General features: G+C 42.7%; 43 protein-coding genes (2 of these 43 only partly in view). 15 read left to right on the top strand and 28 right to left on the bottom strand.

Translation table 11 applies throughout. The annotated features are described in order from the left end of the window. The 6 genes from L1271_RS11295 to L1271_RS11270 form a co-directional block, all read right to left on the bottom strand. Window positions 1–200 carry the 5' portion of a Rossmann-like fold-containing protein gene (locus L1271_RS11295; protein ID WP_235367891.1) on the bottom strand. It extends 583 nt beyond the left edge of the window, so only the first 200 of its 783 coding nucleotides appear in the window; the start codon lies at window positions 198–200; its stop codon lies beyond the left edge, outside the window. Window positions 201–246: 46 nt separating this feature from the next. Continuing rightward, window positions 247–702, bottom strand: coding sequence for a hypothetical protein (locus tag L1271_RS11290; protein WP_102058509.1), 456 nt, complete (start codon window positions 700–702; stop codon window positions 247–249). Between the two features lie 58 nt (window positions 703–760). Next, the gene (locus L1271_RS11285) at window positions 761–1,339 is read right to left on the bottom strand and encodes a DUF7010 family protein (RefSeq protein WP_235367890.1); all 579 of its coding nucleotides are present in this window, start codon (window positions 1,337–1,339) and stop codon (window positions 761–763) included. 69 nt (window positions 1,340–1,408) lie between these two features. Continuing rightward, window positions 1,409–2,491: a methyl-accepting chemotaxis protein gene (locus L1271_RS24850; protein WP_010607417.1), complete on the bottom strand. Its 1,083-nt coding sequence runs from the start codon at window positions 2,489–2,491 to the stop codon at window positions 1,409–1,411. Between the two features lie 173 nt (window positions 2,492–2,664). Beyond that, window positions 2,665–3,444 carry a GGDEF domain-containing protein gene (locus tag L1271_RS11275; protein WP_010607418.1) on the bottom strand — a complete coding sequence of 260 codons (780 nt, stop codon included), beginning with the start codon at window positions 3,442–3,444 and terminating at the stop codon, window positions 2,665–2,667. A 130-nt stretch (window positions 3,445–3,574) separates the two neighbouring features. Continuing rightward, window positions 3,575–3,997 carry a DUF3429 domain-containing protein gene (locus tag L1271_RS11270; protein ID WP_235367889.1) on the bottom strand — a complete coding sequence of 141 codons (423 nt, stop codon included), beginning with the start codon at window positions 3,995–3,997 and terminating at the stop codon, window positions 3,575–3,577. A 228-nt stretch (window positions 3,998–4,225) separates the two neighbouring features. Between L1271_RS11270 and ahpC the strand changes: the two genes are divergently transcribed. Together ahpC and ahpF are read left to right on the top strand one after the other, a co-directional pair. Continuing rightward, window positions 4,226–4,795 carry an alkyl hydroperoxide reductase subunit C gene (ahpC, locus tag L1271_RS11265; protein WP_010377859.1) on the top strand — a complete coding sequence of 190 codons (570 nt, stop codon included), beginning with the start codon at window positions 4,226–4,228 and terminating at the stop codon, window positions 4,793–4,795. A gap of 105 nt (window positions 4,796–4,900) precedes the next feature. Continuing rightward, a complete protein-coding gene (ahpF, locus tag L1271_RS11260; protein ID WP_235367888.1) occupies window positions 4,901–6,469 on the top strand; it encodes an alkyl hydroperoxide reductase subunit F in 1,569 nt (522 codons plus the stop codon). A 248-nt stretch (window positions 6,470–6,717) separates the two neighbouring features. Here ahpF and L1271_RS11255 read toward each other — a convergent pair whose 3' ends face one another. Then, window positions 6,718–7,143, bottom strand: a complete 426-nt coding sequence (locus L1271_RS11255; protein WP_235367887.1) for a DM13 domain-containing protein — start codon at window positions 7,141–7,143, stop codon at window positions 6,718–6,720. 703 nt (window positions 7,144–7,846) lie between these two features. Between L1271_RS11255 and L1271_RS11250 the strand changes: the two genes are divergently transcribed. Further along, a complete protein-coding gene (locus L1271_RS11250; protein WP_235367886.1) occupies window positions 7,847–9,421 on the top strand; it encodes a lytic polysaccharide monooxygenase in 1,575 nt (524 codons plus the stop codon). A 91-nt stretch (window positions 9,422–9,512) separates the two neighbouring features. On the opposite strand, the gene L1271_RS11245 is transcribed toward L1271_RS11250, so the two are convergent. The 18 genes from L1271_RS11245 to nudB form a co-directional block, all read right to left on the bottom strand. Then, window positions 9,513–10,049: a YaeQ family protein gene (locus L1271_RS11245; RefSeq protein WP_010607423.1), complete on the bottom strand. Its 537-nt coding sequence runs from the start codon at window positions 10,047–10,049 to the stop codon at window positions 9,513–9,515. A 122-nt stretch (window positions 10,050–10,171) separates the two neighbouring features. Beyond that, window positions 10,172–12,862, bottom strand: coding sequence for a leucine-rich repeat domain-containing protein (locus L1271_RS11240; RefSeq protein ID WP_233525273.1), 2,691 nt, complete (start codon window positions 12,860–12,862; stop codon window positions 10,172–10,174). Between the two features lie 278 nt (window positions 12,863–13,140). Further along, entirely contained in the window at window positions 13,141–14,277 is a 1,137-nt protein-coding gene (locus tag L1271_RS11235) for a hypothetical protein (RefSeq protein WP_102058518.1), read from the bottom strand. Window positions 14,278–14,399: 122 nt separating this feature from the next. Continuing rightward, window positions 14,400–15,908 carry a hypothetical protein gene (locus L1271_RS11230; protein ID WP_102058519.1) on the bottom strand — a complete coding sequence of 503 codons (1,509 nt, stop codon included), beginning with the start codon at window positions 15,906–15,908 and terminating at the stop codon, window positions 14,400–14,402. A gap of 11 nt (window positions 15,909–15,919) precedes the next feature. Continuing rightward, window positions 15,920–16,759, bottom strand: coding sequence for a GEVED domain-containing protein (locus L1271_RS11225; RefSeq protein WP_102058520.1), 840 nt, complete (start codon window positions 16,757–16,759; stop codon window positions 15,920–15,922). Between the two features lie 11 nt (window positions 16,760–16,770). Next, window positions 16,771–18,018, bottom strand: a complete 1,248-nt coding sequence (locus tag L1271_RS11220) for a hypothetical protein (RefSeq protein ID WP_010607428.1) — start codon at window positions 18,016–18,018, stop codon at window positions 16,771–16,773. A gap of 56 nt (window positions 18,019–18,074) precedes the next feature. Beyond that, complete coding sequence (locus L1271_RS11215) at window positions 18,075–20,018, bottom strand: Hint domain-containing protein (protein ID WP_235367885.1); 1,944 nt, start codon at window positions 20,016–20,018, stop codon at window positions 18,075–18,077. Window positions 20,019–20,028: 10 nt separating this feature from the next. Beyond that, the gene (locus tag L1271_RS11210) at window positions 20,029–23,706 is read right to left on the bottom strand and encodes a PKD domain-containing protein (RefSeq protein WP_235367884.1); all 3,678 of its coding nucleotides are present in this window, start codon (window positions 23,704–23,706) and stop codon (window positions 20,029–20,031) included. 508 nt (window positions 23,707–24,214) lie between these two features. Further along, window positions 24,215–24,751: a hypothetical protein gene (locus L1271_RS11205; RefSeq protein ID WP_102058524.1), complete on the bottom strand. Its 537-nt coding sequence runs from the start codon at window positions 24,749–24,751 to the stop codon at window positions 24,215–24,217. A gap of 696 nt (window positions 24,752–25,447) precedes the next feature. Continuing rightward, complete coding sequence (locus L1271_RS11200; protein WP_235367883.1) at window positions 25,448–26,683, bottom strand: ABC transporter permease; 1,236 nt, start codon at window positions 26,681–26,683, stop codon at window positions 25,448–25,450. Next, a complete protein-coding gene (locus tag L1271_RS11195) occupies window positions 26,683–27,873 on the bottom strand; it encodes an efflux RND transporter periplasmic adaptor subunit (RefSeq protein ID WP_235367882.1) in 1,191 nt (396 codons plus the stop codon). Before L1271_RS11195 ends, L1271_RS11200 begins: the two co-directional genes overlap by 1 nt. Further along, window positions 27,870–29,024: an efflux RND transporter periplasmic adaptor subunit gene (locus L1271_RS11190; RefSeq protein WP_235367881.1), complete on the bottom strand. Its 1,155-nt coding sequence runs from the start codon at window positions 29,022–29,024 to the stop codon at window positions 27,870–27,872. The genes L1271_RS11195 and L1271_RS11190 overlap by 4 nt, the downstream gene beginning before the upstream one ends. Further along, on the bottom strand, window positions 29,014–29,964 hold the full coding sequence (locus L1271_RS11185; RefSeq protein WP_235367880.1) for an HlyD family secretion protein: 951 nt from the start codon (window positions 29,962–29,964) through the stop codon (window positions 29,014–29,016). The genes L1271_RS11190 and L1271_RS11185 overlap by 11 nt, the downstream gene beginning before the upstream one ends. Then, the gene (locus tag L1271_RS11180) at window positions 29,946–30,632 is read right to left on the bottom strand and encodes an ABC transporter ATP-binding protein (RefSeq protein ID WP_010607436.1); all 687 of its coding nucleotides are present in this window, start codon (window positions 30,630–30,632) and stop codon (window positions 29,946–29,948) included. The genes L1271_RS11185 and L1271_RS11180 overlap by 19 nt, the downstream gene beginning before the upstream one ends. 227 nt (window positions 30,633–30,859) lie before the next feature. Beyond that, window positions 30,860–31,312 (bottom strand): NfeD family protein, encoded by a 453-nt coding sequence (locus L1271_RS11175; RefSeq protein ID WP_102058530.1) that lies wholly within the window; start codon window positions 31,310–31,312, stop codon window positions 30,860–30,862. Between the two features lie 5 nt (window positions 31,313–31,317). Beyond that, window positions 31,318–32,268, bottom strand: coding sequence for an SPFH domain-containing protein (locus L1271_RS11170; protein ID WP_095726733.1), 951 nt, complete (start codon window positions 32,266–32,268; stop codon window positions 31,318–31,320). A 143-nt stretch (window positions 32,269–32,411) separates the two neighbouring features. Further along, complete coding sequence (locus L1271_RS11165; RefSeq protein WP_235367879.1) at window positions 32,412–33,533, bottom strand: alanine racemase; 1,122 nt, start codon at window positions 33,531–33,533, stop codon at window positions 32,412–32,414. Window positions 33,534–33,540: 7 nt separating this feature from the next. Beyond that, window positions 33,541–33,981: a dihydroneopterin triphosphate diphosphatase gene (gene nudB / locus L1271_RS11160; RefSeq protein ID WP_235367878.1), complete on the bottom strand. Its 441-nt coding sequence runs from the start codon at window positions 33,979–33,981 to the stop codon at window positions 33,541–33,543. A 501-nt stretch (window positions 33,982–34,482) separates the two neighbouring features. On the opposite strand from nudB, the gene L1271_RS11155 reads away from it, so the two are divergent. Then, entirely contained in the window at window positions 34,483–36,390 is a 1,908-nt protein-coding gene (locus tag L1271_RS11155; protein ID WP_235367877.1) for a M6 family metalloprotease domain-containing protein, read from the top strand. Between the two features lie 202 nt (window positions 36,391–36,592). Then, window positions 36,593–37,891 (top strand): methyl-accepting chemotaxis protein, encoded by a 1,299-nt coding sequence (locus tag L1271_RS11150; protein ID WP_102058535.1) that lies wholly within the window; start codon window positions 36,593–36,595, stop codon window positions 37,889–37,891. 445 nt (window positions 37,892–38,336) lie between these two features. On the opposite strand, the gene L1271_RS11145 is transcribed toward L1271_RS11150, so the two are convergent. Continuing rightward, the gene (locus tag L1271_RS11145; protein ID WP_235367876.1) at window positions 38,337–40,184 is read right to left on the bottom strand and encodes a choice-of-anchor I family protein; all 1,848 of its coding nucleotides are present in this window, start codon (window positions 40,182–40,184) and stop codon (window positions 38,337–38,339) included. A 318-nt stretch (window positions 40,185–40,502) separates the two neighbouring features. Between L1271_RS11145 and L1271_RS11140 the strand changes: the two genes are divergently transcribed. The 4 genes from L1271_RS11140 (at window position 40,503) to L1271_RS11125 (ending at window position 49,025) form a co-directional block, all read left to right on the top strand. Continuing rightward, complete coding sequence (locus L1271_RS11140) at window positions 40,503–42,056, top strand: CHRD domain-containing protein (protein ID WP_235367875.1); 1,554 nt, start codon at window positions 40,503–40,505, stop codon at window positions 42,054–42,056. Between the two features lie 399 nt (window positions 42,057–42,455). Next, entirely contained in the window at window positions 42,456–43,832 is a 1,377-nt protein-coding gene (locus tag L1271_RS11135) for a glycerophosphodiester phosphodiesterase family protein (RefSeq protein WP_102058538.1), read from the top strand. Between the two features lie 630 nt (window positions 43,833–44,462). After that, on the top strand, window positions 44,463–46,208 hold the full coding sequence (locus L1271_RS11130) for a methyl-accepting chemotaxis protein (RefSeq protein WP_235367874.1): 1,746 nt from the start codon (window positions 44,463–44,465) through the stop codon (window positions 46,206–46,208). Window positions 46,209–46,643: 435 nt separating this feature from the next. Then, on the top strand, window positions 46,644–49,025 hold the full coding sequence (locus tag L1271_RS11125) for a TonB-dependent receptor domain-containing protein (RefSeq protein WP_235367873.1): 2,382 nt from the start codon (window positions 46,644–46,646) through the stop codon (window positions 49,023–49,025). A 254-nt stretch (window positions 49,026–49,279) separates the two neighbouring features. On the opposite strand, the gene dgt is transcribed toward L1271_RS11125, so the two are convergent. Then, window positions 49,280–50,803 (bottom strand): dGTPase, encoded by a 1,524-nt coding sequence (gene dgt, locus L1271_RS11120; RefSeq protein WP_235367872.1) that lies wholly within the window; start codon window positions 50,801–50,803, stop codon window positions 49,280–49,282. A 312-nt stretch (window positions 50,804–51,115) separates the two neighbouring features. On the opposite strand from dgt, the gene L1271_RS11115 reads away from it, so the two are divergent. The 4 genes from L1271_RS11115 (at window position 51,116) to L1271_RS11100 (ending at window position 54,502) form a co-directional block, all read left to right on the top strand. Next, a complete protein-coding gene (locus tag L1271_RS11115; protein ID WP_206471147.1) occupies window positions 51,116–51,463 on the top strand; it encodes a hypothetical protein in 348 nt (115 codons plus the stop codon). A 277-nt stretch (window positions 51,464–51,740) separates the two neighbouring features. Then, a complete protein-coding gene (locus L1271_RS11110) occupies window positions 51,741–52,511 on the top strand; it encodes a hypothetical protein (RefSeq protein ID WP_235367871.1) in 771 nt (256 codons plus the stop codon). Window positions 52,512–52,535: 24 nt separating this feature from the next. Next, window positions 52,536–52,889: a hypothetical protein gene (locus L1271_RS11105; RefSeq protein ID WP_235367870.1), complete on the top strand. Its 354-nt coding sequence runs from the start codon at window positions 52,536–52,538 to the stop codon at window positions 52,887–52,889. Window positions 52,890–53,260: 371 nt separating this feature from the next. Then, entirely contained in the window at window positions 53,261–54,502 is a 1,242-nt protein-coding gene (locus L1271_RS11100) for a UPF0149 family protein (RefSeq protein WP_235367869.1), read from the top strand. A 131-nt stretch (window positions 54,503–54,633) separates the two neighbouring features. Here the strand turns inward: L1271_RS11100 and L1271_RS11095 are convergent, their stop codons facing one another. Then, window positions 54,634–56,817: a TonB-dependent hemoglobin/transferrin/lactoferrin family receptor gene (locus tag L1271_RS11095; protein WP_010607455.1), complete on the bottom strand. Its 2,184-nt coding sequence runs from the start codon at window positions 56,815–56,817 to the stop codon at window positions 54,634–54,636. Window positions 56,818–56,986: 169 nt separating this feature from the next. On the opposite strand from L1271_RS11095, the gene L1271_RS11090 reads away from it, so the two are divergent. Beyond that, window positions 56,987–57,514 carry a MotA/TolQ/ExbB proton channel family protein gene (locus L1271_RS11090; protein WP_010607456.1) on the top strand — a complete coding sequence of 176 codons (528 nt, stop codon included), beginning with the start codon at window positions 56,987–56,989 and terminating at the stop codon, window positions 57,512–57,514. A gap of 5 nt (window positions 57,515–57,519) precedes the next feature. After that, window positions 57,520–57,671: the 5' end (the start) of a DUF2149 domain-containing protein gene (locus tag L1271_RS11085; RefSeq protein WP_010607457.1), read on the top strand. It continues 196 nt past the right edge of the window; only the first 152 of its 348 coding nucleotides appear in the window; it begins with the start codon at window positions 57,520–57,522; its stop codon lies beyond the right edge, outside the window.

Raw genomic sequence — 57,671 nt, 5'->3', positions numbered from 1 at the left:
TCAAATTGAGTCACTACATCAATCCCTAGAGTATGTAGTTTATCAAATGCATTATCTTGATATTTATGCTTAAGTTCACCTTCACTGTCGTAAACACTGGCAGTAAGATGGGCTGGAGCAAAGTACTTTGCTAATGAATATGAGAAGCTTAAATCGCCGTCACCAACGGTAAGAATACGCCAGTTTTTATCGAGTATCATGGAACTGTCTAAATCAGTAAAACGAGGAGTTTATCAAACTAGGCAGTTATCTTGTAGCAATTGGCTCTTTTATTAGTTTAAAACCAACTAGACAAAATACACCCGCCAAAAACCAAATGCTCCCAGCCAAAATTGCAAAACTGGTGGTTTTTTCAGGGAAAACTATAGCTAGCGGCAGTGTAATTGCTCCCCTTACTAAACATAACGTTGAAATAGTAAAGATGGCAGGGCTAAGCATAGGTAATGGTTTGATCCACTTGAGGGCCGAAAGTGCGTAGGCGGCAGTGGTTAGAAATAATGCGGAGATAAAAACGGTTGCAGTAGGCGCATACCAAGTGCCTGCGATGGCGGAGTCGATAATATCTGCTGGAGCAAGTTGCGCGCGATAGCAACTAGCACCCAAATAAATACATGAAAGATGTGCAACTGCAGTAAAGATAGCAATACCCGCAAATGTTGAAAGGAAAATACAGCCTATTATCCTTTTAGTCTGGTATTGCATTGATTTCCTTTATTTATATCGGAACGGTGTAGGACCATTATTTGTCTATTATAAGCGTTTATAACTCAGCATACCTAAATGAAGAGTTCTCTTTAAGAAGTAGTTTACACGTAAAAAAATACAGAGGAATAAGTGCCCAAAATGTATACAAATAGGAAAACTCGCTGCCAAAAGCCGTCATTACACACCCAACTAAAGGCATTGCAATGCCCAGAAAGTAATAAGCTCTGCTTTTATAAAGCCAACCAAATGGAATGAAGTGAGAGCCAAAAAGAATGGCGAAGGCAAAAGGGAACCAATTTGGGACTAATTGAAATACTAAGATTAATACTGGCCAATATAAAAATTGGGCGCATGCTAACACCGTCCCTAAGTTTGATAACGGGGGGTGTTTAGCAAATGGATTGACTTTGAACATTTTTGAGATTAGGAAGGCTATTGGGAATGTACTTCCGGTTGCAAAAATCACCATGACCAAAGCTTGTCTTTGCGGCATAAAATGAATGGCTAAAGTACAAAAGCAAATTACCATTAAACCTGCAAATGGGAATCCTATCCCTTTTTTAGTTAGGTTTATTAATTCATCTCGGTTGTCCATAATATCTCCCTGAGTCAGCCTTTTGCTCTCTCTAGCCATTGGGTATTAACCTTATCGTACCTCTGAAATTCGCTTTCGGTTGCTATGTGTCTGTAAAGAACTTGCTTATCAATGCCCTAGTTGATCGAGTAAGTCCATTACTTCAACGCTGGCATGTTCCATTTGGTTAAGCTGTTTTACTGCGCCTTGAGAATCGCCTGCTTTAAACTTTTTCATTGCTTCTACACCAGCTCTATGGACTTCTTTATGCGGAGCTTCTAGGCGTTTAAACGCGTTGTGACCGCCAAACTTTTGGGCGCCATCGCCACTAAACCACTTGCCTAAGCGGCACATCGTATGATCGGCAAAGTCGCTGATATTTTTATGGCTATTGCCAATAATAACGTTGTATACGTCTCCTTTCCAAACGACATGATCGAGCTTTACTGTCTGGATAAAAGTTTGAGTGGTAGAAACCAAAATGGTGTCTTTCATTGAATCACAACAACTTACAATCCCTTCGTATTCATCGTTTAAGTGTCCAATACTGTCAGATAGCGTGATATTAGACGCTTGAATTTCTTCTACAGCACTCACGGTTGTGTGAGTTGTATCGATGATTTTTTTGACTAAATCGGAGACTTCGTTAGCGGATTCATTGGTATTGGTTGCCAGTGCGCGTACCTCATCGGCGACAACCGAAAAGCCACGGCCAGCTTCACCCGCTCGGGCTGCTTCAATAGCAGCATTAAGCGCTAGCAGATTCGTTTGATCTGAAATTTTTGAAATCGTCGTAACAAAGGTATTAATGCTATCTGCCATCTGCGATAGGCCAGAAATATTGGTGGTCATTCTGTCCATATTACCGCCGAGCTGCTCCATTCCCGTGAGTATTTTACGCAATGCGGTTTCAGATTTAGAAAAGGCGGAGTTTACTTGCTCAATTGAATGGCTTTCTTCTTCAATACTCATAAAGCTCGCAAGAACGGTTTCGCGGATCCCTTGCACTTGGCTTAACCCAGTCAATGCACACTGCAGTAGTTGATTGTCAGTATTATCATTGAGCGCAGCTTGTGAGCTTACAACTTCTTGTTTTAACGACTCATTTTCAGCAACTAATTGCGCATTCGCATGTTTTAAACTGGCAATCTCTTGTTGCGCGGCTAATAAGGCTTGTTGGGTTTCATTGTTTGTAAATAGTTTTGCAAACACGTTATTTTCCCTTGTAACTTGATATTAACGCAAGCTTAGCAATCATTGGAAAATAGTGCTACTTCTTTAGCTTTTAAAAAAGCTATAAATTTAGAGAAGTTAGCGTAGAATTGTAATTGGATTTTGGTGCGCTGAGCGTCATTGAAATTTAACCAATAAAACAGTGCTAAGTGTTATCCTCGAGCACTAGATCTGAGTGATTTACCGCGCTTATCGCCATACATATGCTCATCGGCTTCGTGGATGATGAGATCAGCTTGTTTAGCTGGGTCAACTTTGACCATTCCAATACTGACGTTAATTTTGTAATCGTGTAATCCCTTTAATAATGCCGCTCTTACTTCGTCTGTATCCGGAAGCACTGCATTAATATAGGCAATAAATTCGTCTCCCCCGATACGAAAGCTGTAATCTAAGCCAAAGTAATCTTTCATATTCTGCGTAAACTTAATCAAAACCTCGTCGCCAATATGATGGCCATAGTTGTCATTCACTTGCTTAAAATTATCTAAATCGAGGTAGAGTAGCCATTGATCATCAAAGCGATGTGTTTGCAAGCCTTCAAAACATGCGCGACGACTACCCACGCCTGTCATCGCATCATGGTCAGCTTCATACCGCATCCGCTCCTCTAACAATCTTCTTCTCTCTACTTCTTTTTTTAGCTCTGTAATGCTGGCTCTTTTATTGGTGATCATGCAGTAAAAACCAAAGCTGATGAGTAAAAAACCGATATTTTTCAAAGAAGTGTCAAAGTTAAGTAAGGGAATGGAAAAACCGTCGGTGAAATTATCAATAATATCAAGGAGTAGGCCCGCACAATACACAAGTAGGGCAATGCGTAAGAACGAATTTGCGATTTCTCTGGTGATCAAATTGAATAAAGTGAAAGAAATGCCGAACCAGAACAACTCTTCGTAGCTCTCGTATTCGTAGTGACCAATATAGTACATGTAGCCACCAAAAAAGATGATGGCTATCCATATTACTAAGGGAGGTAACGCGCGTTTGATCAAATTACTTTGGCTTCTGGTGCTTCAGTTATCTTTAGTTATAGTTAATTGAACTTCAGAAGCAAGCCACTTATGTGTTTAATTCAAGTGCTTGAGCAATCATAAATAGATGACTAACAAAAACGAGAGAAGTCAGTACTGTTCGCATTTTTTGATAGTCTTTATGATAGTCACTCCAGCGGGATGAACTGCGCTCTATAAAATATACGAGCCAATATGCGATAGCGAGATAGAGAAGCAACCATTGTGGTGCTGCAATACTAAGTAGGGGGTAAGGGATCACGACAATCACGGCCAGTATCGCTTGTTTGTAGGTTTGCTCTCCTGCACGCCATAAACTGCCGGCCATAAAAGCTAGAATCCCCAGACTGTAAAATTGAAAAGCATGAAGCACGTCACTCGATGCACCTGTCATTAGCGTCCATGCGATACAAGCCAAAAAGGGAATAAAGCCAAAGTAACCAAGTTGAATATGATTGAAGTACGGGTGCATAGTCACGCTCTGCTGTAGTTAATTGCTGGGATCATACCGTAATTATCTTATTTTTATACTCTTATGCTGAATTAGTTGATCACTTATAAGAGAGCTATCAGTTTTTCCGATTACAGTGATTCAAACAATCCATTTTATTTAATCAGCACTTCCCCTTATCTTTGTACTCAAGCCAAGGCGAACAGTAATCGCCAACATTATTTAAACTAAACAACAGTGAGGAAAGCGATGAGCACTTCATTAATCAATACTAAAATTCAACCATTCAACGCAACTGCATACCATGGTGGCGACTTCGTAGAAGTTTCTGAGCAAGACCTACTAGGTAAATGGTCAATCGTATTCTTTTACCCTGCGGATTTCACATTTGTATGTCCAACGGAGCTTGGTGACTTAGCTGACTACTACGCACAGCTACAAGAAATGGGTGTAGAAGTTTACTCTGTATCGACAGACACGCACTTCACGCATAAAGCATGGCACGATGCGTCAGACACTATTAAGAAAATTCAATTCCCAATGATTGGTGACCCGACAGGCCGTATTACTCGTAACTTCGGTGTAATGATCGAGGAAGAAGGTCTTGCACTTCGTGGTACTTTTGTTATCAACCCAGAGGGTGAAATCAAAGTTATCGAAACGCATGACCTAGGTATTGGTCGCAGTGCTAAAGAGCTAGTACGTAAAGTACAAGCTGCTCAATACATCGCATCTCACGATGGTGAAGTATGTCCAGCTTCTTGGCAGCCAGGTGAAGAAACACTCGCACCTTCACTAGATCTAGTTGGCAAAATCTAATTTGTCTGGGGAGTGCGGCATGCACTCCCATCTCAACCATCTAGATGAATCAAATTCATCGTTTTTGCGAATTTTTACTGTAGTTTCTGCAGAGGGTTACCTTATATGTTAGACAACCAAATTAAAACTCAACTACAAAGCCATTTTAGCTCTCTACAACGTCCGATTGAACTCGTCATTACCGTTGATGACAGTAAAAAATCGCAAGAGCTAAAAGGGTTAGCACAAGACTTAGCGTCATTGAGCGACAAAATTACTTTATCTGAATCAATTGAAGGTGAACGTATCCCACAAATGGTGGTGCATGGTGTTGAAACAAAGAGCGAAATTACGTTTGCTGGTGTTCCTATGGGACATGAGTTTACCAGTTTGGTACTTGCATTATTGCATTCAGGCGGTCATGCAACTAAAGCATCGGCAGACGATCTCGAACTGATCACAAATATAGATAACGCATTGAACTTTGAGGTTTACATCTCACTGAGTTGCCAAACTTGTCCGCAAGTAGTGCAGGCTTTGAATCTCATGGCGGCTGTTAACCCAAATATTACCACCACCATGATTGATGGTGCTTTGTTCCAAGAAGAAGTGGAGTCACGCAACATCATGGCCGTGCCAACCGTGTACTTAAATGGTGAGCAATTTAGCCAAGGCGCAGTGAGCCTGAACGATATACTACTCAAATTGGATAGTAAAGCTGGTGAAAAACAAGCGGCATTACTTAACGAGAAAGACGTGTTTGACGTGCTGGTTGTAGGTGGCGGCCCCGCTGGTGCATCAGCTGCTATCTATGCTGCTCGTAAAGGGTTAAATACAGGGGTAGTTGCGGAGCGTTTTGGCGGCCAAGTTGCCGATACTTTGGGTATTGAGAACTTTATTTCAGTGCAAAAAACTGAAGGCCCTAAGCTGGTTGCACAGTTAGAAGAGCATGTTAACCAGTATGGCGTTGATGTGATGAAGAACCAGCGTGCAGCGGCAATTAACAAAGGCGAAACCATTGATATCACGCTTGAAAGCGGTGCGGTATTAAGGGCCAAATCTTTAGTATTGGCTACAGGTGCACGATGGAGAAGCATGAATGTACCCGGCGAAACCGAGTACAAGGGTAGAGGCGTAGCATATTGTCCACATTGCGATGGTCCGTTATTTAAGGGGAAATCTGTCGCGGTTATTGGTGGCGGTAACTCGGGTATTGAAGCAGCTATCGACTTGGCAAATATTGTTGAACACGTCACGGTATTAGAATTTGCCGATACGCTTAGAGCTGACGAAGTGCTGATCAAAAAGGCGAAAAGCCTTGCCAACATCACCATTATTAAAAACGCACAAACCACAGAAGTAGTTGGAGATGGTAGTAAAGTAACGGGTCTTAATTACATAGACAGGGTCAGCGGTGACGCTCATTCGTTGGCACTGGCTGGCATTTTTGTACAAATTGGACTTGTACCAAATACTGAATGGTTAAAGTCGAGTGAAGTTGCTCTTAGCCGCTTTGGTGAAATCGAAATTGACAGCAAAGGTGCGACAAGTCTAGCGGGCGTTTACGCCGCAGGCGATGCAACCACCACACCGTTTAAGCAAATTATTATTGCGATGGGTGGAGGAGCGACAGCAAGCTTAGGCGCTTTTGATTATCTAATTCGGTTAGGGCAAGACGACGAGCAAGCTGCTTAATTACTCGCATTACTGGAAAGAATCATTGCAACAATACACCCATGCAATGCTCCCAAGCCACACTCTAGCAGTGTGGCTTTTTTTGCTTTGATTTCGAAGATTCATCGCTGCGTAAAGCAGCTCCTACTCTAACGTGTAGAATACGCTGTGGGAGACGATTTACCCGGCGAGAGGTTACTAGCCTAGCTGAGTGGATTATCTTCCGGTGAAGAAACACAAGATCGTTGCGTAAAACAGTTCCTTCAGTCCTACTCGCTACCAACGCGTTGTAATGGCGCTGCCGATATAAACTGCTCAAAATGTTCACACCAAATAATAGCGCTCTGAAACTGGGCCAGATCGACTTGGCGATATTTACGCTGCACGAACTGCGAAAATTGGTTTATGTTAGCAATTTCCACCATGGTGTGTTTTTGTACTTTAAAGTCGGCTTCTGTCTCTATAAAGGTTTTGGCGAGGTAAAGCCGATAGTCTGGTCCTGGGGCTATCTCGCCCACAAATGCAATGTGGTTATCCGTAAAATAAATCTCACCGGTGGCGTAGTGCAACGCGTCTGAATCTTTAAGCTCCTTTTTGAATTGGCCTTTGTATGTTGCGGCTTTACTGATTGCCAGTATTTCTGTGTAGCTAGCCGCCGGAGGTTGCGTCATTATCGGTAAAGTGTACACACCCATAATAAATCCTGTGATAAACACTACAATGAGCAATAGTAACGTAAATAGCGTCCGCAAAATCATTTCCAAGTAAGCAGTAAAGTCAAAGTATAGCCAAATTATAAGGCTCTAGCAGGAAAATCGACTGCGTAAAAAGGGTTGTTTTTAATTTTTTTGATAAGAACAAAGTGTTCTTATTAAATGTAATTTAGTACCCAATGTAGATAAAACTTTACACAGAGTAGCGCTTTCTGATTGTTAATTATTAGGGAATAAAGTATTTCAATTGTTTTGATTATTATAATAGTCAGAGTAAACAGGTATTTAGGCCTGAATTATGGCGTAAAGGTGTTTTTTAATCTAACTATAAAGTATTGAATGTAATTAATAATCTCATCTATTGTTATTGATTTTCGCTTGGGTAAAATGCCTCGAATTCGAGTTGATGCTCACAACAAAATTAACTTGGATACTTTTTTGTTACAAAAATGAAGGCGAGCATGCCATGGACGTGCAATAGCTTATTAGTTGTTAAAAAATGACAGCGTTGTTTTTTACTGCCGAAGTACAGTGGCGTGACCAAGATAAGTTGTGTTTATCAACGAGTAAAATCTTAGTGCGCTGGGCAAGACTGAATTTCGTGTGATAAGCAACAATAGATTCTCGCTCATTCTAATCTTAATCGAAGTGGCGGCGGTCACTTCTCTAATACGAGTAGAAGAAAATGAAAAACTCTATGTTAACAGTCAGTATTGCCATGGCACTTGGCATGGCAGCATCGAACGCATTTGCACATGGTTATATGGATAGTCCAAAGGCAAGGCAAGCTATTTGTGAGGAGCAGGGCGGATTTTGGTGGCCAAAAGATGGAAGCAATATCCCGAACGCGGCATGTCGAGCGGCCTACCTAGTGTCTGAGCATGTGCAGTTTATTCAAAAGCATGAGTTTGCAGCGAATGTTTCTGACTATTTTAATCTGCAAGCGGTACAAGCTACTGTTCCTGACGGACAACTTTGTGCGGGTGGCGACAGAAACAAAGCGGGTATGAATATCGCATCGAGTGAGTGGCAAAGAACAGCGATAACGCCAGATGCTCAAAACCAAATTAAAGTGAGATTTCGTGCAACAACGCCTCACAACCCTAGTTTTTGGCAGTTTTATCTCACCAAACCGGAGGCGGATATTCAGTCAGCGCCCCTAGCGTGGCAAGATTTAGAGTTAGTGCAAGAGTATGGCAATGTAGACTTCTTCGTCGCACCAGACGGTAAGCGCTATTATGAAATGCAGGTTGCGGTGCCAAGTAAATTTAGCGGAGATGCTATCTTGTATACGCGCTGGCAGCGTGATGATGTTGTAGGTGAAGGCTTTTACAATTGTAGTGACGTCACTATAGTGCGTGATACTACACCGACTGAGCCGGTAAGTTGGACGTCTGCTGGGTTCTTTATTAAACCCGGTCAACAAGTCAATGTAGGCGATACGGTATGGTTACGCGTGTTTGATGGTGATGGTCAAGAGTTGGTACAAGAAAAACTGTCGATAACACAAAGCAATATCAATCAATGGACTGCGCAATTTGCTAGCACACTAAATAATAATCATGCGAATACGCTGCAAATTGGCGTACAACAAAGTGACGGCAATATTGTATTTGATGCTGCGCAACTCGCTGCTAATCAGCTGTTTGTAAGTTTTCCCCAGTACACTTTTAACCTTTCAATTCTAGCTAAGCCACAAAACCGCGCCCCTGTGGTTCATACCCCCGCCGATATCACGCTAAAAGAAGGCTCAAGCTCATCACTTCATGTTCATGCGTTTGATGATGACAAAGATCCACTCACCTTTGCATGGCAGATCCCTGTGCCATTGAGTTATAGCGGTAGCGGTGCAACTATCACGTTGGCTGCGCCTGAGGTTCAGCAAAATACCGACTATCAGGGGCAAGTCACCGTTTCTGATGGCACGTTTGAAAAAACCGTTAGCTTTACCATCACAGTGACTAACCAAACCGCACCACCAAGTGGTGACACATGGCGTGCCGATCAAGTTTATACCGCTGGCGATACCGCAGTGTATCAGGGCAAAAGCTATCGCGCTAAATGGTGGGTAAAAGGCCAAAAGCCCGATCAAAGTGATGCGTGGGAGCTGGTAGATAAGTCTGATGGCAGTAACTCATGGAGTGCTAATAAGGCATACACTGGCGGCGACAAAGTGAGTTATCAAGGCGTTGAATATCAGGCGCGCTGGTGGACGCGCGGTCAGCAACCAGACACTAACTCTGTGTGGCGTAAGCTTTAATGTAAAGCACCTCTAACAAAGCACTGGCAGATATCGCTGCCAGTGAGATCAAGTTTTCAATGAGTTACATCATCTAACACTGAGCAAAATGTTACATCAGCTGTTGTGGTTTGATTTCAATATTAGCACTATCAGAGCTTACCCATACTTCGCCATCTTGAATGGTAATAGTGAGCTTGATACTACGATCTGCTAACTGAGCTAAAGCCTGAGTCGCGCTATAGTCCAAGCTGAAAATGCTCAGATTCTTAAAGTCGTATAATTTAGGCTGGTGTTTTTGCCACCAAATCGCCTGATTATTTTCGCCATAAGTATAGAGGACCACTTGCTTTGATTTATTACACGCTTTCTTAAGGCGCTTTTCGTCAGGCAGTCCTAGTTCAATCCAAAGCTCAATCTCTTCGCTGTAATTCTTAACCCATAGTTCAGGTTCATCATCAGCGCATAAGCCTTTAGTAAACTCAAGTCCCTCACACGCATTCAGTGCATAGGCAAGTAAACGGATCATTAACCGTTGTTCGTTTTCAGAAGGGTGTTGAGCTAGCGTTAAATTAAAGTCTTGGTAAACATGTCTGTCCATATCACTGAGTGATAGTTGGGCTTTAATGATGGTGGATTTGAGCGCCATAAATTTGCTTAAAAAATTTTTGCGCTAGTATAGCGGGTTGAAATAACAATTTACAGAAGGCTATTGTGGAAATGAAACACAGCCTCGCAATGAGACTGTGCTTATTTGAATTGCTTAACGCCCTAGCAGCTAATTGCAGTTATTTGAGATATCCAAATATTGGGCAAAGACTCTTTTAGTTTGCTTACTTGAGCACAGTCGATATTTGGGTTTCCATATATACTTAAATACTTCAGATTGGTCAAATTGAATAGCGGCGACAGATCTGAAATGTTGGTATAGTTCAACTTTAAGCGGGTAAGTTCGGTGTAATCTTTAAGTGAACCATAGTTTGTCAGCTTGGTATTATCCAAGTCCAAATAAGTTAAGGTAGTAGGCAAGCCAAAAAGCGCGAAGTCATATACGGTTTGGCTATTTGTATTTAACTCAAAGGAGGTCAATGATTGAGGCAGTGTAGCTTTAGCCGTTAGTTCACCCGTGAGGCTATAGATATCTAGACTCTGTAAGGTGTGGAGCTGAGCTAAGCTAGGATCACGTAACAACGAACTGTCAACTGAGCCACTTAGTGTTAAAGCCTTAATTGCTTCAAACTGTGTAATTCCATTTAATGATTCAATTGCTGAGCCATCGCAAGAGAGTGAGGTATTACGGACAGCATCTTGATACCTCTGATCTACAATACACTGTTTAAGTGCCGCATCTGTAATTAAGCTCAAATCGACCGGCTTCATAATACAGTTAGAGTTAGAAAGATTTGTTGTTACACCATCGAGAGATTTTAATAGCTCCTGATCATTACAATAAATGGCACTACTTTTTATTTCAAGTCTTTCCAGAGTGTTTAAACTGGCAAGCATGTCAGCTCTAAAAAACTCGGAAAAGTTGCCTAATGTTAATGACTTAAGTTTAGTTAATGATGCTACCTCTGAGATATCAGTCGCCTGAGAATAGTCAATAAAGAGAGTTTCTAAGTTTTCAAATTGAGATACATGGGTGATATCTTCTAGTTCTGTAAAGCCGCCGAGCTTTAACGATTTTAGGCTCGTGTTTATACCTAAAGAGTCAAGAGTTGTGATTTTTGTTTCATTACTATAATGGTATTCTTTTAATAACTCAGCTGATTCGAGCGCAGGAAAGTTAGCCAAGTTGACCATGTTTGAATATCGGTTACTTTTTACGTTTAATGTCTTTAAGTTCGGTAACGTTGCCTCATTTGAAGCCTCAAATAAACTAACTTCTAGGTTAAGTGTTTCTAATGCTTGCATTTTACTTAACGTATCTAGTGCAAAGTTTGAGTAATCGCTGTAGACGGTGAGGTTGCGCATATTTTCAAGCTCAGATAATGCGCTAAAATCCGCGCTACTATCCAATTCATGAATGTACAATTCGGTTAGGCTTGGTGTGAAACTTAGCCAGCCTAGATCATTAACGTTACGTAACTGATCGAGCTTCAATGATGTTAACTTCTGCATCGCTTGTAAAAAGCTAAGAGAAGAAAGGTTTAACCTCTCCAAAGACAAGGATTGAAGTTCCGTAAAAGTTGATAGCTCGCCGGCGTTATCAACGCTTAAATTGTTCAATGACAAAGATGTCAGCTTCGTATTACCACTGATGTCCGCGATATCAAACTCAGCATCACTATAATAACGACTAAGGCCTAGTTTTTCCAACTCACTAAACTTTTCTAAGAATGAGAAATCTTCAATCTGCGTTCTGTTGAGTACGAGTGTTGTCAGATTTGTTTTAGTTTCTATTGCCGTTGAGTCAGCGGCTTCAATATTATCAAGTGTTAATGCTGTGAGGTTAGGTATAGAGTTTAAAAATGACAGTGAGTCCAGATCGTATATATATGTCAAAGATAAACTTTGCAAGTTACTAAAGCGTTTTAGAGTATTTTTATCATCAATGTTTAGAGTACGTAAAGCCAAACGAGTGAGCTTATCACTTGGAAGTTGACTAAGCTTTATAGTTTCATATTGGTTACTTTCGTTGTCTATTTCAAGCGTATGAAGCTGTGCAAAGCCTGATAAATCTAACAAAGAAAAATCTAGGCGCTTACTATAATTATTACTTTCTTGGGCTTCAACAATAGACAACGACTCAAGTGTATTGAGCTTACTAATTTGTTCTAAATGTGCATCATTATTTGAGCTGTTCTGGACTGCGGCAAACGCGTTATCGAGCTTTAACGCGGTGAGCGTAGAAATTTGAGCTAATTCTTCGAGATTATCCAATTCTGCGTTTTTAATAGATACCGTAGATAAACCACTAATACCAGAGAGCCCTGCTAATGTTGCAATTGGGTAGTCTTTACAGTCAACAACTGAAATACCTACGTCTTGATGTGTATCTGATAAACATTGCGCTAGCGCTGCGTCTGAAATCGTTAAGCTTGAAAGTGGAGCGTAAGCATTTAGGTTGACAGTTAATTCTTGTGAGCTTGCGCTTCCTTTATCGTCTGTCGCAGTTAACTTAAAAGTTAACGTGGTCGCTTCATTGATGTCAGGTGCACGAAATTCGAGCGTTTCGTTATTATCGTTGATCAGCTCGACAGTTGTTCCTGCCGTTTGCTCCCACAGCAAAGTTTCAATCGCACCATCTTCATCTGTTAAGGTGGCAACGGCTGTGATTGAGTCTCTTTCCATTGCTGTAATTGGTGCCATGCTTGCAATTACAGGGGCTTTGTTAGTAGGTGTGATTGGTTTGTCACTTCCAGTATCATTGCTGTCGCTGCCACTTCCACCGCCACATGCGACTAAAGTTGATGCAAGCAATGAAGTTACGATTCCTTTGTATATAGCGCTTTTGATCATCTTGATATCTTGTTTTATTGAATAGTCAGAAAGCGCAGAAGTGTACTTTATTTAGATACTAGTTTCCAATAATTACACATGGTTTCTAGCAATGGTATAGCTCTGTGCTCTAGATATGGACTTTAAAAACGAAAAATCAATAGACTAAAAGGAAGCAGTACATTTTGCTAGAGCCATTATAACTCATTGATAATTAAAACGAGAAGCGAGGCTATATAGCCTCATTGGTTGGAGAACAAAATAATAAGGACGAGTGAATAACGGAATAAGCGTGTTGTTTAATCAACGTTTGCGATTGCCGATTCAATGCGGTTCTCGCATAGAGTCGTGCCAGGCAGAGTCGCACAGTATTCGCCAGCTTGCTCGAGCCCAATGCGCTGAGAATTGCGAGCTGTAATACGAGCTGTAAGCTGTTCGATTTCAAGCGGGTCTTCAGACACAGCTTTAAATGCACTCAACCTTTCTATTTCGTCATACACTAAATCTTGATAACTTCTGAGTCTGGCGGACAGTGCAATATAGCGGTTAGGTATTGCTGTTTGACCAGCATAGGCGAGATCATAATGGCCAGAATCCTCATAGCTTTCGACTTCGTACTTTAAAACGTTTAAATGTTCGTCTTTAAGGTCGTCGACATAATCACCACCGTCTAGTAAGTAGCTAAATAGATTGTCGGCATATGTAATACAGGGAGTTAGGTTATCTGTTTTGCAGTGCATGGTGCCATTTTTACTGAGTCTAGCGAGTTCCGGCGTCATACCTCCATCGGTATTCACCTGAATCGTATAGACGGCATCTTTGGTTGCCTCTTGAAATACTTTGGTTTTAGTAAAAGTTTTACTGAAAAATAGAAACTTCACTTTGATTTTGGTCTGAAACCATTCGTATTTTGTGCGATCTTTAAAATGGAGCTTTGCGGTAATATAGATACGAGAACCAAGTTTGATATTGTGAATAAAGCTATCACCACAGCGGTTTCTTACCTGAGTTGGATCTGTACTGAGCAGCTCGACAAAAGCGGGTTTGGTGGTTCGATTTTCAAAGTTATAACTTCCTTTTTCATAGGTTAACTCGACCGCTGAGGCAGCTGAATTTCTATTTTTGGTTACTTTCCTGCGCATGGAAAACTTGGCTGAGCCACCAAAAATAACTAAGTTGATACCAGCCTTTACACTACCTGTAATAGTATTGATCATGGTGTCGGAGTCAAAATCGCCACGATAAGCCAAGTCGCCCATGCTACCACCTTGAAATTGCCACTGACCATCGAGGCACGATTCAAGCGGTATGCCTAATTCCTGTTCAAATCCCTGTCCGAGTTGTTCATGCTCAGTATTTAAAGAGTAATAGGTATGTGCATTTGTATAGAAGCTTAACAGGCCACAGAGCACTATTAATATGGTTCTTAAGTGCATACATAAATTCCTGTAGATGGTTTACTGTGGAAAAGACGTGGAAGTAATAATTCAATATTCTACTGTTTATTACTTGCCACGCCTCAATTGGACTAATTGAGTCTTAGTGTTTTTACGACACACTAATTTTCAAAAGCGGTTCCATAAGTTGGCAGGGCTGATTTACATGGTAGCCAAACCATCACGCCCGCAGCAGGGTCATTTGCATCAACAAAAGAAGGCGCCCAGCCCAACTGTCTAAACCCAAGTGATACATGATTTTCTTCAACCCCAAAGTTTGCTGTTGCTTCTCGGGCATTTTCACATTTGAAGTATTGCGTCATGTTATCAGCTGGTATATTCAGATCGGCAAGCGTGTAGTTTTGTATGCAGCCGACGCCACTACCACTACAGGTATTTAGGTAATCGTTCCACGCATCTGTACAAGCTGTACCATAAGGATTATCGCGACAAACTCGAGCATATTGCTCATAAATCCATGCATTGTTGTAAGCCGCTTCTTGTACACCTTCTGCTTTTTGACGTTGTACATCCGTCATCCAACTAGCGTATTGCGCAAGTACACCACGCGCACGGTGTTCATGATTAACCGACTTTTTGAATTGATCTTCAAGCCATAAAGTACGGTAAGTGGTTTCAAAGCGAATATCTTTATTACCTGAATCTAAACGACGTACATCTTGTGAGCTGATCTCGTAAGGCGTAGCCTTGTAACGCACTACGTTGTAATCAGATAATGCATTAAACTGATTACCAAAATCGTTCTTCGCATAGTTCACTGCTTGCTCAAATAAAGTAAAGCAAGGCTCGTAGTTATCGAGCGAACAAGTGATAATATTGTTAGGGATTATGCTGAGAAGCTGTTTAGGATCACCGCCTTTTTGTAAGGCTCTGACGGTAATGCGCACACTTTTCTTAAGGTCTTCGTCGATATAATTAAGCTTACCATCGACGCTAATACCAATATTACCAGCACCGTAACTTACCCCTAAGTAACCACCAATCTCACTTTTGTGCTGCTCACTTAAGTATTCAATTTTCATGTTAATGAGTAGCTGTGCACCGTATTCAATCTCACTGATAAATCCATCGCCAGCCATGCTCATTAGCTTACTTTGGTACTCATTTGCTAGCGTATTACCTGACGGAGTCAAGGTGTAACCAATGTTGGCATCCGCTGGCATAAGTACACGTTTTTTCGGTGTTAATGATGCTTGGAAAGTATAAGTATTAGAAAATTCAGTCGAGGACATCTCTTTGGCTAAGTGACCGCCAGCTTTCACACGAATGACTGGAAAGCCAACATCAACATCAACATTACCATTGAGTTGACGGAGCACTTCGTCATAGCTGCCATTGTTTACTAGTTCAAATTGCACACGGGTATTACCGAGAGTTTCAACAGTTTCCCCTGCGACAGTTTGAACATTCAAAAAGCGCTTTTGGTCACTGTTATAAGCCGTACCTAGTACAATGTGATCGTTCATCAATCCAGGGATTTCGCTCTGAAAAGTATTTACATTCTGTGCTTTTTGCATTAATTCCGCTTCTTTCACAAAATTGGAATCTGCGAATGCGAAAGATGTAGTGCCGGCAATAAGTGCCGCGATAGTCTGTTTGTATAAGTTCATGTTGCCACCTATTACTTCACGTAAAGGAGGTAATCTTCTACCTCTCCGGAGTCTACTTCTTTACATGCGTCATTGCTGCCACCCAAGTAATCCATAGTGACGCGCATTTTCGTCATGCCCTTTTTGGCGCCCGTTGGCGGTGTAATTTCTACCTGAACTGCTTGCTCAGAAACACCAGCAAATAAGGTTTCTTTTGTATCGTTAAAATCACCATCTTGGTTCCAGTCAATAAACACATGCCAAGTCTCTGGATATGTTTCTGCACTACTAAATCCTGGAGTTAACGTTAACTGGTAGCTTTTATCTGCATATATTTTCGCGGTATCGCCGACATAGTTACTGTAAAAGGTGTTGCTACTGGTATTTTCAATATTTGAAAATTTAACCGATTTGATAAACTCATAAGCACGTTCACGAGACTTCGTGGTGCAATAATTCGGTATTGCAGGTGTGATCATTACAGCACTGATCCGGTAATCAGACGGGATTTGCAAACAAGATGTCGTTGGCGATTTCCCCGCAAACCAATTCTTTGGATTCGCATTGTCTTCATCTCCAAAGGTAAGGTATTTCGCATCAGTCCTGAGGGTACTATTCTTGTATAGCATTACTTTTTTAAGATTTGCTATTTTCTCATCATTTGGAATGGGAGTAGTGGGATCAAAGATATTATCAGAGACTTCAACCAATAGTCCTGGGTAGCACTTTTCCAACCATTGAAAGCGTCCTAGCGCTTGTTGTGGCGTAAGTACATCTCGAGATTCAAATAAAGTCGTATTTGCCTGCGCTGATGGTGTAATTGTGGCAGCAAAGGAGGCAATTAATGTGCTGGTTAGCATGACTTTTAACATAGTCTTATTCCTTATAATTCTAGCCATTTACGGTCATACTGATGAACGCGGCCACGAGTCTGTAACTCTCTATCGCGGCAGTAATTACCAATTGGATTACGCTTACAGTAGTCAACGGCGTCCGCCAGAATAAATGAGTTAAAGAGTGCATTATCGCGAATAGTTTCTAATGCAGTTCGATGTGAGTTATTCAACTCACTGGCATAGTAATTGAGTAGGTTATCGGCACGACGATTGTCGAGAATTGCTTGCACCCAATCATCGCTCATGTTTTTGAGCGCCAATTTAGTTAGGATGCTTTTGGCAGGATAGACATCATCAGGTACTAACGGGGATAGACTTGGCCCTGAGTCAGTATAACTTTGTGTCAAGACTCGACCGACATTGTATTTATCTAAGGTATCAAACTGAGTTACGTAGTTAGTTTTGATGTAATCGATACTGTTTTTAAATACATCAAAGCATGGTGTTGGGTTTTCCATCGTACAGTTGACGAGTTGATTAGGGATCACCTTCAAAAGTTCAGTCGGATCACCACCAAGTTGTAGCGCAGAAACGGTAATTTTGATGTTACGCTTCACATCTTCGTCTACTTTTTGCAGTTTACCACTGACACTGACTTTACCCGCCCAGTCTACACCAAGCTGACCACCCCATTTGACTTTGTCTTCGTCATTTTTATATTGAAACTTGAGATTGATCATAACTTGAGAGCCGTACTCAATCGCAGATACAAACTCATTACCAATATTATTGAATTTATCTCCAGGGTTAGCATTGACCAAATCAAGCGCCGCTTGTGTTGGCTTAAATCCTGTCTGAGGATCCGCAACTAACAGCCGTTTTTTCGGTTTTAAGGAGAGAAATAGGGTGTAAGTGCCGGTGTAGTTATCTGCGGCGTTTTGTTTTGCGTAGCTTGCGCCAACCCCAACTTTTATGACAGGAACATCAAGTGCAGCGCCTAAGTTACCATCTAGCATGCTAGATAGTTGGCTATAGCTCATATCTACACCGACTACAAAATCCATTTCGGTATTACCATAGGTTTCATCAACTCGACCAAGTACACTTTGCAGTGCATAAAAGCCTTCTTTTTCGCTATGGTAAGCAGTACCGAGTGTCACTGAGTCTAAATCAGAATTATTTGCTTGGGTAGTGAACTCTGGATTAGCAACTTGACCCGCAGTAGCTGAAAAACTGCAGGCAAAAAGTCCCACTACCCCCATGGCACGTGCCAATGGAGAATATATAAATTTCATGTTGAATTCCTTACTGAGAAGTATGGCCCCTCAATAGGAGAGGCCAGATGCAGCGATTAGTTCAGGCTGTTGATGTAGTCTGTTTTCCACTTTTCAGGAAGACGTTGAAGAATCTCTTCTTCTGACATGCGTAAGTCCTGATCTTTGTAGTTGAACTCATCTTGTGTAGCAAGATCGCCTACCGCCATACCATTGGCAAACATGGCAAAATTACGAGACTCAGCTAGTTTAGAATCTGCTGTTGGAGCAAGTTTTAGGTTATAAATCTTGTCGCGATACTTCTCTTTGGTCACGCTAGTAACCAGCACTGACCCATCCTCAGTTAAGATACGGTCACCAACTTTTAGTTCTTTCGCCCAAATAATTCCTTTATTTGACGTTGAAATTGGGTGAGTTTCAGTAGTTAAGATATAAGAGCCATCGGCGCCTTTTACGCGATACATCTTGATAGCTTCAATCCCAACCGACACATCAATAACTTGCATTGGTTCTTTAACTTGGGTATTCGAAGCAAGTGCACCTAATACCAAATCGCCTTTCGCAATGTCTTCAATAGCAACTTGTTTTCCATCGGCCATGGTGATCATTGTGCCCGTTGCTAGACAGCTGTACCCTAGCTTCATCATAGGCAATACTTCACTATAGAAGTTACCAAAACGTGTTGATGTTTCTGAGGTTAGTGAAACTTGGAATGCAACGGCGCCACCACGTCCTTTCTTAAAGTACGGATAACCTTTCACAGCAAAGGTCATATACCAGTTTGCTTCAGCGATATTAGAGAACAGTTTAGCATTACCAAAACGCCCTTCTGAACGTGGAATATTCCAGCGAATAATCGACTCTTGGTTTACTGTATCAACTTCAAACTCCAAGTAATCTGAAAATTGCTTAACGGCGTTTTCGAGTCCTTTGTAGCTTTGCTTTGTCGCGCCGCCATAGATACCTTCTTGTAGATAGATATTCGTTGGTTCATCTATACCGTTTGGTAAATCGCCCACAGTTGGATAGATTTCAGTGATCTCGTGAGGAACGCGTAATTCGCCATTGAATGGAATATTTACATCGGTAATTTCATTCGGTTCACGGTATTGATCTGCTGCGTAGTCACAGTCAGTGTGACTACGGTTTAAACAGATCTTAATAACAGCGTCGTTGTTCTTATCGATAGGCGCAGTCGCATTGTATTTCGGACGTGTATCCAATGATGAGCTGATCCCTACGCTAAGTGCAGAAGCCTCACCTTTTGCAACTGGTGAAGTAGAGCCATACAGCGCTTCAAAGTGTTCCCATGAGAATGGGTATTCAGTGTACTTCATCGTCGTGCTGATAGTGCCATCTTCTTGCTCAAGTTCAACGTATGAACTGGCGTAAATGGTATCTAGGTCGGGAAAGTTTGCTTTCAATGACTTTAGTGAAATAGTCGAAGTTGCAAGCGTGTCTTTACCATCTAATACATTAAATGTAGAACCTAAAGGCGCAAGCTGATTGCCGTTTGCATCTTCTAATAATAAGTCGATGTAGGTCGCTTTTGTGCCGCCAAAACGAGAGCTTTTCGCACGTACAATCAGGTATGGTTCATTAGTATCTGATGAAATGGCTAGGTTCATATCTAAGAAGAAATGCGCTTCTTTAATGATATCCACATCCGTTTCGCTAACAGGTGGTACTGCGGACGTTGTGATGTTCATTTTTGCTGATAAGTGCTGTCCTTTTGCTACGTCTAGTGTTTTGTGTAGCTGTGGGAATTCACTCTCAATACGATTTGCCTTCATTAATCGAGACTTTGCTAATTGATAGTGCTGCGGGTTGGACATATCGAGTTTACGGATCCCGAATTGATCCGGTTGAGTTACCGCGGTGCCTTGTATCGCTGCTGGTTCAGACTTTTGCTTCGATGCAGAGGTGGCTTGTTGATCAACACTGTTGCTAGCAGCTACTGCGTTACTGACTGCTAACGCGATTGCAAGCGGCATGAGCACCTTTTTGTTTAGTTTTTTCATGTTATTTTCCTTAATTCTTATAGATTTCTACAAGGTAGTCTTCAATTTCTCCGCTCCCCGAGGTTGCGGCACTGCTATAGTCAGAGCAAGGATCGATACTGTTTACTCTGCTAAATCCGTAATACTGCAAAATTCTCATACGAGTCGTCGTGACAGGTTGTGACAACTTATTACTTGGAATGCTAAATTCACCTTCAACATAACCTTTGCCGTAGTCTTGGTTAGTTTGGTCGAAGTCCATTACTAAAAGTTCTGATTTGTTGTTTCTCCAGTCACCATCACCAAATTGACCATCATTGTTTAAATCAATCCAAATATGATAATTTTCAGCGAATGTTTCTGTGCCAGCATAGCCAGCTTCAATACGATAGGTATTATTCTGTGTGGCATAGAGTTTGATTGGATTGTTAGGATTAACAACACCAGACTGCTGCGCATTGCTAAACGGACCATCTTGATTGAAAGTCACACTGCTGATGTGTTCATAATCAGTGATACCTACAGCTGTGCAGTATTCAACGGGCTGAGTGGCCTTTAGTTCTAACACCATATTCTTGGTACCAGTGACTCGTTCTCCTCGATCATGCCACCAAGGTTTGTCATAACTGATAGTCAAGCTTGCGGTATAGGTTCCAGCTGCTTGATAGGTATGAACTGTATCTTGGCCGAAACTATCATTCTGATTGTGCGTTGATCCGTCTCCGAAATCCCATACTAAAGTGACATTAGGATTCCAAGCGGCATTGTCAGGTTTTGCGGTGGTGTTATTAAAGCTGACCTTAAACGTACCGTCTGCTTGCTCGGCTACCGTGTAGCTCACTTCAGGAATAAAGCTTGTCTCGCCAATTTTTACCGTTTCACTGGCCGATTGTGTACCATCAACATGGTTAACTGTGAGTGTAATAGTGTATTCACCATCAGCTTGGTAGGTGTGCTGAGTGTCTCTTACCGAGGACGTGGTACCATCACCAAATTGCCACTGTATGGTGCTACCTTGAGGGATAACACTTTGGTTTGTGTCTACATAAACAGTGCTACCGGATTTACGAGGTGTGAATCTTGCGGTGATAGTTGTGTTAAACTGAACCTGTTTGTTCCAATTTCCTATGACTTTGTTGAATCTGTCATATGCTTTTAGCTCGACCGTATAGCTTCCAGCTTGCGCATATTGATGAGTAGGTGATTTTTTACTACTGGTTGAGCCATCTCCAAATTCCCATTTCCAACGCTTAACACGTGCATCAACCGTGTTGTTATCAAAACTCATTTGATTAACACCTTGGTTGGCGGTGATTCTCAAATCAACAGGGTCATTGTTTTCAGTGAGTTTAACTGTGTAGTCTTCGACTTCGCCCCAGGACATATCTCCGCATGCAGACTTCACTAAACCAAATGACACCATAGTACGAAGGCGGTAGCTTTGATTTAACTCACCACTCAATGAGATGTCGCCAGCCAATTGCGTCTTACTGCTTCCAAAGAGTACAAGTTCCTCAGTCTTATGGAATAAGCCATCGTTGTCTTTATCTAACCAGACATAAAAATTCTTTGTTTTGTCTTGAGTATCTGGGTGTGGCGCTGCGGTCAGCGTTACATTGAGTGCTTTACCGTCTTTTACTTCGACGACATCATATGAGTAATCACTGTAATTGCTTGAGGTGGAATCATTTTTGTAACTATTTAACGAAACTGATGATAGGTAATATTTACTGTGATTGATGCCTTGTGCCGGACAATAGTCATCAAATACTTCAATGGGTAGTACAAATGTATCGGACTGGCCAGAAGGTGCGATGGCGGTCAGCTCAACGTTGTATTTGCCTGCGGTAGTGAAATTATGTTTGGGCTCAAAGGCGCTGTTTTGTGCACTTCCATCACCAAAGTTCCACTGCCATTGCCAGCCTTCGCTATTACTCGCCGAGACTTGCTGGCCATCACTACGGGTTAAGTTTTTAAAGTCAAAAGCTAAGAATTGGCGATCAAAACCAAGTTCGCTCTCAAGTCCACGGTCTACCTTTAAACTTATACCGACTTGTGCAAATGCCTTACGTACGTGGTTTTGTAATTCAGTGGCTTGCCAGTTACTACCATCTTGCTTTGTAACCCCATCTTGAGTCAGCTGATCAGTCACTGTGTGGGTTTGTCGCATTACACAATCTGCACCAGTAAGATAAGTACTATTGCTGGTCCAGCAATTTTTATTTGCGTTAGCAAATAGAATGAAGGAGTATTTTGTATTCCAAGGAGAGGGGTCACTATCTAAGTCAGCAGTAGTAAGATAGTAAAAAGCTTTGTTAAACACCCCAGCGCCATGGTGGGAAGTGACTGAGTCGTCATAGTCATCAACATGATCGATTGAGTTTCCATCTAGCGTCGGAGTTTCAAAATAACGTAGAGCATCATCTAGGCGGAATGTTTCGTGATTGCTTTTCCAGTCATTCGATCCAGAGTAAAAAAATTCAGCTGCCTCACCAGCCATATCGGAAAACGCTTCGTTGATAGCACGAGCCTGACCTGTCAACATTGACTTTGGTGTACTTGAGCCATACTCCTCAGTAAAACCATGGGCGATTTCATGGGCGACAACATCTAAGGAAACCATAGGGTAAAAGAGGTAGTCCCCATCACCAAAATAGACCTCGCCGTTTTCATAAAATGCCTGATCCATATTCAGACCATAATGGACATTCTGAATTATCTTTTTATTATAGTAGGGCTTATGTCCCAGATATGCTTCGAACATTAAACTCGTTGTTTGTCCGTGATGATGGGCATCATTCAAAGCAGAGCGAGCTCCGTGATATTCTTTATAATCATTACGAGTTGAATCTGAGCAGTTATAGCTATAAGGCGTATTAACTTGCGCTGTGCCGTGATTGTAGTTTCTGGTCTCAACGTTCTTTGCATCAAATAAGCAGCTAGTTTGCTGAGCATCGGTTTCCATTGCGACGACAAAGGTCTTTGGTGGGTAGGAAACATAATCAGCTTGTTGGTAATCTGGACGTGCAATCTTGTCATTGCCAGATGGACCGCTTCCACCTTCATACACAACCCGCTGCAATACATCGGATTGGTTGATAAGCTCGTTTGTTGTTAAATCGACAAAGGAGATGATCCTTTGAGGCTTAAAAGGAGCAGAGTTAAAATCGGTGAAAAAGGTAAGTTTAGCTGCATGTCGAGCTTTACCGCGATCATCTATATAAATAACTTCTTCTGTTGATTTACGTCGAAAAACTCTAGGGCGTTCACTGGCAAATTGCGAGATGATTGAATCTAATGCTGCGTTAAGTTGGTCATCAGATGCTGGAGTTAGTGCAGGTAAATCTTTAGCAACGTCTACAATGAGATCGCCATAAACTTGCTCAACTACGCCATTTTCGTCCGTAAGCACAACAAGGTCGTGATTCCAGATAGGTATATTTTGGTATTTTTGAGTTATGGTATGGCTTTGCCTAGTTTGATCTACTTGGCTTTGATGAAATGTAAGTGTGTGACCTGTGTATTGCGCAGCAAATGTTTTAAGCGCGAGTAGATAGTTTTGATTAGAATCATCACCAAATGTGGATTGTTTTTGTTGTAAAGTAGACGCAATTTTCTGCGTGTCATTGAATAAAGAGACGCGTTCAGCGCCGTGACAATACATACTTATCGCAGATGCTAAAACGCACAGAGACTTTAACCCTTGCATGTTAACTCCATAATTATTTTGAAGATTCCTTCCCACTAAAACGCAACTACTCAGTACATGAGATAAAAGAGCGAATGAGTGCGGCTGATTATTAGTGCTATTACTTTGAGCACAAACTCTAAGGTAATAAAGAATTTCAAATAAATAAATAACAAAAAATAAACAAAATTATAACTTTATGTTTTCGCTGGGAATTTAGGGAGCGATTTTGTTTTTTGTTATTTTTATCTAACTAATTATTATTATTGAATAAATCTAAATTCTTTGGGGCCTGAGAAAGACGTAAGAAAAGCTCACACGCTAGAGGAAGTAATTATCATTTTGTAATTTAAAGTAAATTTAAATGCTGGTGGGGTTACTGCTCGTTTCTTTATTGGGAACCTTTGCGCACTATTGATGAAATAAAAAGGATAAGAAGTGTTGTTTTAGGTTGCTTGATTAAAGAGGAAATTGCTCTGGTAAAAAGTACCTAGTGACTTTGCAAAAGCTAGGTACTTTTTGTGATTTTTTATTGGACGGTTACATTGATGTAGTTAGTTACAAAGGGCACTATTTCTATGGTTCCGGTCGCATAGACTTTTTTACCCACATCTTCACCTTTTATCTTTATATAGTATTGGCCGGCTGGAATAACAATGTCAGCGTAATGGCGTGTGCCAAAGTGAATAGTATCGCCTTTGACCAACCAGCCCTCTGGTGAAACTTCGTATAGATAGCCTTCGCACCTTATTTTGCCAATTCGCGGATGTTTGCATTCATTAAACTTAAGTCTAGTTTTACCACTTGGGTTTTTTGCCGTTTTTACAAACGCCAATGAGCCATAGTCTCGAGCCGTTTTCGTTGCTTGATGAGGCCATATGTCTTCTTTTTCGACTGAGTAATCGTTACTAGAGCCACTACCGGTTGCTGAAACAACGGTACCTGAACTGCCAAAAATACCATTAATAGCACCGTCTACACCGTCATTCACGACACGGTTGATATCATTACTTTTACAAGCAGTGAGTGAGGCGAGAGAAAGCGCGATAAGCGTTACTTTTTTCATTATTTGTCCTTGAAGTTCCATTCTCAGCAGCATTTTAACTGTGTTAGCTATTTTTCAAAGCTTAATTAAATATTTAATGATTTATTAAGCAGTAAAACAACACAAGTCATACGAGCATTCTTTGCTCAAATAATGCTTCCTGTTATTTTTGAGTTAAATCGGATAAAAGTTTACCTTGTGGCGAAAAAAAGTCCAATAAAAAGCGTGCTAGTTAACCTGAATTCGGGATAAGAAGTAAGTTAAACCACTAAAACCACTAAGTTCAAAAGCGTAATATCACTCTAGCCAGAAGTTATTTCTTAATACAAGGCAAATTTGTGCGTCAATAGCTGGCCTATTGCAAGCAAATTTAACGCAGTAGTAAGGGATAACGTCTGCTAGAGAACAAGTTGTTATCCCGAGTTCTGGTTAGTTAATGACTTTGGTCACTGAGCTGTATGCGAAAAAGTATTTTAACCTGAGGTTTGGATAAGGAATGTTCCAACTCATTGTTGCTAAAGCACAACTTAGCTTTTTCCTTGTCTAGCCAGAGAGTTTTAGGGAAAACAAGGCGAATTTACGCACCAATAGCTGGCTATTGGAAGTGAATTCAACGCAGTTAGCGCTAAAACTGGCTGCTAGAAAGGCATTAGTTATCCGCAGCTCAGGTTATTTTAGTCTCAAAATAAAGGATGGCGTTAGTGCCTTCCTAATTGGTTAATCACTTTGTAAGGCTTCGATCGGGTCTAGCTTTGAAGCCTTGATTGCAGGATATACACCAAATGTTAAGCCAACTAAGGCACAAATACTAAAAGAAAGAATAATAGCACTCAGAGACCAAGAAACCGCCCAGTTTGAATAAAATGCAATTATCTCTGAAAGTAAAATACCAAACACCACGCCTAATAGCCCTCCGAGTATCGAGATGGTAAAACTCTCTGTAATAAACTGAACTTGAATATTTTTCCGAGTCGCACCGATTGCGCGTAATAAGCCGATTTCTTTGGTCCGTTCAAGTACGGTTGCAAGCATGATATTCATAATCCCAATACCGCCAACAAGGAGTGATATACCTGCTACGCAAGACATAACCATATTAAAAATGGCTTGTGTTTGTTTTTGCTGAGCAAGAAGCGCTGCGGGAATGGTCAACCTATAGTCATCAATATCGCTATGACGATTGGTTAGAATGTTAGTGATAGCTTGAGATGCCAAAATTGGACTCTGAGATTTGTCGATAGCGAGTTTTAGTTCGGTAACTTCTGGTTCAAGTAATCCCTTATTGAAGCGATGAATTGCGGTCGTTAGCGGAACAAAAATACGGCTTTGCTCGCCTCCTAATGCAACGCCTTGAAACTCCTTTTTGTTCAGGTGCGGCGCTTGCAAAATGCCAACAACCTCAAACCATAAATGGTTAATTTTTACTTGTTGGCCAACAGCGCTCCCGAGGGGAAATAGCGTTTTTGCAGTATTGGCGCCGAGTAACGCAACCTGCCTATATTCTTTGCTATCTTTCGTATTTAGCAGGCGACCAGCAGCGAGTTCATAATGCGCAAGGCTAAAATAGTTTGCTGTGACGCCCGCGGCTTCTCCTTCAAAGCTGCCGAATTCGCTAAATATCTGGTAGGTATCCACCAGTCGCTCAGCCGAAAAGTCACTAACAAAGGGCAGGGCATCGACAATCACTTGGCCGTCTAATAAATTAAGACCTTGCGAGTGTTTTCGTTGTTCTTTTAGGTCATTCTCTTCAATGTCTTTGGCGCTGACAATAACATTATTGATCCCCATAGAATCGATCATTTTAAGCGCTTCTCGTTCAGCACCTTCACCGATGTTTAACATAGCAATAACGGCACCCACACCAAAAATCATGCCGAGCAAGGTCAATAGGGTTCTGAGCTTATGCTGCTTTAATTGCACAATAGCGTCGGTAAATAAATCCAAATATTTCATTACAGTTCCTTATTCGCGACGAGTGCAATTTGTTGTTTAGGAGACAAACCTGCCAATACTTCAGTATGGCTTAGGTTGCTTTGGCCTAATTCCACTTTTACGCGTTTAAACTGGCTACCGTCTTTAACTTGAACAAAAAATGCGTTGTTATCATTGATCACGCTATGTTTAGGCACGAGTAACGCTTGTTTATTTTCTTGGACAAATACCGTAGCGAGTACTTTATTTCCCGGCTTGAAGTGGGCTGGAGTCTCATCAAGGCTCGCGATGATCTCATAGTATTTTTGTGGATCTCCACGACGAATAGATTGAGGGTAAGGTGATACTTTTGTGATTTTACCATCAAAGCGCTCATCGCTATTGGAGAGCAGGGTAAACTCAACCTTTTGGCCAATCGCAAGGCCAAGCGCTTCTTTTTCATGAACGAAAAGCTTAGCTTGCAGGGATGAGATGTCTGGTAATCCCCCAATCTTTTGCCCAGGCCATAGCGCTTGCCCTGATTTGGGTTTTTCACCACGCCAATCGGCACTGAGAGTGAGTAAGCCATCATGTGGCGCGATGACTTCGAGACTGTCTAAGTTAGCGTTGTACATTGCAATTTTGCTTTCATGCTGCTTTGACTGCAATTTTAACAGTTCCATTTCTCCAAGAGCTGAAGATGAAAACTGCTCTGTCTGCCAATCAAAATAAGCCTCTTTAGCATTGAGATATGCAACATTTTGCATTTGATCTAAAATGTCGAGCTTTGAACGGATCCGTTCATCGTCAACTGAAAAGGTTTCTGCAAAGTGTTTTTCTTCACTGACGATAACCTTATCGCTATCTAAATGGGACTTTCTTGTTATTAAATCACTATCGGTGACCGTGATATCTTGCGCGACTTTGCCTTTGTCGAACTCGCTAAAACGCTTTCCCCTTTCTAATTGACTACCATCAAAACGTGCAATAACATCGCCTTTTTTCACCTGAGTATACTCAGGCATGATCCATGCGAGCGTCTGAGCCCCTCTCGCTGAAGTTGGGGCGGATATGACAGTTTCACTTGCGGCCTCCAATTCGCCTTCGGCATTAACGGTGATAGCAAAAGGCTTCGACTCCACGGTATGTAATAGTTGCGCAGGCTGTTCAGTTGCTTCTTGGCAGCCAAGTAACCAAAGTGGGATAATGATCGCGAGTAATGTTTTTCTCATAGCTTTACCTCCGCGCCTTGACTAATTCCAGAAGAAATCACGGCAAGCGTCGGTGTGGTATAAGAGACGGTTACCTCTTTTTCTCCGCTATTTGTGTCTATAAACACTTTATCCGCACTTTGTTTTAACGCGTTTAATGGCACGGTTAAGGCGTTATCGAGTTGTGCTGTCACTATCTCTACACGAGCGGTCAATCCTGGCCGCAGCTTTTCAGTATCGACCTTATCCAGCTCAATAATGGCATCAACAATGCGACTTTTATCTTGATGTGACTTTTCCCTAAAGGCCTTTCCTATTTCAATGAGTGTCCCACCGACAACATATCCGTCGGCACTGTCTATGGTAACTTTTACTGTTTGCCCCAATTTTATCCGTCCAAAATCGGCTTCTTTAATTTGTGCTTTTACCTGCATTTGTTCAATAACCGATAGCTCAACAACTGGTTGACCAAACTGCATGGACTCCCCAACACTGGGTTTTTCTCCTTCCCTGTTTGCGCGATATGCAACTAACCCATCCATTGGCGCTTTTACTTGTAAACGCTCTATGTCACGTTTTAGTTCTTTTACTTCAGCATCCATTCGTGCAACCTTGCTTCTTGCCATTTGGATACTCAGTTCTTTGTTGTTTAGATGAAAAGCGAGTTTACCGCGGGCAAGTTCTAAATCATTGGTTGCAATGGTGAAATCGATTTGCGCCTTTTTTCGGTCGTTGTCTGAGCGTGAGTTGTCTATGATTTCTGCGCGGCGTTTTGCCTTATCGAAGTTCATTTGCGCTTCAGCGAGTGCGAGTTTGTATTCTTCTTCTTGCTTCTCGACTTGAGCTTGTTTATTTTCTAGCTCTTTTTGCGCTTGACTTAGCTTCGAATTGTATTCCATCAAGCGATCTCTAACGGTTTGATCGTCAAATGAAACAACGGTTTGGCCTTTTTGAACTGTGGTATTCTCAGGCATTAACTGCTTTATCTTGTACTGCCACATACGCTTGATTGAAGGGGGGGCTATCAACGCTCGGCTTTTTGATTCCAATTCACCATTTGCTTCTACAGTGATAGTGATTGGCTGTGCCTTAACGAAATGTATATCGCTGGGGGCCTGACTGCAGCCAAGTAAATAGAGTGGAATAATTATTGCTAGCAACTTAACTTTCATTTTTCTCTCCTAGCAAAGTTATGCTTCCGCTCATGCCTGGCAGTAGTGGCAAATCGGTGTTGAATGTGAATTTAGCCCGAAAATACATGCCTTGGCCCCAGTCTTGGCGCTTTTCAGGTTGTGTTGATAGCTCAGTGAGCGTACCTGGCGTTGGTGATGAGCGAAAGGCGTCAAATTTTAAATCGGCAGTTTGACCTTCCTTAATACCAATAGCATCTACTTCATGGATCCAGGCTTCTAAATACAGACCCGCTGTAGAAGGTATTTCTGCTACTTTCCAACCTGTTTGTACAGTTGCGCCAGCAAACAACTTGTTGCCGTGCCAAGGATTGTCCGCATACAAAATGGGCCCGCTATTATTGGCCGTTAGACTCATTTTTTCCAGTTGTTCTTGGTTGTGCGTGAGGCTCGCTTCTAGACGCCTTATCTCTAGCTGCTGTTTCCGAGTATTTGCCTTTGCTTCAGTTTCTGCCTTGCCTAAACTTATTTCGGCTTTATGATTTTCGATAATCGCTTTTTCTAACGTCAGCTGGTGTTGCTCGTAGTCGTAGGTGCTGATATTGGCTTTTGGCACGCTCGCATCTATCTTGGCTCTTTCGACGAGCAAAATGGTTTTTTTCAACTGAAACTGAGCTTCGAGTATCTTTTGGGCGCCGTCTTGCTCAATTCGTTTGTACTCATCTTTTGCAGCGTCAAGCGCCACTTTATCTTGGTCGATTGAGGTCGCGATAGAGCCAGAATCGTAGACGACGACAATATCCCCCTCATTGGCAACTTCCCCTTCGGGCAGCATCCACTGAATTTGCGTTTTCCAAGAGTCGCTCATCGGTGCGTGAAAGACCTGAGTTTCACCTGCTTTAATAAGGCCTGAGACGATAATTGGTTTGGCAAAAGCCTGCAAAGAGGTGAGCAGGGCGATGCTTATGATGTAGTTGTGCATTGGCTATCCTCGACTTTTTCGCCATCTTTCATTCTGATGATACGCTCGGCATATGCTGCAATATCGTCCTCGTGTGTTACCATCACAATGGTATGGCCTTGCTGGTGTAGCTGGCATAGTAACTCCATGATTTCATGTGAGGTTTTACTATCTAAGTTACCAGTTGGTTCATCGGCAAAAATGACTTTTGGCTCATTAATGAGTGCCCGTGCAATGGCAACACGTTGGCGTTGTCCGCCAGACATTTCGAAGGGTTTATGATGTGCTCTGCTATCAAGACCTACTTTTTTTAGCATGGCAAGTCCGCGACTTTTTGCCTCTGATGGGGAAGTCTCGGTGTACCTTAGCGGTAAGATGACATTTTCCAGTGCGGTTAGGCGAGTAAGTAGATGGAATGTTTGAAAGATAAAGCCAATTTTTTGATTTCTAATTTGTGATAAGGCTTCATCTTCCACGGCCTGAATTTCTTGATTAGCAAGATAGTAAGAGCCGGAGGTCGGAGAGTCCAAGCAGCCAAGTATATTCATTAAAGTAGACTTCCCAGAGCCAGAAGACCCCATCACTGCGACAAATTCACCTTCCATTACTTCTAGAGAAACTGATTTTAGTGCATGCACTTGTGTCTCTCCGCTTCCGTATACTCGGCTTAAGTTTTCGACCCGAATCATTGTAGGTTATAATCCCTTGTTTTTTATTATATTTTATTCATGGTTCAGAGGTGTTTAACCTTGTACCTAAATTTGAGTGTAACTGTTGTGCAGGATAGAGTAAACCGAGAAGGTACTAGACGAAAAGAGAATAAGGTAAAAAGTTGTTTCTGAACACAGAGAGTTGTTGAAAATGCCTAACAACATTTGCTGCTAGGCACTTTGTTCGCAAGGCTATACCAATTGGCTTAATTTGGCTCTACCCAAAACGCTCCAACCTCTTTTTTAACCACTTTGACTTGTGTTCCTGCAGTAATAGGTTGTTTACTTTTTAGTTGCCATGCAATACCAGAATAAGTATGAAAAATACGACTATCTGGATTTAAGTCCTTTTCTAGCGTAAAGCTAAGCTCAGCAAAATCACTCGTTACTTCCTTGTCGTCAGTGACATCTTGCATACGTCTTAGTGGTTTCCATAAAAACACCGCCAGTAATGTCGTGACTAGCGCATTAAACCAAAGTGCAGTTAGCCAAGTTTGGTCAAGCATACCTGCGTACATTAAGCCGCCGCTTATCACCAACGATAGACCTAAAAAGAACAATACAAAGGTCGCAAAACCAAGCACAGCAACCTCAACAATTAGGCAAGCAATTCCTAGTACTACTAAGGTTTGTGCTAAGTGCTCAAGTAAAAAGGCCATAGGCGTTACCCTTGCTTTTTATTCAATGTGTTAATAATAGACATGCCTTGTGCTACAAGCGAGCTTGCATCAGTGCCACTTTCTGGCAGCAATACCACAGAAGATTCTTTGGCTATTGCTTCTTTTGCTGCAATGGCTTTTGTTGCCAAGTCAAGCTGGATGGCCTTTTGACCTTCTTCGGTATTTGCGGCTTCACCGACTTTACGCAGGGCTTCAGCTTGTGCGTCTGCAACGGCAATGATCGCCTTTGCTTCACCTTCGGCGCTTAAGATCTGCTCTGCTTTTTCGGCTTCAGCTGCAAGTACTTGTGCTTGCTTCTTACCTTCCGCGACATTGATTGCAGCTTGACGGTCACCCTCAGATTCTAATATTTGAGCACGTTTCACACGCTCAGCCTTCATTTGTGCTTCCATTGCTTCCATTACAGAGTTTGGTGGCACAATATCTTTAATCTCGTAGCGCAGTACTTGAATGCCCCACGGATCAGAAGCTGAGTTGATGGCGGCGACGATGTTGGTGTTAAGCAAATCTCGTTCTTCAAAGGTTTTATCCAACTCCATTTTGCCCAATTCACTACGCATGGTGGTTTGCGCGAGCTGAGTTACCGCGAAGATATAATCGTCAACACCGTAAGTCGCTTTATACGGATCTAAAACCCTAAAATAGAGTACACCATCGACAATCAGTGAAATATTGTCTTTGGTTATGGCTGATTGAGACGGTACATCAACTGCTTGCTCTTTTAAGCTTCTATCGGCGGCTACACGATCGATAAATGGCAGAATAAAGTTAAGGCCGGCTTCTTTAGTGGATTGATACTTGCCGAAACGTTCAATAATCCACGCACGGTTCTGCGGGACAAATTTGATACTACCTTTTAGTACCACGATAACGAAAATCAATAAAAACGCTTGAATGGTAAAAAGGTAATCAAAAATAAGTGTGACTGGATCCATGTTAGCTCTCCTACTACATAAGAATTGTTCGCATCAAATGCATGTTCCTAATATAGATGAACGATTTGTGAATTACCATTGGTAAATTTACTTTATGCTTTAGAGAATCGGATTTGTATTGTTAAAGGCTGTAAGGTGAAGAGCTACCACCCCCCAAACCTTGGCCAAAACTCGATGTCATCATGACTTAACACATGATAGCCTGAGTGTTGAGCGGCTGTTGCACATGCATGATTCGGTAAAATACGTAGTAGGTCACCATGTTTCACGTCCGGTAAGGTGAAGCCAGGTTCGCATTCAATAACGCCATGTTCTTGATTCGCTGAGGTTACTTTGAGTCCAGGCAGTAAATTACCTTCTTGGTCACACACAAGGCCGTAGCCACAATCAAACGCTTGACTCGCGGTACCCCTGTCTCTTGAAAGCGCCATCCAACCTGCATCTATAAAGAGTTTATTTTCACTACGCTTGATACCAGTGACACGTGTTAGCACGCTTAGTGCAATATCTTCGATATCACATATGCCGATACCAGCCATAACAAGGTCGAAGAATGTGTAGACCCCAGCTCGCACTTCAGTGATCCCATCTAGGTTTTGCGTTGACAGCGCTGTTGGCGTAGAGCCAATACTCAGCACTGTTGTGGCAATTTGGGCTTCTTCTAACATCGAGGCGGCAGTCACAACCGCTGAGCGCTCTTTCTCTGCAAACTGTATTAGCTGCTCTAGGGTGTTACAGGCGTATGAGCCGCCTGCATGTGTAAGCAAGCCCTGATATAAACCACCGCTTTCCAGTATGGTTGCGATTGTCACGATTTCTTTGTTTTTAGGACTAAGTCCTGCCCGATGTCCGTCACAGTCGATTTCTATCAGACAACTAATTTTACAGCCATTTTCCGCGCAAAATTGAGAGACAAACATAGCTTGTTCCATGCTGTCTAGTAGTATGGTTAAATTGACACCTTGATTGATAAGGACAAGAACGCGTTGTAACTTATCCTCTGTTATCCCCACCGCATAAGTGATATTGGTGTAACCTTCCGCTGCAAACGTTTCTGCTTCTTTTAGGGTGGAAACCGTACATCCCGCTTGCTTGTCGGCCAAAATATAGTTTGCGGCTGCAGTAGATTTTACCGTTTTCAAATGTGGGCGAAGAGCCACATTAAAAGCATCAAGATGCTTTTCCATGCGCGAAAGGTTATGTAAAAAAGCAATTTTATCAACAACTAAACATGGTGTTTGTAAAGATCCTAATGATGTAAACATAGCTCAATCATACTCCTATAAGTTCTATTGCCTGTCGATTGCTTGGGGACCAGACGCGTTCACAAGCGTGTGTTTTGTTTAGCCAGATAAAGTTCGTGTGTTCATCTTCAGCAAGTACCACGCTGATCCCTGACGGTACTTGGACACTAAAAACATGCTCAGTGTTCATGGTAACACCCGGCTCATAGCGATGGCGCCACTGTGGTCTTATCGTGTATTGATTCGTTTTATTATGCGAGTGGATGGTGATCCCAAGCGCCGCGGCGTCAATGCTGGTTTCTTCTTTTAACTCTCTATAAGCGGTAGCCATTGGAGTTTCACCGGGATCAACTCCCCCAGTTACCGATTGCCAAAAGTGTTTGTCGTCTGCCCTTTGTAATAGCAAAAACTCATTATGCTCGTTGTATATTACGACTAACACCGAAATGGGTTTACGTAGTGCCGACATGGTTTACATCAAATCAGGAACATGTACTTTGAGTTTAACTAGTTGAATCGCACTCGGCAATTGGTCCAAAGCGAATTTTGGACAAAAAAAAGCAGGCCATACTGGCCTGCATAAAAACTCCAATAGCAACAAGCTGTGCCAAGGAAATCCCAATAATGCCAACATCCTAGTCGGCAAGCTCTACTTCTCGGGAGTTCAATTGTGACTTTAGGCACGCCTAGTTACGCAGGTAAAAAGGTGCAGCCCCAAAGGAACGAGACCAATGCTAATGTAATGTTTAGTACTTGTAAACTATAAATTGAAAAAAATAGTTTAAATGGGCTTTTTTTGCTCACTTTGAAATGTAAAAGCTTCTAAAATGATGAAATTGTAATCGTTGTAACTATTTGTTATTTATCTAATTGATAAATTTTGTACCTTTAATGGGCTGGTGGTTGTTGCAATTTTGTATCCTTTCTGTATGTTAACGAGTTGTACAACATGTAACCTAGGAAAGGAAAAATGAAATTAACATCAGCAATTATCGCAACGTCATTATTGGCAACCAGTGTCGCAGTAAACGCGGCTATACCTTATAAAAATGAACAGTACCAATTTACCCAACCAAGTGGTGAGGTGATCACACTTATCCTTAATGGTAATACGTACTTTGCTCAGCAGCGTACAATTGACGGCGAGCTTGTAGTGTATGACGCCTCGCTTAAAGGCATGGCTTACGCTCAGGTTTCGGCCGATGGTGAGCAACTTATATCAACAGGTAAGTTAGTTACTGAACAAGAAAAACTGGGAATAAAAAGTCGCTCAGTTTCAACTGAGCGGCAAGGATTATCATCCGCTGCTATTGCAAAAAAAGTAAAAGCGGCACAACAAGTAATGTTAGGTCAAAACCAAACACCTGTCGACTTGGTACATACGCATCAGTTTGAACGCAATAACAATGAAACGGCGTTGAATGCTGAGATCAGTGGTCAAGTAAAAGGGTTAACCATCATCATTGATTTCCCTGATGAGCGCGGCACTATCACAAAAGCGCAAGTTGAGCGTTTTTTAAATGACCAAAATTACAATGAATTTGGTAACGCGCAGTCAGTAAGAGGGTATTTTTCGTCGGTCTCTGGAGGCAAGCTCGATTATACCAATACGGTAACGGCTTATTACACCGCAAAGAAAAACAAAGCGTATTACGCGGATAGCGCATTAAGCTCAACAGTACGCTCGCAAGAACTCATAAAAGAAGCGCTAAATTGGCTTGAATTTCAACAGGGATTTGATTTTAGTTCGCTGACTACAAATGGTAGCGGGCAGATCCGTGGGTTAAATATTTTTTATGCTGGCAACTCTGATAGTGCATGGTCTAAAGGCTTATGGCCACATATGGCAAGGCTCAGTCCACGTTTTTGTGCTGATGGCGTGTGTACCGATCGCTATCAAATCACTGATATGGGAAATAGCCTTGCAATTGGCACCTTTGTCCATGAATCTGGTCACTTGATCACAAATTGGCCCGATCTTTATGATTATGATGGCAGCTCAGAGGGCTCTGTCGCAAGTTTTGGTGTTATGGGGTTTGGCGCGATTGGCGCTTCCAACCGTTTTAAGCCGACGCCACCTGTTGCACACTTTAGAGCCATAGCTGGTTGGGATACGGTAACTGAACTTAACCCAGCCGTAAATGCCAATGCCCCAACAGGAAGGCTCAGCCATATTTCAGGCGCTAATAGCTCATATAAATGGACCAACCCAAGTAACGCGAATGAAGCCTTTTACATTGAGGCTATTCATCAATCGGGACAAAACTCAGAGCAACTCGATTCAGGTTTGGCTATTTGGCACGTTGATTCCGCGGGCAATAACTCGAATGAATGGTATCCGTATATCCAAATGGAGCATGGTGATGCCAAGCGAGATCCTGAAAATGGCCGAAACCGTGGGGATAATGGCGATTTATTTGATGTGGCCGGAGAGTTTAGTGCCACACTGCCGAATGCGTTGAGTAGCAAAGGGACGAATGCGCTATGGTGGAATGGAAGCGACTCGGGCTTGTCCATCAGCAATATTTCTGATCCCGCTGCAGAGATCCAATTTACCGTAAGCGGTAGTACAACCCCACCACCAGCGGGAGATGTTTACACTGGATACTTAACGGACAAGCAACAAGCCATACAACCTGACGGCAGTTGGTTTCAGTACAGCGGTGGCACAATCGCACTTACGTTAGAGGGACCGGCGAACGCAGACTTCGATTTGAAACTCGAAGCTTGGCAAGGTGGTGCATGGCAACAAGTTGCCATTTCGGAGACGCCGACCTCACAAGAGTCAATTAACTATACGGCAAATTCAGGTTACTACCGCATCTTGGTTTATTCATACAGCGGTGCGGGTGATTACCGTCTGACGGTACAGAAGTAGTTAACCAAAGCGCTGCACTGGTTAGTCAATACAATTGATATAATGCCAAGTCGCGTTGCTTGTGTGGTAAGCGCGCGGCTTGTTTTTACTTTGGTGGATACTCTAGTGCACCAAATTCCACTTTCTTATCTATAATTCATACTTTATTACCAAAATTATGATAATAATGCGGTCATGCATATTGTTTGTTATGGAATAGCTTATGAATTTTTTTCGAAAGCCAAATCAAGAAGTTGAAAATTTGACCGCTGAACTCAAGCGTGCTCGGGCATTACTTTCTGCGATTGATGAAGCGGTCGCAAAGATTGAATTTACACCCGATGGTCAAATAGCAGCAGTCAACCAACATTTTCTTGCTGTCGTGGGTTACACTGAGACTGAAGTGATAGGGCGGCACCATCGTATTTTTTGCCATAAAGACTATGTAAGTTCTTCGGAATATCGCAGTTTTTGGGCAAGCCTTCAACATGGCCAGGCTCAGTATGGTAATTTTGAACGCTTTACCAAAAAAGGTGATGTAGTTTGGCTTGATGCTACCTATTTCCCAGTTGAAGAGAATGGCAAAGTCACCCGTATTGTTAAAATTGCGAATGACATCACAGCAGAAAAACTCACCATCAAAGCACAAGAAGCGATAGCTAAAGCGCTAAACAAATCCATGGCAACCATAGAGTTTACACCCGAGGGCGTTATTTTAGATGCGAATCCAAATTTCACGGCAACAGTGGGTTATAAACTCAGTGAGATTAAAGGTCAGCATCATCGAATGTTCTGTGACGACAGCTTTTATAAAGAGCAGCCAAATTTTTGGCAAGAGCTAGCAAAAGGACAGCATAAAAGTGGTCGCTTTCATCGCTTAGGTAAACATGGCGAAGATATTTGGATTGAAGCAACGTACAACCCTATTTTTGATGAACACGGCAAAGTCATTAAAGTGATAAAGTTTGCGACGAATATCACGGCGCGGGTGCAAAAAGCGCATCGAGTCGCACAAGCTGCCGAAGTTGCGCAGGTGACATCTGAGCAAACCGAGCAAATAGCGGCCCGTGCGAGTTTGCTGCTGCAAGAGTCTGTCAGTACCTCTGGACTTATTTCTAATCAAGTGCGAAGTGCAATGGCCGCAATAGCACAGCTTAATGAACAGTCAAAAGGGATTTCGGCAATTGTGTCCACCATCAGCGCGATTGCGGAGCAAACCAATTTGTTAGCTCTCAATGCAGCGATAGAAGCCGCCAGAGCGGGCGAGCAGGGAAGAGGATTTGCGGTGGTAGCCGATGAAGTAAGAAGTTTAGCAGCACGTACTTCGCAGTCGACCAACGAAATCAATGATGTAGTAAATCAGAATGAAGTGTTAACTAAAGAAGCCACGGCACTGATGAATACGGTGTCCGAAAGTACTGAGCTTGGTCTTGCACAAATCGATGAAGTGAACAAAGTGATGAATGAAATAAAGCAAGGTGCAGAAAACCTCACAAATACGGTTAAAGGATTGTCAGAATAACCTAAAGATCGCCGCGTAAAGCGGCTCCCACCAAGGGTTTAAGTATGTTGTAGGAGCGGATTCACCCCGCGCTCTTTTCCCAAATGATCGCCGCGTAAAGCACCTCCCACCAAGGGCTCGAATATGTTGTGGGAGCGGGTTCACCCCGCGCTCTTTTCCCAAATGATCGCCGCGTAAAGCACCTCCCACCAAGGGCTCGAATATGTTGTGGGAACGGGTTCACCCCGCACTCTTTTCCTCAATGATCGCCGCGTAAAGCACCTCCCATCAAGGGCTCGAATATGTTGTGGGAACGGGTTCACCCCGCACTCTTTTCCCCAATGATCGCCGCGTAAAGCACCTCCCACCAAGGGCTCGAATATGTTGTGGGAGCGGGTTCACCCCGCGATCTTTTCATCAAGATCGGCGCATAGAGCGCCTTCCACAGCGACAGAATGTGAATGGTTTATTTTTCAGCGATTTGCCATACCGCAACTGAGCCGGAAATTTCATTACCGATCACCAATAAAGCTTCGCCAGTTGCACTTTTGTCGGCAGGAATAAATGCCATGCCCTCAGGGGCTAAGTCGCCACTGATTTCGGCATCGTCAACTAATCCGCGGTTGTAAAAATAATCTTCAAACTTAACATCGTAAGGGTTGGTGATATCGTAAACCATGATACTACCCATACGCTCTAAGCCAACGAATGCAAAGGTGCGTTCACCAATTTGACCAAGCGCTAGTGCTTCCGGCTCTGGGCCTTTTGCATCAGATCGCGTATCGCCTTCATTGGTGTCTTCATCATTGTTAAATTGTGCACCATGCACGGAGGCTGTGATCCGCTCGATTTGATCGCCAGAGTCGAACACCACAAGGCCGTTGCTATCCCAAATGGTGAATGAACGTGCACCATAGGTGTACAGCGCTTCATATTGGCCGTCATTATTTTCATCGCCTTTCACCGTTGTGACTTTAAGGCGACCAATGTCGTCATCGTCATTATTGAGATAAGCAAAGTTGCTTGCTAAGGTAAGATCTTCGGCACGGCTCTCATCAATGTACGCTAAACAACCATCGTCTTTATCGTAATCTAGGCCACCTTTCGCGGTACAGTCGGCTTCATCAGCAGCATCAAAAAAGTATTCTCTACCATCACCTTCATTGGCAGAGACAATAAAGTTCGCGCCTTTCCATGTGTAGCTAGAGATAGTGTCTGGCTGATACATGCCATAAAGACCGGGGTACTTTTTAAAATTGATCTTTTTATCTTTATCCGAGGCATCCATGGTGTAATTTGACCAGTCTTTGAATCCCAAACCGACTAAATTAAGGCTATTGTCACTTAGATCTACGATAGCGAGTGCGTTGTTTTCTTGAATTGAAACATAGGCGAAGCGGTTGTCTTTAGAGATGGTGACATATTCCGGTTCTAAATCCATCGCAACTGTCGTATTAATAAGTTTGCCATTGATAGTGCGACCAGTTGGATTGGCGAAGACAATGCCTTGTGCTTCTAGCTCAGCTTGCTTGGTGTTAAATGCGCTAAAGTCTAATTGTGTTGCTGTATTTGCAACTACGCCGTTTGTAATGTTGATAATGCTGATGCTACCTTCAGGATCAACGCTGTAGTCACCTGCGGGTTCCCCTTCATTTGCGACCACGACCTTGTTGCCATCATGAGTAAAGGTAACCATATCAGGTAGTGCACCTGCCGTTACATTTTTAACAAAGGCCGGAGTTGCGCCTGAGATATCATAAAAAGCGATTTGTCCTGCGTCACCCGTAGTCTTGGCAGCCATTGCAACTGCCAATAGTTGGTTGTTTTCGTCAACTGCAATACTGTTTGCGTCGCCGGGTGTATTGTCGTTTAAGTTGATTGTCATGGCTGATGTTAAATTTGTAGCGGTAATAACACCTTCATTATTTTTGACCAGAGCGGCCGTATCAAAGCTGGTTGCTGGAATAACTTCAACCACAGCGGCACTGCCTGAACTATTAATGGCATATATCCATTTTTTGGATGCTTGGTAAGCGACAATTTCAGCGGCGCCTTCAGGGCTTTCTGCATTAAGCACTGCGCGTCCCACAAGACTTATTTCAAGCATGCTATTGGCGTTAGTGCCATCGGTTCCGTCTTGTCCGTTTGCCCCATCTTGGCCGTCGGAGCCATTTGAACCATTTTGTCCATCGTTACCATCTTGTCCGGCAACGCCTTGTTGCCCTTGCGAGCCTGTGGCGCCATCGTCACCATCAAGTGAACAGCCAGTGAGAAGAGAAAGCAAAGAGAGCGCGATAAGTGAGTGCTTAAACATAAAATATCCTGATTATTATTGTTAAAGCAGCTACTTAATCACAAAAATATGACTCTTATATGGCAATGAGGTTTCACAATTATTGTGAGAAATTCATTGATATCACTGAGCTGGAAGTAATGCCATTCAAGCGTTTGTACCATCGGCATCAAAGGATGATCAGGCAAAAGTTGGTATTGCGGTTGGTGCAATTAGGTACAGGCAAAAAATATACAATAATTTTGCAAATTTGATGAACTTTTATTCAATCCTGTTCGTAAGGGTTAGCTATGGGTGACAAAAGTCATTCTTTTTAACCGAGTCTACAGGATGAGTATAATGAAAAAGTTTATAGTAAGTGCCAGCTTCATGCTTCTTATGGCATGCAGCGATAATGACGATAACGATACTGTTACACCTCCGCCACCGCCGCCAGCCCAAGAGTTTTCAGCGACTAAGACCTTTGAATTGATGTTATCAGGAAAGCAAGAAGTGCCGATGAATACGTCAATGCAAACCGCTTCCGCAACAGTTGAGCTTGATGAAAATCTGATGCAACTCAGAGCAACACTCGACTACAGCAACGTCGAAGGTTTTAGTGCTGCACATATTCACGATGGTGATTTGGGGGCGAATGGCGATGTGGCATTCGCCTTTGAAGCATCAGATGACAATAAAGTGAGTATTCCGATCACAGATCTGTCTGAGGATCTAATTGAGGATATGTTGGATGGTGATTGGTATATTAATCTACACACCGAAGCCTTTCCAAACGGCGAGTTACGCGCTCAGATTGTGCCTGACACGGTAAGCGTGATCACGTTTAAATTAGATGGCTCACAACAGGTGCCAATGAATGAAAGTAGTGCCATGGGGTATGGTTATGCGTCATACGACAGCACCGATGGCGAGCTTTACCTTCGCGCGGTGACTATGGGCGTTGATGATGCCACAGCTGCACATATTCACACGGGCCGCATTGGTATGAACGGCGATGTACTTGTGGTGTTAGAGCAGGACGACGAAGTAATGACAGACTGGGTAACGCCAGATGACACGATGATCGACGAAGCGACGTTGAATGTTTTGCTCTCGGGTGGACACTACGTCAATGTTCATACGCCAGAGATGCCAAACGGTGAGATCCGCGGCCAAATCCTGACGGACAATTACACAGTTGCGACATTTGACTTATCCGGCAAACAGGAAGTTCCAGCAGTAGCAACAATGGCGTCAGGGGATGGCTACGCACTGGTTAACACAAACGATTATGAAGTTGAACTTCGTGTAGTGACAATGGGTGTTGAGGATGCAACGGCGGCACATATTCATACCGCCCGGATCGGCATGAATGGTGATGTTTTAGTTGGCCTTGAGCAAAGCACCGATGATATGAATGTATGGATGACGCCAGACAACACCATGATCAATGCCGAGATTTTTGCAGTGCTCGCATCGGGTGGTCACTATGTTAATGTGCATACACCAGCAAATGCGAGTGGTGAGCTACGTGGCCAGATCCTCACTGACAACTACACTTTGGTAGCGTTTCCATTGAGTGGCGAGCAAGAAGTCCCAGTCGTTACAACCACAGCCACAGGTAGTGGATATGCTTTGGTAAATCGAAACGGCTTCGACCTTGAATTACAAGTCCTCACCTCAGGTGTTGCCGATGCAACGGCTGCGCATATACATACTGGTATTGCTGGTGAAAACGGCCCTGTTTTACTAACGTTAATGCAAGATAGTAGTGATGCCAATCGCTGGATGGCTCCGGCCAATGCAGCATTGACAGCGGAAATATTTGCGATTCTGGCTGGCGGTGGTCACTACGTGAATGTGCATACACCAGCAAATCCAAGTGGTGAGTTAAGAGGCCAAATAGTTAATTAACCTGAGGTTTGGATAAGGAATGTTCCAACTCATTGTTTCTAAAGAACAGCTTAGTTTTTTCCTTCTCTAGCCAGAGAGTTTTAGGGAAAACAAGGCGAATTTACGCACCAATAGCTGGCTATTGGAAGTGAATTCAACGCAGTTAGCGCTAAAACTGGCTGCTAGAAAGGCATTAATTATCCGCAGCTCAGGTTAATTAATGGCTTAGATAATTATCTCGCATCTAAGAGTCTGTTAACTGCAGGCTCTTTTTCTTTATATTCAAATTACACAACCATTATCCAGTCAAGGGAGTTATATTTAGTTAAAAATATGTAACTAAAAAATCATGATTTGTTCCCGTAATCGTAATACAAAGCGTCTAGCGTAAGCCTTCTTTAAAATAATAATGGTATTACAATGAATAAGATAAGCGTTTGTTCTGCGATCGTAGCTGCATTATTACTGAGTGCATGTGATGATGATTCTGTGGAGGTTGTGCAGGTTGAAAAGCCGGTGATCACAACGGAGACTGAAATAAAAGTCGTTGAAGTTCCGGTAATTGTGGAAGTGCCAGCAGGTAGCGCAAGTGCCATGCAAGTGGGCACACGGCCTGATTTCTTGATTCAAGATATGGAAGACAGTGCACTCAAAACTAAGCTTGAGCAGTGTGCTAACGGACCTTTTTATAAAACAGACTTTTCAATTGGGCACCGTGGTGCGCCAATGCAGTTTCCTGAACACACCAAAGAATCTTATATTGCGGCAGCTAAAATGGGTGCTGGGATTTTAGAGTGTGACGTTGCTTTTACCAAAGACAAAGAGCTGGTTTGTCGCCATTCACAATGTGATTTACACACTACAACAAATATTTTAGCAACGGATTTAGGCCAAAAATGTACAACACCATTTGTACCAGGCGATCCTGAAAATGGAATTGCAGCCCAAGCTATGTGTTGTACCAGCGACATTACTTTGGCTGAGTTTAAGACATTAAAAGGTAAAATGGATGCCGCGAACTCAATGGCTACAACTGTAGCGGAATATATGGATGGCACGGCAAATTGGCGCACCGATTTATATTCGAGCCGTGGCACTTTAATGACCCATGCCCAGAGTATTGAGTTATTTAAAAGTTTAGGCGTGAAAATGACGCCAGAGCTGAAGACTCCGTCTGTCGCCATGCCTTTTGACGGTTTTACACAAGAAGCCTACGCACAAAAAATGATTGACGAATATAAAGCCGCAAATGTAGATCCAAAAAATGTCTGGGCGCAGTCATTTAATCGCGACGATGTCGTCTATTGGATAAAAGAAAATCCAGAGTTTGGTGCACAGGCAGTGTATTTGGACGACAGATACGAAGCGCAAGCAGTAGACAATGAAACCATGGTATCAGCAGAGCAAATCGTGCATAACCCAGAGCTACTGTCACCAACGATGGAAGAGCTTGCAGCGGATGGTGTTAACATTATCGCACCGCCACTTTGGATGTTATTAACCGAAGAAGGGGGGAAAATCGTTCCCTCACCATATGCCAAAGCTGCAAAAGCAGCAGGGCTTGGGATCATCACTTGGACACTAGAGCGCTCTGGTCACCTAGCTAGCGGCGGTGGTTGGTATTACCAAAGCATCAACGGAAGTCTGTCAGGTGAGGCGATGATAGATAACGATGGTGATACCTTTAAAGTGCTAGATGTATTGGCCAAAGAGGTTGGCGTAATCGGCGTATTCTCTGATTGGCCAGCAACGACCACCTATTATGCAAGCTGCATGGGCATGCCTGCCAGTATTTAGCGGTGTTAGTTGTGGTAGAAGCTGGCTTATTCAGTGATCTTGTTTCTAATAATCGCCGCCTAAAGCGGCTCCCACTAAGAGTTTGAGTATATGGTAGGAGCGGGTTCACCCCGCGATCTTTTTTCTAATGATCGCCGCATAAAGCGGCTCCCACCAAGAGTTTGAGTATATGGTAGGAGCGGGTTTACCCCGCGATCTTTTTTCTAATTATCGCCGCATAAAGCGGCTCCCACCAAGGGTTTGAGTATATGGTAGGAGCGGATTCACTCCGCGATCTTGTCTCTAATAATTGCCGCCTAAAGCGGCTCCCACCACGGGTGTGAGTATATGGTAGGAGCGGGTTTACCCCGCGATCTTTTTTCTAATGATCGCCGCATAAAGCGGCTCCTACCAAGGGTTTGAGTATATGGTAGGAGCGGATTTACTCCGCGATCTTGTTTCTAATGATCGCAGCATAAAGCGGCTCCTACAAAGAGTTTGAGTATATGGTAGGAGCGGGTTTACTCCGCGATCTTTTGATTTGGCTCTCACTGTTATTATGTCAACTCCATTTGTTCCTAATTCTATGCTAGAAGAATCTCACCCTCTGCACTAGTCTTTATTGTGAACGCTTCAATAAAGGCTAGAATCATGAAGTTAAACTCTATCCGTATCCTCATGACCACTATATTCGGTGGCATTATTGTTTTTGTCGTCATCGTTACCTTATTGGTTGTTAACATGTACAACGCCTTGCTTGATTTTGAGCAAATGGCGGACAACCGATATAAAGCTTATCAACTGGCCGACGAATTAAGACAAAGCTCCGACGATTTAACGCGATTGGGCAGAACTTATGCGGTAACTGGGAACGATAAATACGAAAAGATGTATATGGATGTATTAGCGATCCGTAATGGTGAAAAGCCAAGGCCTGAAGGCTACCATAAAATTTATTGGGATTTGGTGCTTAACTATGGTGAGAAACCAAAACCAGACGGTCAGCGAGAAGTATTACTCGATGCCATGAAAGCGGCGGGCTTTAGCCAAAAAGAGCTCAACTACTTAAGTGAGGCACAAGCCAATTCCGATGGCCTTGTTGCATTAGAAGTTGAAGCCATGAACGCCGTAAAAGGTAAGTTTAAAGATAGTGCCGGTAATTACACCATTCAAGGCGAGCCCAATTTGAACAAAGCGGTTAAGCTTACCCACAGTGATGATTATCATCGCTATAAAGCCAACATCATGAAGCCAGTTGAATCGTTTTTTACTGAACTTGAAAGCCGCACCAAACAAAATGTTGTGCAAGCTCACAGTGCTGTAGAGTCTTATGTTTTGTGGGCTATGGTGATGTTAGTGATAACCGTATGCTTCAGTTTATTTGGCGTGTACTTAGTTCGTCGTCGTATCGTGAAACCGATAGAGTTACTTGGTAGGACTTTTGAAGAGATAGGCAGTTCAAACGATCTTAGAAAAACGGTAGACGAAAGCGGTGCAACTGAGATTAAAGCGGTGGCCAATATCGTAAATCGTATGCTCAGTAGCTTTAAAAATACAGTAACGAACATCGGCTCAGCGGGTGGCGCGATGTCGCAATCTTCCAAAGAAGTGGCGCACTTTATTCGCAGTAACAAAGAGATAAGCGAAGAACAAAACGCCCGTCTTGAAACCATTGCTACGGCTGCGGAAGAAATGACCGCGACACTCAATGAGGTCACGTCCAGTACCGTGAGTACCGCAGATTATGCGAATCAGGTTGAACTTGAAGCACAGCGGGGGATGGAAGTGATGTCGCAAACCAGCCAGCAATTTAGTGAGTTGTCAGTGCGCTTTGACGAAACTGCTAATATTATCTCTGAGTTGACTGAGCAAAGTGACCAAGTGTCAAATGTAGTGAGCGTTATCCAGGCTATTGCGGAGCAAACTAACCTGCTTGCATTAAATGCTGCTATCGAAGCGGCAAGGGCGGGAGAGCAAGGCCGCGGTTTTGCTGTTGTTGCAGATGAAGTAAGAACCCTTGCACAAAGAACCCAAAAATCCACAGAAGAAATTCGTGATATCATCAACCAGCTGCAAACCAAAGCGGGGAGTGCGAATACCGCTATTCAGCAAAGTCAGCACCAAGTGCAAGCGACGGAAGAGCAGGTGATGGTATCTTCCGAAGTGCTCGACAGCATCTTTGAAGCTGTAAGCAAAATCAAAGATTTGACTCAGGGGGTTGCTACCGCCTCACAGGAGCAGTTATCGGTAACCGAAGACATTAATACCAATATCAATGGCCTGAGTGATATTTCTAAAGAAGCGATTAAGCGGATGAATGAGTTTATGGCCATTGTTGAGCAGTTAGAGCAAACCAGCCACCGTCTCAACGATAATGCGAGGGAGTTTACTGTTTAGCACGTAGGAAGCACTTTACACGGTGGTCTCTTCTTTACTGATCGCCGCCTACAGCGCCTCCCACTAAGGGGTTAAGTATTTTGTATGAACGGATTCACCCCGCGATCTTGTCTTTACTGATCGCCGCCTAAAGCGCCTCCCACTAAGGGGTTAAGTATTTTGTATGAACGGTTTCACCCCGCGATCTTGTCTCTAATGAACACGCATAAAGCATTTCCCACTAAGGGTTTAAATATGTGGTAGGGGCCTTTTTATGCGGCGATCTCTTCATGAGCAAGACTAAGAAAAATCAATAAACCTACAACGTCCCTTAAATGTGATCCAAATCAAAAATGCAAATGAGATTAATTATCAATATTTTTGACTTTTGTTCAGTTTCCATTTAGAGTACTCGCCAAAATTTACTTTAATGCAATAAATTTTGGGATATTAACAATGACAAACACGCCTTTTAAACGTGGTGTACTCTCTGCTTTGGTACTTTCTGCCCTTAGTCCTGTTGCTTTTGCAGATTCAGTAAAAGCGCAGCCAGATATGGAACGCATCGTGGTAACTGCAACCGGCTTTGAGCAAAAAATACCAGAAGCACCAGCGAGTATTTCAGTGATCACGGCTGAGGATATTCAAGCTCAGTCCTATACGACTTTGCTTGATGCCGTGAAGTACCAAGAAGGCGTGGACATTGGCACAACTCGAGATAAAACCGGCCAAGGCAGCGTGAGTATGCGCGGTTTAACAGGTGAATATACGCTACTACTTATTGATGGTAAGCGTCAAAACAACCACGGTGATATCTACCCAAATAACTTTGGTGGTAACGCGTTTAACCATATTCCACCTAAAAGTGCCATTGAGCGAATTGAAGTCATTAGGGGACCTGCCTCTACACTTTACGGCGCAGATGCGATGGGCGGCGTAATCAACATTATTACTAAAAAGTCAGTAGATGAATGGACTGGCAGCATCGATTTTGGCCGAAGCCTACAAACAAACGACCAGTTTGGTGATGACATTACCACAGATTTCAGTATCTATGGGCCTCTGGTTAAAGGTTTACTCAACTTTTCTGCTCGCGGTAGTATTTATGAGCGTCAAGCATCAAACCCTGAGTTTGCACCTGCAACCGATCCAAATGGTGAGTTGCATCATCGTGAACTCGGTTTTGGTAGTGGTGGTAGAACGGTTGACAACACCAATACACAACTTGGTGCGACGTTTGTGTTCACACCAAACGACAACCACACTGTTACTTTTGACTACGATATCTCAAATCAAGAGTACGACAATACACCAAACTACGACGTTGAGTCGGGCAAAATTACCTATCCGCTTGGCACCAAAGACAACATCGAATCAATCTGGCAAGACCGTCGCGGGGTGGTAAATCCACGTGCAGGTTATGCAGCGGATCAAGAATTTGACAGAAGCTGGTGGTCACTAACGCATCAAGGTACTTTTGGTGATATTGAAACCTTTGTGTCATTGGCGTTTGTTGATACCGATAACAATGGCCGTACTATGCCGCTTTCTGTTGCAGAGCGTAAACTACTACAAGCCATGTACGATGGCAGTGGTAAATATGCCGATATGGAAGAAGCAGAACGTAAAGCGCTTGCTGAAAGCACATTCTTACCACGTCCAAAGCGTACACTGAACAGTAACCAATATACGTTAGACGCGCGAGTGGATATTCCAGTTGACAACTTACTTGGCGACCACGTGTTTGTTGTGGGCGGTCAGTGGGTTGATGGTGAATTACAAGATGGCGTATTTGGCATGGAGTCTGGCGTTGCTCAAGGCGTTCAGGAACACCAAATGTACTCGCTATTTGTAGAAGATAACTGGAGCCTGAGCGATCCTCTAACAGTTACAGTGGGTGTCCGTCATGATAACCACGATGTATTCGGTAGCCAACTTTCTCCGCGTCTATACGGTGTGTATGAGCTGTCTGACGATTGGACAGTAAAAGGCGGGATCAGCACCGGTTATAAAACGCCACAAACGACTGACCTATACAATGGTATTACCGGCTTTGGTGGTCAAGGTACGTCGCCGTTTGCTGGTAACCCAGATCTTGAACCAGAAACTAGTGTAAACAACGAAGTAGCATTGTATTGGACGCACCCAACAGAGAACCACAATTTTAATATCACTTACTTCTCAACAGAGTTTGACGATAAAATCGCCCGTGGTGACACCATCAAGAGCTGCTCTGCAACCAATGGTGTAAAACCATGCGTGAATTTGGGCGTATACGACAAGCTTGGTTACGATACTTACAGCCAAAAAATCAATATCGACAAAGTTGAGATCCAAGGTATTGAGCTTGCAGGTCGTTACCAGTTCACAGATGCAGTTTCACTTTACGCGAACTACACTTGGACTGACAGCGAGCAGAAGAGCGGCCCTCAAGAAGGTCAACCACTAACCAATACCGCTGAGCACATGGCAAATGCCACAGTAAACTGGCAAGTAACAGACGAGTTTTCACTGACGCTAAATGCTGAAATGCGCTCTGATCGTTACCGTGGCTGGGACAATAACCTAGACAAAGCCATGTACTACAAAAACTACAACCTACTGCACTTAGGTGCTAAATACACCTTTAACGATAATGTCACTGTGTTTGCGCGTATCAATAACTTATTGGATGAAGACTTTACGTCTTATAGCACAGATTACAGCGACTTAAACGGCGATGGTAAATACGAATACCTAAGCGGCCGTGGTGTGGTAAGCGAAGTGGTATTTAGTGATGACTACAATGTAAAAGACAAAGCCCGCAATATTTGGTTTGGTGTCAACGTGACGTTTTAATACCCATGTAAAGCATTACTAGATTACAAAAGTCAAAGGAGGTGCAATTTGCACCTCTTTTTATTGCCACTTGTGTAAGAGCCGCTTAACGCGGCGAGCTTTTCTCCACCTTTTAGCTCGCTCGTAGCAGCGGCTTTACGCCGTGACAGACATCTGTTTTAGCAGAATAAATCCGCTTACTACCATGTGTAGGAACTGCTTTACGCGGCGATCTTTTCAACAAGACCGCGCGCTCACTCCCTCAACCATTAACCTCAATCCAACGCGGTCAAGGCACGATAGGTATCATAAGCAAACTGGTCAGTCATACCGCTAATAAAATCTTGAATAAGACGGCAGCGATAATAAAACTCAAAAATCGGCTCGGCTTGCTCAGCATCACTAAGCTTCACCAAGGTCTCGCGGTATACCGCAACATACTTTTTGGAAATTCGATTAATCAATCGCGACTCTATCGCAAAGCCATGGTCGCCACTTAATGCTGCGTTAAATTCATCAGCGTCTAAGTCAAGCACTCGCTGATATTCATTCAATATGCTGCTGGTGATCTTGTAGCCTTGAAGCTCCAACTGCTCGACTTCTTTATTCGAGAATACCTTGTTGGCCGCGACCGTTTTCAGCGACTTTACAATGGCATGAAGGTGGCTGTTATCCTCCAGTAACGAAGCGTTAAAACTCCCTTCGTAGATCGCACCAATATTATCGATAAAACGCGCTTTGGCATGTTCAGCAAGTGGGTGCAACAGCCCCACGCGGAGCCAAATAAAAAATTCATTATCAAAATTCGCCATATGCTTGCTGGCTTTGTCATTGGCGTAGTGCAGCTTTTTACTCATAAGCTCTAACAGCTTGTCATCGGTGATCCCAAATCCTGCGGCGATATTTTGATATTCCTCTATTAAACAGCCCGTTAACTCATCTACGCTAATAATGCCTTTTTCTACAGCGTCTTCCATATCGGCAAGGCAATAAGCAATATCGTCAGCCGCTTCCATGATATAAGTCACAGGATGGCGATGACCCACTTGGATCTGCAATTTGTCGCACAGCTCACTGACAAACCCACTTTCACTAAAATAGTACCCTGCTTTCTTTTGCAGGTAGGACTTATCAATGGCTACGGTCGACTTAGGCGTGGTCGCGCAGCGGGTATATTTCATCACAGTGGCGCATTGTGAATAGGTAAGGTTAAGCCGAGAAAGCGTATGAATAACGCGAATGGCTTGGGCGTTACCCTCAAAACTACAAATATCGAGCAGTAACTCCATTTCTTGATTCAGCACCGCCAGATCCGACGCCTTGCTCTCCTTTGAGCCATACCTCAGCGCCGCCCGAGCACTTTTTGCAAACTGCTGATGCTGGCTCAAATAGCGTTTAAACCAATCATTGATAGCGGCCTCGCCAAAGTGACCAAATGCAGGGTTACCAATATCATGCATCAAACAGGCCATTTCAGACAGAGTAACCAAACACTCAGACAAATCCACCTGCTGTCCGTTTTTATCTTCATATTGCAGCAAATCTTGCCTACTTTGCTGCACCAGCGCATCAACAATTTTTTTAGCAATGTAACGGCCATTTTGTTGCACCTCAAGCGAGTGCGTTAAGCGCGAACGCACCGCCGCATTGCGCTCAAGCGGAAACACTTGGGTTTTTTGTTGCAGTCGTCTAAGCGCAGCACTGTTGATAATACGCCCGCGGTCACTTTCAAGACTACTTGCCTCACTGCCACCGGTATTGTAAGAACGCTCGTTTGTTATTTTATTCTTGAAGTGCATGCCACTTTCCTGTTGAGACTCAAGCTACATTTCCAATGTAGGTGAATGTGGAAAAGTTGTAAACCGAATCGACACCTCGCATAGCCAGCCTACAAGCAAACCTTCATATAAGGTAAGGTAGCGCAGGATCTCTACACCGAATTAACAACAGGCAAAAAACCGACTAAGCCAGTAAAGTGATAAAAAGAGACTGTAATGCTTTGTATCAGGCTAGCTTATCTATAGTTGTTATTTCTACGGGCTTGGTTTAACCCTAGTTTTAATAGTTTGGCAAAAAATATCTAACACTTTGGTGGTAACCACTACAGCTTTTTGAACAAGTCTTATGCACTTTTTGATACACACTCTCCTAGAGACCTAGTTGCTAAGTTAAATAGAGATAACCAAGTAGTACAGCTGCCACAATTTCCTAATTTAAAAATTGCCTGCGGCCACTTTAAAACTGGTGAAAGTAGCGAAATGTCCTTCATGCCAGCTCCATCGGGATGTGGAAAAGTTGACCTTGAAAAACACTTCTTAGCTCATGCTCGTGGTCACTCTATGAACGGTGGTAAATACCCGATCTTAGATGGGGATTTGCTATTACTCGAGCGTATCACGGCGAACAATGCAGACTCGATTACAAATACCATGATCGCCATAGAACGATACCTATTATAGTGGCAAGAAATCCAGAGTATGAAGTAATTAAAGCCAATGAGGAGTTTGTGACGTTTGCGTGATTGAGAGAGGTGTAGAGACTCTCTGAGAATTAGCGCAGCGTAGATATGAGCTATTAGCGTCAAAGAGGAGCTGGTTAACAACCAGAGAGGTTTCTCTATTAACATAACGGGTGATAGGTTATAGCTTGAACTCTATGTAGATGGATTGTAAATTGATTTATCGATAAAAACTTTGGTTGTATTTCACAACTTTAGTAACTAGGACACTCAAACAAATGGATGGCTCAGCGTCACAACAACGCAACACAGTAAAAAAAGCTGCTTTATTTTCATTTAATAAATTTGTTGCTTTTACCGTTTTTATAACCAGTATCGTTATTGGTGCTTATGCAACTGATCTTGTTGAGATAGTGAAGGCCTACGTGCTTTATTCTGGTAGTAGCTTGATTCGCTTTATACCAATTTTGGTGCTTAGTGTGGTGATGATAAGTTATTTGTATTATCAATTTGAGCGAGCTGGACTAAGCACTTTTAGGAGATTCATAAAGTCAATTTCAACTGTGTTTGTATGCGCAACATTTTTTTCAGCAGGGATGTTTCTTAAAGATCCTTGGATATCACTTTCCATGTTCAACGATGAGTACGATGGCCCCGTCAAAACTTTTCAACACTACGCGGGGTTTGAAGTAAAGAAGGATAAATGTGAAAAGCGCGGTAAAAATCTTACTTGCTCCTTTTACGCTATTAATCTGCTTCCTCGTGATAATGCTTTTAGGATTAGAAATAAAAGTTATGCGATTGACCACAAAGATAGTCAAGCTAGATTACTAGCATACTATGTAGGTGAAAAGCGATATGGTAGTTATAACTCTGATTACTTTACTGTGCCTGTAGGAAGTAAGCGAATGTTTAAAATGGAGTTTGAGCTCTCATCGGATGAAAAAATGGTATTTGCTCCGTACTTGTCAGTAGTACTGGATGCAGAACATCATGAAGAAAAGCATCTCAACTTTAGATCTATGGATGTTGTGGGCTATGTTCAGTAGTCCGTGATTTTGCAAAGGTGAATTATGAACCAAGCCCTTAAATTTTTACTGTCTATCATAATCGTCGTCGTAACTTTTATCGTTTCAGCAACCTTGGCTGGGATGTTGGCGGAATATGCGGGCTGGTGGAAAAAGCCGGTGATAGGTGGTGTAGCAGCGGCTTGTGTGGTGCTGTCGGGTTATATAAGTGCGCCGGTGTATAAGTTGTATTCTGCGGCGGTATGGCTGTTGATTGGTGCAGCTGTAGCGTGGGTGATGTCGAGTGTGTTTATGTATGCTGAGGATGCCGACACCTCAGTGCCTTTGTATGTGACCTACGCAAATGGTGTGTTTGCTTTGGCGCTTTGCTGGGGTTGGGAGCGTCGAAAGGTTGTGTGAGGGATTGGTTCTCTGTAATGGGGTGCAAGAGATCGCCGCGTAAAGCGGCTCCCACCTGTGCGGAGCTAGTGTGGTGGGAGTGGGTTTATTCCGCGATGTTTTGTGTAGAGATCGCCTTGTAAAGCTCGCCGCGTAAAGCGGCTCCTACGTGAAGTGGTTTTTACCAGTGGGATCTAGTATGGTGGAAGGGGATTTATTTCGCGATGTTTTTTGTTGAGATCGCCGCGTAAAGCGACCCCACCTGCGTGAAGTGGTTTTTACCAGTGGGATCTAGTATGGTATGAGGGGATCTATTCCACGATGTTTTTTGTTGAGATCGCCGCGTAAAGCGGCTCCTACCTACTTATTCAATTGTTAAAGGAATATTCAATATGACTCCAAGTGCGTTACGCAAAGCAGTTAATGCCTTTTCTCAAGATACTCAGCATCAACCGGATTATTATTTTGTTGAAGGCTATTTGATAGGCAAAGTTGCCATTAATGATATTGCTGAAATACACGAGTGGTTGCCTGAGCTCTTTGGTGATTACACGGCTATTTACCGTGCTCAGTTAGAGGCTTTAATGGATTTGCATGAGCAGTGTGTTTCAAGCTTGGATGGAAAAACTTATAAGTTGCCAAAAGAGTGTGCGCTCTCTAAGCAAGACTTTGCTGCATCATTAGCAAAGGGGGCTCCGTTACCGAGCTTTTGTCTTGGTCTGCTTAAGGCGTTGGATAAAGTATCTTTTGAGAACTTGTCACTAGAGCAGAAAGGTGCGGTAAGTGAATTACAACAACAGCTCACCGGATTTACAAGCTTAGATGCAGCAAAGGCGGCGTTTTCACACGCTGAGCCTATGATGCCTTTTGAGCGAGAGGCTCATGACGTAAAGCGTTATTTGGCTGGCGCGATTATGGAGTTAGGGGATACTTTAATTTGGGATCCTGAGTTAGACAACGAGCTCGGAGCGTTTGAATTTGAAGAAGATTTTGATGAAGAACAAGAAGAAATAAGAAACTCACTGATTGAGAACTTACTTAAATTGACTCACATCGATTCAATCCCTTTACTTGACCAGTTTATTCATAATGAAGAACAAGACTTTATTACGCCTGATTATATTGAGGAAAATCAAGGCAATTTTTGGCTTATCCATGAAACCAGACCTTATATGTTTATTCGTTATCATAAAGCATGGATTTACTTTTGGGCAGACAGAGTACAAGAGGCGGTTGATGAGCTCGCCGTGCTGCTGCGACTTAATCCAAACGATAATCAAGCCTGTCGATACCTGTATGTGAACGGTTTAGTCATCTTAAAACAGTGGGATAAACTACAAGCTTGCCTTGATGAATATGAAGAAGAGAGTATTTTTATGCTATCTGCAGAGGCGCTGATGCATTTTGCGCAGGGTGGCGAGAGCAAAGCTTTGAATGAGCTAAAAGCGACAATCAAAGGGTACAATAAGCACTTTATCAAGATGCTTACAGGTCAAGAAAAGACTAAGCAAAAAGAGATATATGGCTACACATTGGGTTCAAAAGAAGAAGTCTTAAGTTATATAGATTGTGGTGGCAAAAAAGCCTGGTTAAGCGTGGAAGGAAGCCTCTTTTGGCTGCGTAAAAAATCATAGCGGACTTTGGATAAATTAAGCAAGTAGAGATGCAAAGCTAAGAGTTGTTCACCGGTGAAGTTGACCTTCACCGGGGTTATCGGCAAGATTTTCTCGCCTTAAAATAGTTCACTTAATTAAGCGAATTAGTATTAGAAGTCATATCGGATAGAGGCGGCAAAGCTTCGTCCCGCACTTTCAAGTCCATCTAAGCTTTCTGTTATACCGTGGCCTGCAAGATTACCGTGTTGGTAGTAAGTTTTATCAAATAGATTACGAATAGCTAAATTTACGGCAGTATTATCACCCAATTTAACTTGTGCTAACCAGTCAATCGTGCCGTATCCAGGAGTTTGGTATTTACCAGTGTTCACTTTGGTCATTTTTTTAGCAAAATTAAGGATAAGATCTGAACTCACCATATCATTTTGATACTTGAAGCCTAGGTTCCCTGACAGCGGATTAATGGAACTGATATATTCATCTGTCTCATCATTTTTACCATCTTGATATGTTGCGCTAAATGAAACAGACAATGTATCGGTAGCATAGTAAGTAGTGGAGAACTCAGCTCCTTTGATCGTAACTGAATCAATGTTCTGGTATTGGAATTTGTCATGGTTATAGGCAAAGTTTCCTTCATCATCCAATATGGTTTCACGGCTTATAAGCTCTGTGGACAAGAAGTTATCAAACTTATTGTGGAACAGTGCAGTTGAAATAGTGAAGTCACCAATATGGCCACGTAATCCAAGTTCTAAGGTGTCACTTTCTTCTGGACTTAAGTCCTCTGCTGGTAAGATTTCATATAAATATTCTGCAGAAGCCTGATTGTAGTGTTCAATATAGGCTAGATCATAAGGCGGTACTTTGAACCCTTGGCCGTACTGAGCAAAAACAGAAAGCATGTTGTTTAGATAATACAAACCACCTAAATTAAACGATAAATGTTGATCGTCTATTTTCGCAAATTCTGTACCATCGGTCTTTAAGGTACCGCTTGGGTCCATGCTGTAATAATCGAAACGTAGGCCTGGCGTAACTATAAGTTTGTCATCTAGTAGCTTTATTTCGTCATTGATGAATAGGCCAGCGCGAAGTGTATCATTTTTCGGGAATTTATTGGTAATGTCATCTTTGATGACTTCGCCTTCCACTTCTCGGTATTCACGTACTGTGCGTAGGCTCTCAGTGGTTTCTATATCAACACCGTAACCAAGAGTATGTTGCTTATCGAGTGCTTTACTCGCGTGAGAAATAAAACCATACGTAGTTTGCTCATAAGTACCGGTTTTCCACATGTCGCGTTTTTCGATAACACCAAACATAGGCGCGTTAATATCGAGTAAAGCATACTCTTGATCGTCTTGAACACTGTTTGTGTAATACAAATTAAACTGTGCTGTGTCCCAAACGCTATTGCCCGTATCGTTGTGATAACTCAGGCGGAACGAATCTGTGTGCTTTTCGGTCTCTGTACTTTCCGTCGCGATGTTGTAGCCATATTTAGCTAGACCACGGAAATATGCCAATAGACCATCGGCAAGGTCGCCACTTACATCTTGGCGCCACAGATCAGCAGAAACATTGACATAATCTTTGTCGTTGAAGTTGTATTTTAATTTGTAAAGTAAGCTTTGAGAGTCTATATCAAAGGGAGCGCGGGTGTTGTGCTTATTTTGCTCCTCTTTACCATCTCTGGCTGTTAGGCTCAGTAAGTGGTCAAAATTGCCATGCTGGCCTGCTAGCGTTGCACTTAGATTAGTTTGTTCACTGAGGTCGCTATAGCCTATCCTTACACGTGCGCCAAGATGCTCATTGTCGTTAAGATAATCACTGGCATCTTTGGTGGTAAATACCACAATACCCCCCAACGCATCGGAACCATAGAGAGATGAGCTGGCTCCTTTCGCAACTTCAACTTGTTTTATCGTATCAGTATCAATAAAACCTCGGCCCACTATATCGTTGAGTCCATCCGCGCCATAGCCTTCATTCATGCGCATACCGTCTTTTATGATCAATACTCTATCGCCGCCCATAGCACGAACCTGAATATTTTGTGCACCACCTATACGACCCGTAATCTTTATACTTGGATCATACTGAAAAAGCTGATTTACATCGGTGATTACTTGTTCTTCGATGTCTTGGCTAGACATTACGGAGATACTAGCTGCTACGTCTTTAAGTGGCTTCTCACTACGAGATCCACTAACAACGATAACTTCTAAATCATCTGCGGAAACCGCGTTATCGGCTAACGCAACCGTTGATCCAGAAGCAATAATTGAGGCGATAAGTAGTCGCAAATAGTGTGTTTTTGCAAAGCGCATGATGAGATTCCTATGAATATTTTATTGCTGAGCTGCTACTAAAATTTGCGAAGATCATACCTCTATTATTAAAAAGATCAATCTAAATAATAATAATTTCCATTTGTGTTGTTGTAAGTTATTACATTTTCAAGTACATTGTCGCGATAATTTATAGAGGGGAATTATTGTGAATATACAAGCAATAGAAATGCTAATGGCCAATGTATCTGAGCTGCTAATGACGCCAGTTATTATTGTAATATCAGTACTTTTTGTTTACGCATTTTTTGCACTTGGACGCTTTGTATCCGAATTTTTAATTCGTAGGAAAAGTCGTTTGTCATACCAACGTGGAATAGATAATAAGTCGTTACAAAGCCACAACGGCTTTCATGTTCATAACTATTTTATTGCGAATCCAAGCGCATCTGAAGATGAGTTAGAGGTGTTTGCATTAAAGCAGCTCGAAACGCTTCGAATTGTTACGCGGGTTGCTCCAATGCTAGGTCTTATCGCGACAATGATCCCAATGGGGCCGGCGTTAAAGGCGCTCGCAGACGGTAACATTCAGGGGATCAGCGAAAACTTAATTATTGCGTTTGCTGCGGTAATATGGGGACTTGTTATTTCTACACTTACTTTTTGGCCCGCTTCGGTTAAGAAACGTTGGTGTGCTCAGGAGTTGATCAACATTCGAAAACTGAGAGGGGAATAATTTCCATGCGCTTTTTAGATGAAGACGAAGAATTAAACCCTATTGTGAGTGCCGTAAATTTGGTTGATGTTTTTTTGGTGATTATCGCGGCGTTACTGATTTCTATTGCGCAAAATCCACTCAGTCCATTTACATCAGAAAATGTCACTGTGGTAAA

The sequence above is a fragment of the Pseudoalteromonas sp. OF5H-5 genome (assembly GCF_021530695.1).
Taxonomy (GTDB): domain Bacteria; phylum Pseudomonadota; class Gammaproteobacteria; order Enterobacterales; family Alteromonadaceae; genus Pseudoalteromonas.
Note: the sequence above shows the minus strand (reverse complement) of the source record. Positions and strands in the feature narration are given on the sequence as shown.

Bases quoted from the DNA above. Each gene is read 5' to 3' on its own strand.
- L1271_RS11175 (WP_102058530.1), bottom strand. From the start codon at position 31,312: ATGGCCTTTTTACTTGAGCACTTAGCACAAACCTTAGTAGTACTAGGA.
- L1271_RS11165 (WP_235367879.1), bottom strand. From the start codon at position 33,533: ATGTTTACATCATTAGGATCTTTACAAACACCATGTTTAGTTGTTGAT.
- L1271_RS11195 (WP_235367882.1), bottom strand. From the start codon at position 27,873: ATGAGAAAAACATTACTCGCGATCATTATCCCACTTTGGTTACTTGGC.
- L1271_RS11105 (WP_235367870.1), top strand. From the start codon at position 52,536: ATGAACCAAGCCCTTAAATTTTTACTGTCTATCATAATCGTCGTCGTA.
- L1271_RS11250 (WP_235367886.1), top strand. From the start codon at position 7,847: ATGAAAAACTCTATGTTAACAGTCAGTATTGCCATGGCACTTGGCATG.
- ahpC (WP_010377859.1), top strand. From the start codon at position 4,226: ATGAGCACTTCATTAATCAATACTAAAATTCAACCATTCAACGCAACT.
- L1271_RS11235 (WP_102058518.1), bottom strand. From the start codon at position 14,277: ATGCACTTAAGAACCATATTAATAGTGCTCTGTGGCCTGTTAAGCTTC.
- L1271_RS11125 (WP_235367873.1), top strand. From the start codon at position 46,644: ATGACAAACACGCCTTTTAAACGTGGTGTACTCTCTGCTTTGGTACTT.
- L1271_RS11100 (WP_235367869.1), top strand. From the start codon at position 53,261: ATGACTCCAAGTGCGTTACGCAAAGCAGTTAATGCCTTTTCTCAAGAT.
- L1271_RS11135 (WP_102058538.1), top strand. From the start codon at position 42,456: ATGAATAAGATAAGCGTTTGTTCTGCGATCGTAGCTGCATTATTACTG.
- L1271_RS11145 (WP_235367876.1), bottom strand. From the start codon at position 40,184: ATGTTTAAGCACTCACTTATCGCGCTCTCTTTGCTTTCTCTTCTCACT.
- L1271_RS11095 (WP_010607455.1), bottom strand. From the start codon at position 56,817: ATGCGCTTTGCAAAAACACACTATTTGCGACTACTTATCGCCTCAATT.
- L1271_RS11200 (WP_235367883.1), bottom strand. From the start codon at position 26,683: ATGAAATATTTGGATTTATTTACCGACGCTATTGTGCAATTAAAGCAG.
- L1271_RS11110 (WP_235367871.1), top strand. From the start codon at position 51,741: ATGGATGGCTCAGCGTCACAACAACGCAACACAGTAAAAAAAGCTGCT.
- L1271_RS11210 (WP_235367884.1), bottom strand. From the start codon at position 23,706: ATGCAAGGGTTAAAGTCTCTGTGCGTTTTAGCATCTGCGATAAGTATG.
- L1271_RS11130 (WP_235367874.1), top strand. From the start codon at position 44,463: ATGAAGTTAAACTCTATCCGTATCCTCATGACCACTATATTCGGTGGC.
- L1271_RS11140 (WP_235367875.1), top strand. From the start codon at position 40,503: ATGAAAAAGTTTATAGTAAGTGCCAGCTTCATGCTTCTTATGGCATGC.
- L1271_RS11215 (WP_235367885.1), bottom strand. From the start codon at position 20,018: ATGAAAAAACTAAACAAAAAGGTGCTCATGCCGCTTGCAATCGCGTTA.
- dgt (WP_235367872.1), bottom strand. From the start codon at position 50,803: ATGCACTTCAAGAATAAAATAACAAACGAGCGTTCTTACAATACCGGT.
- L1271_RS11205 (WP_102058524.1), bottom strand. From the start codon at position 24,751: ATGAAAAAAGTAACGCTTATCGCGCTTTCTCTCGCCTCACTCACTGCT.
- ahpF (WP_235367888.1), top strand. From the start codon at position 4,901: ATGTTAGACAACCAAATTAAAACTCAACTACAAAGCCATTTTAGCTCT.
- L1271_RS11245 (WP_010607423.1), bottom strand. From the start codon at position 10,049: ATGGCGCTCAAATCCACCATCATTAAAGCCCAACTATCACTCAGTGAT.
- L1271_RS11230 (WP_102058519.1), bottom strand. From the start codon at position 15,908: ATGAACTTATACAAACAGACTATCGCGGCACTTATTGCCGGCACTACA.
- L1271_RS11255 (WP_235367887.1), bottom strand. From the start codon at position 7,143: ATGGGTGTGTACACTTTACCGATAATGACGCAACCTCCGGCGGCTAGC.
- L1271_RS11270 (WP_235367889.1), bottom strand. From the start codon at position 3,997: ATGCACCCGTACTTCAATCATATTCAACTTGGTTACTTTGGCTTTATT.
- L1271_RS11185 (WP_235367880.1), bottom strand. From the start codon at position 29,964: ATGCACAACTACATCATAAGCATCGCCCTGCTCACCTCTTTGCAGGCT.
- L1271_RS11150 (WP_102058535.1), top strand. From the start codon at position 36,593: ATGAATTTTTTTCGAAAGCCAAATCAAGAAGTTGAAAATTTGACCGCT.
- L1271_RS11240 (WP_233525273.1), bottom strand. From the start codon at position 12,862: ATGATCAAAAGCGCTATATACAAAGGAATCGTAACTTCATTGCTTGCA.
- L1271_RS11220 (WP_010607428.1), bottom strand. From the start codon at position 18,018: ATGAAATTTATATATTCTCCATTGGCACGTGCCATGGGGGTAGTGGGA.
- L1271_RS11190 (WP_235367881.1), bottom strand. From the start codon at position 29,024: ATGAAAGTTAAGTTGCTAGCAATAATTATTCCACTCTATTTACTTGGC.
- L1271_RS11290 (WP_102058509.1), bottom strand. From the start codon at position 702: ATGCAATACCAGACTAAAAGGATAATAGGCTGTATTTTCCTTTCAACA.
- L1271_RS11285 (WP_235367890.1), bottom strand. From the start codon at position 1,339: ATGGCTAGAGAGAGCAAAAGGCTGACTCAGGGAGATATTATGGACAAC.
- L1271_RS11170 (WP_095726733.1), bottom strand. From the start codon at position 32,268: ATGGATCCAGTCACACTTATTTTTGATTACCTTTTTACCATTCAAGCG.
- L1271_RS11180 (WP_010607436.1), bottom strand. From the start codon at position 30,632: ATGATTCGGGTCGAAAACTTAAGCCGAGTATACGGAAGCGGAGAGACA.
- L1271_RS11275 (WP_010607418.1), bottom strand. From the start codon at position 3,444: ATGTACTATATTGGTCACTACGAATACGAGAGCTACGAAGAGTTGTTC.
- L1271_RS11225 (WP_102058520.1), bottom strand. From the start codon at position 16,759: ATGTTAAAAGTCATGCTAACCAGCACATTAATTGCCTCCTTTGCTGCC.
- nudB (WP_235367878.1), bottom strand. From the start codon at position 33,981: ATGTCGGCACTACGTAAACCCATTTCGGTGTTAGTCGTAATATACAAC.
- L1271_RS11155 (WP_235367877.1), top strand. From the start codon at position 34,483: ATGAAATTAACATCAGCAATTATCGCAACGTCATTATTGGCAACCAGT.